This window comes from Pseudoalteromonas sp. Angola-4, assembly GCF_028599265.1.
Taxonomy (GTDB): Bacteria; Pseudomonadota; Gammaproteobacteria; order Enterobacterales; family Alteromonadaceae; genus Pseudoalteromonas; species Pseudoalteromonas atlantica.
In genome coordinates this window covers 1-57,671 of the sequence record NZ_JAQREK010000020.1, presented here as the reverse complement: position 1 = coordinate 57,671, position 57,671 = coordinate 1, and the positions used below count along the sequence as shown (strand labels likewise).

The window sequence follows — 57,671 nt, the reverse complement described above, 5'->3', positions numbered from 1 at the left end:
CATACACCAGAGTTTAAAGCCATTAATCCTAATGCAAAAGCACCTGCCATTGTTGATGGTGAAACCCGTGTATTTGATTCGAACGCTATATTAATGTACCTAAGTGAAAAGCACGGCAAGTTAGCAGGTAAGCCAGAAAATCGCGCCGAAATGCTTTCATGGTTAATGTTTATTGCATCGGGTTTAGGGCCGTATTCTGGGCAAAGTGTTCATTTTAGACATATGGCGCCAGAAGGGCTTGATTACGCCGTTAACCGCTACTTGCGTGAGGCGCAGCGCCATTACGAAGTGCTTGATGCACACCTTGAAGGTCGCGACTTTATAGTGGGTGATGAATACACCATTGCTGATGTATCTGCTTGGGGTTGGATTGATAAAGCGCCAGTAGTACTTGGAGAAGAAGGCCTAGCGCCATACCCTAATTTAAAACGTTGGTTTGAAAGCATTGATAGCCGCCCAGCGGTTGCGCGTGCACGCAAAATTGGCACCGATGTCGCCTTTAAAAAAGAGTTTGATGAAGAAGCCAAACGTGCGTTTTTCCCATCTAACTACCCGAAGAGCTAACGCTTAAAAAGTAAAAAAGGGCAATTAATATTGCCCTTTTTTTTATGTATATTAATTGCTTAGCTTTATTATAATGCCACTAAGCTTTGCGTGAGCATTGCTTTAATTTGTTTAACTATGTTGGCTTCTGTTTCGGGTTCAAATTGTTGAATACGCGGGGTATGGATATGCCCAGTAGGAATGCTCGAATTTAGCGCATCACGCAGTCGAATACTACGATACGATATTTCGTTAGACAAATAACCACCCCCGCCGCCATTTACTGCAACACTATTTTTAAGTGCGCCGTACGAGCCCGCTTTAAAGGTTTTAGCAAGTGTAGTTACTTCGCGATTGTCGATTACTTTATATGGGCCTTTGGCGTTTTGCATGGCGCTTACTGGTAGGCTAAATTTTACAAATTCATTACCAGGCAGTGGGCGGCCATTTAGCTTGGGTATAACAGGACTTGTTTGCGTACCACCGTAGACAATATTGGCGTTATCTGGCGCGGTTACGCTGCGGCGTTTACCAGGAAAGTGCTCTAAATCAAACTCGGTTCTACCCATACTAACCGTTACAACCATGTCGACGTTGTTAAGTGCGTAGTAGGGGGCAAGGAGTGATTCTATTATACCTTGGTCAAAGTCTTCGTAGCGTACTGGTACCATAACCGTGTTAATTTCGGCGCTAACGCCATTGTAATTAATAACTTGGCCGTCGAGTAACAATGCGGCGACCCCAGATGGGTTACTTTGGTTGATATTTTTGTCGAGTAAAAAAGGGTCAAATCCGGTAAGTATAATTTTTTTATCACTGCCTGATGAAAAAGCTAAATCGGTGCGGCCTCGGCTGCCCTCTTCAAGCATGCTTAGCAGCGTATTTATTTGCGCGTCAGATAGCTCAACGTTAGCTGCGGTTGTGCGTATTATTTTGCTTGAAAGCAAGCGCGCCCAGTAAAGTGCTCGGTCGTCGTAATTGTTAGTTTTAATAATGCGTTGCTTAGCGCTTTCCCACAGCTCAAAACTATAGGTTTGAATGAGCTGCTTTGCCTCTTTAAAGTTATTGAGCGCTTTAAACTGTTGCTCAAAGGTGGTTACTTCTTTATTAAAGGCGTTTAACACAGTGGGCATTGCTGTTTGTGCTTTGCTGATGCGTTGTTCTTCAACGGTGAGTGGATTACTTAAAGCTGCGAATGAAGAGGCAATTAAGCTGGTTGCTAGTAATACTTTGATCATGATACTCCTAATTAAGCCGTTGTTATTTGAGTAACTTACTATCCTACTATTAAACAGTGAGGGCAATTATTTAAAGTTGAATTAACTGATATCTGGTACGGATGGAATGTTACATTATTACATTTTGATGAATTTAGCAAAGCGCCGCACTTCTAGCGGGTTATTTCATTTACTATAGATTTAATAAAAAACACGGGAATAAAATAATGGTTTCTAGAAGAGAGTTTTTATTTAGTGCAGGCTCGCTTGCGTTTATTGGCTTATCGCGCAGCGCAATGGGTAACGTTGCTTTACCTGAAGTAACAACAAAGTTACCTGCTTATGGCCCATTAATAGCCGACCCTCAGGCCTTATTAGATTTACCTAAAGGCTTTAGTTATCGGGTTATATCGGCACTTGGCGATAAAATGGATGATGGTTTAGACGTACCCGACCGTGCCGATGGCATGGGTTGTATTGCATTAGATAACGAACGCGTAGCCCTTATACGTAACCATGAGTTACAACCTAAACACATTAATAAAGCATCTGATTTAATTAGTAATCACAAAACCCCTTTAGCCTATGATTCATTTAAAAATGGTGTAGCTTTGCCTGGGGGCACTAGCCATATAATTTATAACTTAAAAGAGCAAAAGCGCGAGCAAGAGTATTTATCGCTGTGTGGCACAATAAGAAACTGCTCAGGCGGTGTAACGCCGTGGGGTAGTTGGCTAACCTGCGAAGAAACCGTTATGGATAAAAGCGATGGCTTGTCTCAATCTCACGGTTACATTTTTGAGGTACCAGCCAGCGCCAAAGGCCTAATTAAGCCAGAGCCATTATATGATATGGGCCGCTTTAATCATGAAGCCGCAGCAATAGACCCACAAACTGGTATTGTTTATTTAACTGAAGATAGAGGCGATAGTTTGTTTTATCGGTTTATTCCTCATCATCGCGATAAGTTAAATAAAGGCGGCACATTGCAAGCGATGGTAATTAAAAACCAGCCTCAGTTTGATAGCCGAAATTGGGACTCACCAGCCATGCCATTACACAGCGACCTTTTAGTTGAATGGATAACGCTCACAGACCCTAAAAGCCCAAATGATGACCTACGTAAGCAAGGTTATAAAAAAGGTGCAGCCTTATTTGCACGAGGAGAGGGAATACATTGGGGTAAAAATGAGCTTTATTTTTGCTGTACTAATGGGGGCAAAAAGCAGTTAGGTCAGGTAATGAAGTACACACCTTCAAAAAACGAAGGCACTGAGTTAGAGCAAAATGAGCCTGGTAAAATACAACTATTTGTAGAAAGTACAAACGAGTCGTTATACAACTTTGGTGATAATTTAACGGTAGCACCTAACGGGCATTTAATTGTATGTGAGGATCAATACACAGACACGGTGAATAACCATTTACGCGGGGTAACACCCAAAGGAGAGGTGTATAACTTTGCTAAATTGCATGCGCAAACAGAGCTTGCTGGGGCGTGTTTTTCACCTGACGGGCAAACCTTGTTTGTAAACGTATACATGCCAACTAAAACGTTGGCTATTACTGGTCCGTGGGATAGTTTTAAGCTTTAAAGTGGTAAAAAAATACAAACGCTTAGCATGCCTTATACTAGGCGTTTGTATTTTAACAATCCTTGTAGGTTTACCAAATCCGTTAGCAAGCTTTAGTCATCCTTGGTGCATTTACTACATCCTTTATGTAATAAGCAACGAGTCCTTGTAGTTTGCACTTCATCCTGTACCTACTTATGTAACGTATCCTTGTATCTTTATTAGTCCTTTAACTCTTATTAACATTCCTTGTATGGCAAAGTGGGTAATAAATTAATGATTTAGTTTACCTGCAGACGATTCAATGTGTGCACGTACAAACCATTGAAACTGCTCTAAGTCACCTAGCTGGCTGGTGATCATATCCTCTGATACTGGGTCTAATTCAGACAGCGTGCCAATGGCTTTGCGGTGGTCGGCGTTTACGCCACTGTATACTTTGTCTAATGCACCTAAATGCTCTACTACAAAGGCTTTACCTAATGAGTATTCTTCCCATGTGCGGCGATCTACAATTGACTTAGGTGTACCTTGTGGCGTACCGCCTAATGTAGCAATACGCTCTGCGATGGTGTCGGTCATTTCGCGAATAGCATCGACTTGTGGGTCTAACATTTCATGCACACCAATAAAGCTTGGGCCTACTACATTCCAGTGAATATGCTTTAAAGTAAGTTGTAAGTCTAAAAGCGCTACGAGTCGGTTATCGAGTGTTTCAATTGTTTTTTTTGCTGATTCGTTATCCATACCTGGGGCTGTAAATTCAATTGGGTGTTGTGAGTTACTCATAATGTCTCCCGTTGTGTAATTTGTTGTATGTAGCCATTGCTACCATTTAACTTGCAATACATGAAGCAAAGCCTATGCCTACCAAGTTTATTTATTTAAGTTGTTGATACCTAATGCTTTATTTTTCATTGGGTACGTAGGGTTAAAAAGGGAGAGACGTAGAATATGAATTTTATGCACTTATTTTTGTAAATTGTGCACAGTAGTAAAAAAGCTGTGGCTGTTTATCGATTGAGTTGAAATTTGTTTATGCTCAATAAGGTATAGTCTGTGTAATACAGCTACCTAAAGTACCTAGCCTTACAATTCACGCCGTTATTAAATCGCCTTTAAAGCTCACCTTAATATTGCACGCGCTACAACCTCTAAATAAAACCCAGTAAATAAGCTAAGCAAGGGTATACAAAATATAAAGGTGCTTATTTATTACCTGCGTAATGATTAATTCAGGTGTTTTATACAGGGCTAACGCTGCTCTTTTAAAGTCGCCCTACTGGGCTTTACTGCTTAGATTTTAAAAATCAGCCTTTGTACTTATTTAATCTCTTTAGTTGGTGAATGCTCACTGATATACTCCCGCCGCATTTTAATTGGGGTTATGTAAATAAATCATGAATTTTTTAAAAACACTGTTTACAACATCTATACTGCTTTTGTCTCACTCAGCACTAGCAGAAAATTGGAGCGTCACACAGCTTCACACAAATTTTGGCGATGCCTTAAATCCCTTTACCGGGGAGTCGTCATTTACACGCACCTACACCATAGAGCATGCCTCAGAGCATGACTTAGGTGATAACTACTTTTTTATCGACTTTTTAAACGACAGCCTTAGTGATGGTTTTCAAGATACGGGTATATATGGCGAGTGGTACACAACACTTAGCTTATCAAAAGCCTTTGATACCTCTGTGCGTTATGGTGCAATAAAAGACACAGGTTTAGTGTTTGGTATAAACGCCGGTGAAGAGGGATTAATGAAATATACCCCAGGCATAAAGCTCAGCTGGGATGCCCCAGGTTTTGATTTTTTAACAACTACTTTTGCAGGTTACATTGATGCCAACGGCGGCGTGCAAAAAGATCAGCTAGCCAAGCAAGACAACAGCATTTTTATAGACCTTGCATGGGGTGCACCTTTTACACTAGCTAGCCAAGCATTTTATTTTACCGGCCACGTAGAATATATTTCTGGGCGTGATGACGAACTAGGCAATAAAGTTAATGAGTGGTTGCTTGCTCAACCCGCTGTGCATTGGGATGTAGGGCAAAACTTTAATTTAAACCCGCAGCAGTTAATGGTAGGGGTAGAGTGGCGCTATTGGTACAACAAGTTAGGGACTAATAAAATAGAAAACCAGCCCTTTTTACATGCTATTTGGGTATTTTAAGCACAGCTTGCTTTGCTAGGTTAATAAAAAAATAGCGCCTTTTGGCGCTATTTTTGGTCAGTGTGGTTGGAACTTTAAGTGGTTGGTTGTTACTCGTAACCACGAGGTTTTTTGGTTTTAATAACTGCAATATAAGCATGCCAACTGGCGTAACTAAGCAAAGGCATAATTACAATAAAGCCCGTGGCACCGGTAGCAAAACCAACAGCTACCAATAAAAATATACAAATTGACCATACCACCATAGCGGCAAAGTTAGTTTTTACAGCGTTCATAGAGCTTATTACAGCGGTCATAATATCTACTCGGCGCTCCATCATTATTTGTGGAGCAAAAGCAGAAAGCGAAAATACAGTCACCAGTAATACCCCTCCTATTATGCTGCCTAACGTTAAAAACGCCGATAACTCTTCAAAGGTGGGATTGGCGTGGCTAGGATATAAAGCATGCACAAGCGCGGCTAAACGCATCCAAGCAATCATGATAACCATTAGCATTATTGCAAAGCCCCATTCGCCTACTGGGTTTCTAAACATCGACTTTATAGAGTGGCTAAGTGTGGGTTTATGCCCTTTTTCAAGCTCCCATGCTACATCGTAAAGGCCTGCCGCAAAGGCTGGGCCTATTAATGCAAACGCCACGGTTGCAGGCAGTATTACTAAATATGTACCTGTAAACATTGCCCAGTAAACAATAGCAACAGGAATAAGGGTAAATATTACCCCGTAAATAAGGCTCAATATGGGCGCACGGGTCATGTCTTTAAATGCCAGTGCTAGCCAGTGAAAAGCCGCAAATGTGTTTACCTTATTGCATTCAATGCAGCGGGCAAATTCAGAGTGTTTATTAATCGTATTTGTTGTTGGCATAACAACGCTCCTTAACAAGGTGTCTCTTAAAGGTTTAGAACACATTGGCTTTATTTACAAATTGAACAATATATACGCAATAAAAAATATTTTCGGTCAATTTATGTACTGATTTGTTTTTGTAACTGTTATTGGTGATAAAAATGAAAGGCAAATACAGCGAATAAGTAAAAATTCGTAATTTAGTTAATAAAAAGTTAACATCAAGTGTTTAATGTGATTTTATATTTACAACCAGTCTAACAGGAACAATAAAATGGACGAGATAATAAATAATATTGATGTAAATCAGTATTTGCCGGCAGCAGTAATGTGGGCAACAAATATTCTAATGGCAATTGTTATATTACTAATAGGCTTATGGCTTGCGGGTAAAGTGCGTAATATGATTATTACTTTATGCCATAAATACACTCACTTTGATGACACGCTGTTTCGCTTTTTAGGCAGTATGGCGCGCTATGTTATTTTAGCGTTTGTATTTATTGCCGTGTTAAACCGCTTTGGTGTGCAAACAGCTTCAATAATTGCGCTATTAGGTGCGGCAGGTTTAGCTATTGGGTTAGCGCTGCAAGGTGCTATGTCTAACTTAGCTGCAGGTGTAATGTTACTTATATTTAGACCTTACAAAGTAAACGACTTTATTGAAGCCGCAGGGCGCTTTGGTAAAGTTACCGAGGTTGATATGTTTACAACTATTTTGCAAACGTTCGATAATCAGCAAGTTATTATCCCAAATAGCCAAATTTGGGGAGCGCAAATTATTAATCATTCGCATCATCCTATTCGTGGCGTAGATATGCACTTTGGTGTGGCATACGATGAAAACACCGACGCTGTTCGCAAAGTTATTGATAGCGTACTTGAGGCTCATCCATACATACTAAAAGACCCAGCCTCTTTTGTTGAAGTAGAAACACTAAACAACAGCTCGGTAGACTTTTTAGTAAGACCTTTTTGTAAAGGCGAGCACTACTTCGAAATTTTATACACGGTGCCAGAGCTGATTAAAAAAGCCCTTGATGAAAACAATATTGAAATTCCATTCCCACATCGTAAAGTTATTTTAGTTAACGAGAATAAAGATTAAGGCTAAAACCTAAGAGCACTTTTTAAGTGCTCTTTTTTTGTCTGAAAAAGTTACACGCCTGTGTAATTTTTTCTTTTATAAATTACCTCAAATACTACTTTTTTGTCTGTACAGCCCTTTTTTTACTAGGTTGGATGGCTGGTCTTTATTTTGCATTTGCATAGTCGCTTTTAATTTAAAGCCCATAAAAACTATCGACCCATTAAATCAAATTGTATGAAGGACTAAACATGGCTGAATCATTTAAATACTCAGGCAATAAAGGGCATGGTGGCGAATTACATCAAAAGGCTTCTGATGAATACCCAACGATGACCACCGCGCAAGGGTGCCCTGTTAGCGACGATCAAAACTCATTACGTGCAGGCAAGCGCGGCCCAGGTTTATTAGAAGATCATGTAATGCGCGAAAAGCTGTTTCACTTTGATCACGAACGCATTCCAGAGCGTGTGGTACATGCCAGAGGCTACGGTGCTCATGGTTATTTTGAAACCTACGACACGCTTGAAGATTTAACCTGTGCTGATATTTTTCAGCGCAAAGGTGAAAAAACACCGGTATTTGCACGGTTCTCAACTGTTGCAGGGAATAAAGGGTCTCCCGATTTAGCACGTGATGTTCGCGGGTTTGCTGTTAAATTTTACACCCAAGAAGGAAACTGGGATTTAGTGGGTAACAACATACCTGTATTTTTTATTCAGGATGCGATGAAGTTTCCTGATTTAATTCACTCAGCTAAGGCTGAACCAGACCGTGGTTTTCCACAAGCGCAAACCGCGCACGATAACTTTTGGGACTTTGTAAGTTTATCGCCTGAGTCAATTCATATGATTATGTGGGCCATGTCAGATAGAGCCATACCGCGCTCTTTACGCTTTATGGAAGGCTTTGGTGTTCATACCTTTAAATTTATTAATGCAAATGGCGATGAAAAATTTGTTAAGTTTCATTGGAAACCAAAAGCCGGTATGCAGTCAGTAGTGTGGAACGAAGCGCTTAAACTCAATGGTGCTGACCCTGATTTTCATCGCAGAGACATGTGGGAGTCTATTGGTAAAGGCGACTTCCCAGAGTGGGAGCTGGGTGTACAAGTGTTTGATCAGCAATTTGCTGATGAATTTGAATTTGATGTTTTTGATGCCACCAAGCTTATACCTGAAGAGCAAGTACCCGTAAAAATTGTGGGCCGCATGGTGCTTGACCGTGTAGTTGATAACTTTTTTGCCGAAACAGAGCAAGTGGCTTTTTGTACACAAAACATTGTACCTGGGCTTGATTTTACACCCGACCCATTACTGCAAGGGCGTAACTTTTCGTATTTAGATACTCAAACCAAACGCTTAGGCGGTCCTAACTTTACGCACATTCCGGTTAATGCGCCTAAATGCCCAATGCGTCATTTTCAACAAGATGGCCACATGGCAATGCATAACCCTAAAGGGCGTGCTAACTACGAGCCAAACTCGTGGAGCGGCGATGAGCATAACCCCCGTGAATGCCCAGTGCATGGCTTTAAAAGCTCAAGCGAGCCAGAAGTAAGCGGTGGAGATAAGCTGCGTTATCGCTCAGAAACATTTAGCGATCATTACAGCCAAGCGCGCCAATTTTACTTAAGCCAAACAGAAGTAGAGCAAGCGCACATCCAATATGCGTTTGTATTTGAGCTTTCAAAAGTAGAGCATGTGCCGATTCGTGAGCGTGTGGTTTCGCACTTATTAAATGTAGATAACACATTAGCGCAAGAAGTTGCAAAAGGCCTGCGCCTGCAAGATATGCCAGAGCCGGCTGAAGCTGCTATGCCAACGCGTAACGATTTACCTGTATCAGATGCGCTAAGTATTTTAAAAAATGCGCCAGATACCTTTAAAGGTCGAAAGTTAGGTATTTTAGTGAGCGATGGCTTTGATGCTGATATTTTTAATTCGGTTACAAATGCCTTAGACGCTGAAGGTGCTAACTACGAAATTGTGGCCGCACAAGTAGGTGGTGCATGTTGTAGTAAAGGTAAGCATGTAGCAGCGGATCAAGTAATTAATGGCGGCCCTTCGGTGCTTTACGATGCGGTGATGGTACTTGCAACGCAAGAGGGCGCTAAGAAGCTTGCTGGTATTCCTGAGTCAAAAGACTTTGTGAGCGATGCGTTCGCGCACATGAAATACATAGGCTACACAAAAGATGCCATGGCATTATTTGAAGCCGCAGGGCTTGATGGTAAAGCCGACGATGGTTGGATAGATTTAAACATGCACTCTGCAGATAAATTTATTGAAACATTGCGCAATTTAAGGTTTTGGCAGCGTTAGAACAAAACGCTTTAGCAAATAATAACCACACCCTGTAAAGGGTGTGGTTTTTTTATGGCTAACTGGTTATGGTATTAACTCTAAACAGTAACTAATTGGATTTATTATGAAGCTTAAAGGCGCTTGCCACTGTGGCAAAGTAACGTTTAGTGTGAGCTCTAAACACCCTTATCCTTATAACTTATGTTACTGCTCTATTTGTCGTAAAACGGCCGGCAGTGGCGGGTTTGTTATAAACTTGAACGCACAATACAGCACGCTTGAGGTTACAGGGCGTGAGCATATTACTATTTATCATGCCAAAGTGGGTGATAAAACCAGCCCTGCTGAGCGCCATTTTTGTAAACACTGCAGCAGTAACTTGTGGTTATATGATTCGCGATGGCCTGAGCAAGTTCATCCCTTTGCTGGCGCAATAGACAGCGAATTACCCGTACCGCCAGAGCACACCCATTTAATGCTTGCCAGTAAGGCCAATTGGGTTACCCCGCATATTCAAAAGAATGATAAACAGTTTGATGAATACCCCGATGAAAGCATTGCAGCGTGGCACCAACGTTTAAACTTAGAGCAATAATACGCTGGCTAAAGTGCACTGCATCGTACTTAAAAGGTCATAACCCACAGTTAATAGGGTAAAATTTTAATGATTAACAGTGCACTTTGAGGCGTTACTTTGGGTGCAGTAATGAAAGTCGGTGTAGTAGTGAGATTGCGCAGGCTTTTTATTATATAAAATGTAGTCGTGCATTAGCTTAGTGCTCAAGCGGCCCATTTCAAATGGATTTTGCCCTATGTTAGCCGAAGAGAGGCCCCTGCTTAACACATTGAGCTGTATTTCTTCTGTATCGGCAGAAACAATAATAATGTCTTTATCGGCAATACGTTGCTTAAAAGGCGCTAAGGCATTTACGTAATGAGGGTTAAACTGTGCAAACCCCGCAACAGCTAAAAAATGGGTGGGTTGTCCATTTTTAATAAATGCATTAACTGCTTTAGTGACTCTTCGCGCTTACCTAAACTAAATAAGGGGCAGCGACTATGTTCGCGCCAACCGTTTTTACCTGATAGGTGCGCTGTCGCTTGATCAGACAGCGCATACCTAACCCCAGCAATACGCTTGTTTAAATTAGGGGTCGTATGGTGCCCCGACTGCATGCAAAGCGTATTATTTGCTTTGTTGGTCAGTTTTTTTACTTGCTCGCCTAAGGCAACGCCAAAGTCGAAATTGTTACTGCCTACGTAGGCTAGGCGGTACTGTTGGTGTTTTTCTAGCAGGTCAGAATCAAAAGTTATAACAGGAATGTTTTTGCTTTTAAGCGCCATTAATGAGCGAGTGACCAAATGCTGAGAGTCGGTTGTTGCTACAATTAACCCATCTATTTTTTGATCAACTAACCTATTAATGACCATAGATTGGCTACGAATGTCTTGAAAGTCTTTTGGTCCATCGTACTTGCATTCTATTTCAGGGTGCTCATTACTAAAGTGCAAACAGCCTTTAAAGGCTTGCTGATAAAAAGAGTCGTTTTTTGTTTTACCTACAATGGCAATCACAACTTTAGCCACGCTTTGGTGGGCAAATAAAGCACACCAGCTTAAAACTAAATATTTCAGAACTTTATACTTTTTAGCGGCGAGGCTAATTTTAGCTAACATTATAAAAGTCCCAAGCAAATAAAAGTAAGATATATATTACAGCTAGTATAGTTATTGACCACAAATTGGCTAATTTAATTATAGTGACTTAAATGAGTTAACACGTTGAAAGAAGTGTTTTTAACCTATAGGCTAAATACATACACCAATAAAAAATAATGGAGAGCGTTATGACTGTTTCAGCAATTCCCAAAGGGTTTAGTTCGGTAACACCGTACTTAATTATAGAAGGTGCTCAGCAAGCTATTTGTTTTTATCGTGATGCATTTAATGCGCAGTTAGTAATGCAAATGCCGCTGCCAGAGGGCGGTATAGCCCATGCTGAAATTATAATTGGCGACTCCCACATTATGATTTCGGACTCATGCCCGGACGAGTCATTTAAAAGCCCCAATGCACTTGGTGGCACACCGGTAAGTTTAATGCTTTACGTAGAAGATGTAGACAGCGTATTTAAAAAGGCAATTGAACTTGGCGCTACAGAAGTACGCCCAGTGCACGACCAGTTTTACGGTGATAGAGCCGGCACCCTACAAGACCCATTCGGGCATATTTGGACCATAGGCACCCATAAAGAAGATTTAAGTGAGCAAGAAATTAACCAACGAATGGCCGACTTAATGTCAAAAGAGCAAGATGCATAAAGCAGCTTGCCCTGCGTTTGAGCTAAATTGTTTACCCTAAATTTATCGCTAAATATTTTATTTCGTCACCGTTTATTTGCGGTAAAAAATAAATATCTTGGTACTTAAAATATTGTTGATCGTTAATCGTGACTGCCTCTGCCGAAATAGGGAGGGTGTCGTAGGTTTGCCCTAAATCATAATTTTTAGCACTGCCTACCTTAATAGCCTGATTAACCACTATTTTAGGCTCATCAACTACTCTATAACCATTATTATCTGCCACGTAATATACATTTTGGTAGGTATAGTAAGTGGTATTATGGCGTTTAAAGTGTGAATAATGCCTTGGTAGTGAGCGTATTCTTAAGCCTCTTGGTGGCTTAACTACGTGGTAGCCTCTTTTTGCTTTTCTGTAGTAAATACCATCACTAAATGTAAACGTAATGCCATTAAATCTGATTGAAGCACTATTGCGCGGTAAATGATTAAAATAATGCCCAGGCCGGTAGGTCACTACGTTGTGGCGATTATGTTTAAAATAATTACGAGTGCGTTGCTGCTGTTTGTAATGGGCAACTTTGCGCTTTTGCTCTTTGCGGTGCTCGCGTTTGGCTTGTTTGCGCTCTTTACGGTCGTTTTTTTTATATTCTATACGCTGTTTTTTGTCATCGCGGCGCTCATCTCGTTTGTATTCGATGCGTTTTGCGCGCTCATTATTAAAACTTTTTGCGTGTTCTCGCTCATTGGGTGCTGCATATGCAGCGCCAGATACTGCACTTATGGCAAGTAGAGCAGGGAGTAATTGAGTCAGTTTCATACTAGTGCCTCGTGTATGTTGTTACATAACTGGGTTCAATACTAGCGCTTTAAACTGAATGGTAACTGACATGTAACCGATAACAGGGGCGTGTTTACAGCTTTTTACTAACGTTTACTGTTCTTGACACAAGCCAACGTTTTCTCACATTTTTGACGATTTTAGGAACTTTTATAGGCTATAATTTGCGTAACTAATTGTTACGGCAAGTGCTTTTAACACTTGACGTAATTTATAATTAGCCTGAATTTGGATAATAAATCTATCTCGGGCAGCTATTTTCAGTGCAAACCGCGTTTAACTTACTTGCAATAGGCAAGCTATTGACGCGTAAATTTGCCTTATTTTCACTGAAAATCTCTGGCTAGAGAAAATAAACTTAAATATCACCATGGTTCAATATGTTAGTAAATCTCTAACCAGAGTTCAGGTTAATTAGCGTTTAGGTTTTTCTGGTAAGGCGGCTTTTAGCTGCTCCGGTGTTACATTAAGTGCCTTTGCTACAACCGCTAAATCGGCATTAGGGCCGCCGGCTTTTTGCATTGCTTGCATAAGCACTTTTTCGCTAACGCCTAGTTTGTTAGCTGCCTCAGCAAACCCCGGTGGCGACATGCCGTCGTTAGGGCCACCCGCTTTTGGACCGCCACCACCTGGTGGTTCATGGCGAGATATTTTAGTGCCTTCAGGTGGCTTAGCCCCTACACCTGCTTGTGCTGTGGTCATAAAGTTGTTTTGTGCAACCACACCTTTTAAGCATTTAGGTAAGTTAGGGAATGTATTACTTGCATGGTAGTGGTAAGTAACTATGCCGCTTTCACCCACGGGGCCTGTGTGGCCATTACAGCTATCAAGCTCGGTTGGGGATGTACCATCAATTTCTTGGCTTCCGTAAATTGGGTAGCCATCAAAGCCATAACCAAATAGGGCGCTTGGCTTTTGCGTTAAATTATTACAGTTAGCGTTTACATGTTCGTGTTTATATACGCTGTCTATATCACTAGCGGTGCCGTGGTAGTGGTACCAACCGCCCGGATCAATATGACCTGCGCACGTATCAAGCGCGGGTAAATGCCCAGTATGTTGCACACTTGGCGCATCCGAAAAAATAGGCACACCCGCAAGCGCTATACCCACTTTAGATACAGTGCCCAGCGCTGTTGTTTGCTCAGACATAACAGGGTGCAGTGGTAAAAGGGCGGTAATTTCTACGCTTTTATCTACCGATACATTAATACATGCATGATCAACTGTTGGGCGAATGGTCGCGTTATCAACAATATGCACTTTGCCGTCTTCATCGTAAAAGGTAAAACCTTGCTCGTTAAGCATGGTTAAAAATGCTTTATCTAACCTATATAGCCCCGCATCGGTGCCATCCCAATCCCAAATTCCGCCTACGTCGTCGAGTGTTTCTGGGCAAAAAGGGCCGACTTCAATGTTGTCGGGCTGATATTTTAAAACCACTTGAGCACACTGAGTTTGTAAGCCGTTTTCAAGCGTACACTCAACAGTTTGTGGCAGCTTTACCATGGCTTTAATATTAAATTCATCGGTATTTATAAGCGTGTTTTTAGCGCTTTTAGTTTCTGGGGAGACAGGTGTACTTTCGCTTTTTATCTGCTCGCCACATGCAGTTAAAAGTACCGTGGCACTAAGCAGGCAAAATGCGAGCTTAGTTTTTGTAGTGTGAACGCTAGGCGCTTTTAAACGACTTCGTTTAATTGTTCTCATACTTACCCCAAAACGATTTATATACGAAAGTTTTAGTATGGCAATAAATTGTGCAAATAAAATGAAAGTTTTAAAAGAGTTATTGATATGTTTGAGATGCATGGCTAGCTTTTAATTAACATTATTGGGAGTTGTTATTAAGTTATTTAATAAACTTACACGATTAAATACGAAGTATAAAAGTACAAGTTAGCAACTGCTGTTTTTACTTGCCCAAGGTTTACCAATAAAGCTCCATATATTTAAAGCGCAAAAAGCACAAACCTAGGTTTGTGCTTTTATATTTTACAGTTAAATATTTATATTTTTTCCCAGTAGGGTTCGTCACCAAAGTAGCCGCTAAAGTAGTCTATAAAGGCCCTTACTTTTGGCGCTAATAAACGCGAACTTGGGTAAACACTCCAAATAGCGGTGTCGGAAGCAAGTGGGTAGTCTTGTAAAATTTGTACCAGCTCACCACTTTGTAGTTTTTTATAGGCACACCAGCTCGACATTAACGTAATACCTAAGCCTTGCACGCACGCATCGCGCACCGCTTCACCGTTATCAGCTTGTAATACGTTATTGGTTTTAATGTTTTGTGTGCCCTCGGGTGTAATAAACGACCACGTAGTTAAACCATGTAAATTAACACAGGTATGATTTTTTAAATCTTGTGGTGTTTTAGGTGTGCCGTGTTTAGCAAGGTACTTAGGCGATGCGCAAATTAAGCGTTTATCACGGGCAACCTTTCGGGCTATAAGGGTTGAGTCGTTTAATGCGGCGTCGCGTATTGCTATATCAAAACCACCGCCGACCATATCAATAATGCTATCGCTTAAGCGTAAATCAATTGTCAGGTCGGGGTATTGCTCAATAAATCCAGCCAATGCAGGAATAATATGCATACGCCCGAACGAAGCAGGGGCGGTAATGCGCAATTTTCCTTGTGGAGTTACGCTGCCAATACCTACCGAGGCGCGTGCCATTTCAACATTGGCAAGCACTTCCTCGGCGTGGGGTAAAAAAGCTTGCCCCTCTTCGGTTAGCGATACTTTTCGGGTTGTACGATGAATAAGTTTAACGCCGAGCGTTTCTTCAAGCTTATTCATTTGGGCGCTAGAAACCGCAGCCGACAAACCTAACTCCTTGCCAGCTAAGCTAATATTATGTGTTGTTGCGATTCTGACAAACAGATTTAAATGGGCAATGTTCATTATCAAATTTTTCAATAAACTGATTATTTAAACAACTATATTATCAATACTTAGTTGTGTAAATATACTAGCAGCTTATTCATTGTGACTTTTCCTGTGGCGCTTACTATAAGCGCCTTTTTTTTCGGTATTTTTCTCGTTTAAATTTTTAAGTTTAGAGTGAGCCTGCCTTATGAGCCGTAATACATCATTACTTTTAAAGTATTTATTTAAGCAAACCTGGCCTATGTTGGTTGGCTTGTTTTCTATTATGGGAAGCCAGCTGGTTGATAGTATTTTTATTGCTAAGCTAGGCGCTGAGCCTCTCGCTGTAGTTGCCTTTAGTATTGCTATTTTTCAGGTAATTGTGGGAGTACAAGTAGGCTTAGGTATTGCGGCAACTGCGACCATTTCTACTGCACTTGGGGAAAATAAAGTTAACTACGCACGCTACTTAGGTAGTTTAATCGTACTTATTGGCACCGTAATAGTAACGCTATTGTGCTTGGCGTTGTGGCTTTTTCAGCAGCCTATAATTTTAGCGCTGGGTGCAACGCCTTCGTTATTTAATTTAACTGAGCTTTACTGGTTGCCTTGGTTAATAAGCTGCTGGCTTGGAGCGCTGCTTTATTTTGGTTACAGTATTTGCCGTGCCCATAACGAAACCTTATTGCCCGGGCGAATTATGGTGCTAACCAGCGTGTTAAATATAGCGCTCGATCCATTGTTTATGTTTACCTTTGATATGGGTTTAGCGGGTGCTGCATGGGCAAGCTGTGTTGCTTTTGCAATAGGCTTAGCAGTGGTGTTTTACACGCTTATTAAACGAGAACTTGTAACCTTTGACGTTTTAAAAAACCGCACCGAGCAGGCAATAAAAGCCATTGCAAAAATGATGGCGCCGGCTTTACTTTCACAGTTTATTCCGCCTATTTCAGCCATGATAGTAACGGCACTGATTGCCGCGTATGATGGGTTTGCTGTAGCAGCTTGGGGGCTTGCAAACCGTATTGAATATATTGCGATTATTTTAATTTTAGCGCTTACCATGGCGCTGCCCCCCATTGTTGGAAATTTAAAAGGGCGGGGCGAGCTTAGGCAAATATTAAGCGTAGTAAAACTTGCGTGCGGTTTTGTAATTGGCATACAAATTTTATTAGCGGTTATTATGCTAGGTGTGGCTAACCCGCTTGCAAATGCGCTTAGCAATAATAGTGAAATAGTAGCTAACCTAACAGATTACTTTGCATTTGTGCCCCTGAGCTACGCGGCTTTGGGTGTATGTATGATCACGGTATCGGTATGTAACGCGCTGGGCTTTGCGACCACGGCCTTATTTATCTCCATATTGCGGCTATTTTTGTGTTACTTACCACTACTTTGGTTAGGCTCGTATTTTTACGGTTTAACAGGGTTATTTATCGGTATGGCATGCGGTAATACCTTGTCGGGTATTGTGGGTTGGCAGCTTTTTAAGCAGCAATATAAGCGGTTAACACCACACGTTAGCGTGCGCTCAAGCACTGTTTAATTATCAATATATTGAAGAAAGTTATTCCACTTAAATTGCAATTATCAAAATAGTTAAATGCAATTAGTATGCACCTCATTGAATCATTGCTTAATCTAGAGCAGCTAAATTTGCTGTGTTTAGGTCAAGCAATTGCAATAAAAATAGAGCTGCTTGAGGTGAATAACATGAAACTTTATAAATTGTTTTTAATAGCTATAACGCTATACGCAGGCGCTGCAACGGCTGCACAAGATTACTTTTCGATGAGCTATATTCAAGGTGAAGGAGACGTGCGAGGGATTAAGGTGGCTTATCAAAATGCCTTAGATTATCAAATAGAAGGCTTTGAAGAGCTAGAGATTTACCTAGAAGCCAATGCCAACTTTTTTGAATACGATGACCCAAAACGCTACGACGCTAATTTAGGCTTATCGCTTTCACCTGTTATTTTTTATCCTATTGGCAGTATTGCTGGGAACCGCGTTTTTGCCGAGTTTGGTATTGGTTTAAGCTTATTAGATGACACCAAATTTGCGGGAAAAAACATAAGCACACATTACCAGTTTGAAGACCGCCTAGGCATTGCTATGAAATTTGGTGAGGCTGAGCAACATAGCGTGTCACTTAAGTATTTTCATTATTCAAACGCTGGTATTAAAAAGCCCAACCCAGGCCTCGATTTTATATCGCTAAGCTACTCGCGCTCACTTTAAATATTACTACCTCAGTGAAAAATACTTCACTGAGGTTTTTAGTTAACCCCTTTTAACCCATCCTTAACCCTTGCCCTAATACACTGTGTGTAATGATGTAAATTAGGCACAGTTAAATGGTTTATTTTAAAAAGCGCTCAACGGTTTTATTGCTTGCACTTAGCTGCACGCTTGCTGCGTGTAGTAGCCAGCCAAGCTATACAGGTAATAGCACCGAGCAATCGCTAAAGCAGCATGCAAATTGGCAATACACACAAGATGATGCAACCGAGGTAAGTTATATCACTGATTTAGTGAATATAGCGGGGCTTGATTCGCTTATTAACCAAGCCGTTGCAAATAACCCTTCATTTAACCAAGTGCATGTGGCGCTAAAACTTGCTTATGCGCAGCGCGATGTTACCGCAGCAAGCCAGTGGTTTAGTGTAGATGCCGATTTTGACGCTCAGCGCAACGAAACAACTGGCACACAGTACAGCTCATCACTAGGGGTTAGCTGGGAGGCCGACGTATGGCAAAAAATTGCTGATAACGTAGCCGCGCAAGACATGACCATAGCCAGTAATCAGGCCACTTACCAAGGCGCTAAAGACACCTTAGTAGCCAGCGTGATGCGCACGTATTTAAACATTATTTTGCAGCAAGATTTACTTAACATAGAGCAGCAGCGCTTAACGGTTTTAGAAAATAACGAGCAAAGTATTGTTGAGCGTTACCAATACGGCTTAGGTGATTTAGAAGCCCTTGATACCGCGCGTACAAATACCGCTTCAACCCGAGCCACTATTGCCGATTACCAAGAGCAAATAGCGCAAGCTAAACGTGCTTTAGTATTATTAGTGGGCGTTGATAAACTTGAAAACTTACCTACCACCTCTGTTTTACCTGAGGTAATTGAGCCGCTAAGCGCGCTACCAGAGCAAGATTTAGCGCGTCGCCCCGATTTACAAAGTGCCTATTACAATATTCAATCTAAACGTTATTTAGTGGATGTAGCTTACAAAGATTTACTGCCAAGCATTACGCTTTCGGCATCGCTTAGCGATTTAGCAACTACACCCAGCCAAGCATTATTAACCAGCCCAGTATGGAACTTACTAGGCAGTTTAAGTGCGCCGTTGTTTCAAGGCGGGGCACTTCGTGCACAAGTTGATATTGCAAAATTAAATGCCGAACAAGCGTTTTGGGAGTACCAAGACACGCTACTTAGCGCCGTAAACGAAGTAGAAAATGCACTAGGCCAAGAGCAATCATTAACACAGCAGCAGCTACAAATTAGTAAAGCACTTGCCAGTGCTAAGCGCAGTTATAGCAACTACCAAAGCAAATACCAGCAAGGTTTGGTTGATATTTTAGACCTACTCACTGTGCAGCAGCAGGTGTACGACCTACAAGCTCAGCTTAGTCAAATAAATTACACCCTTTTAACTAACCGTATAGATTTAGGCCTTGCCTTGGGCCTTGGAGTATCGTCATGAAAATTTCGCCAGTACCTGTTGTTGTAACTCTTGTTGCCATTGTTTGTATAGGGCTTGCTATTTCATATAACGGCCAAAAAATGGTGCAGCAAGCAAATGGCCCAAAGCCTGAGCCGGCTAAATCTGTGGCACCCAATGTATCGGTTATTAACGCTGTGCCAAGTACGTATCAAGCCTATGTTAGTGGCCACGGTGAGGCTAAAGCGCACTGGGTTCTTAGCTTAAAAGCACAAGTTAAGGGCGAAATAACCAATATGAGCGAGCAATTTGCTACCGGTAATGTAGTTAAAAAAGGCCAAGTGCTTGCACAAATAGATAACACCGAATACTTACAAGCAGTTGCGAGCGCTAAAGCCACATTAGCAGATGCCAAACTTGCCCTACAAGAAGAGCAAGACTTAGGAAACCAAGCAAAGCGTGAATGGCAGCGCTCGGGCGTAACACAAGCGCCAAGCTCACCTTTAGTATTTAGAACGCTACAGCTAGAAGCCGCCCAAGCAACGGCCGATAACGCCCAATACGCACTACAAACTGCGCAGCGTGATGAAAAAAACACGCATATAAGTGCGCCGTTTGATGCTGTTATTTTATCGCGCGATGTAGATTTAGGCACTTACGTAAGCATCGGCGATACACTGGCTACATTAAACAGCACCGACAAAGTAGAAATTAGCGTACCGCTTTCATTAAGGCAATGGCAAAACCTGGCAAGCAATAAGTCGGGCGAGGTTATTTTAAGCGATGTAACAACACAGAATCAGTGGCAAGGTTACATTGCTCGTTTTGAGCAGCATCTTGACGATAGCTCACGCCAGCGCAGTGTAGTGGTTGCGCTAGACAAACCTTTTGAGCAAGCAACACCATTGCTACCAGGTACATTTTTAGCGGTACAAATTGCCGGCAAAGCGCTTAACAACGTAATTAAATTACCCGCCTCAGCAGTATCGCAAGAGGGCTTAATTTGGTACGTAAACGAGCAAAACACGTTATTGAGCATTCAAGCGCAAAAACTATTTGAGCGCGGTGATTACGTTTATATCTCTCCAATTGAAGGACACACTAATTTACGTGTGGTGGCTCGCCCACTCGTAAGCTACTTAAACGATATGTTAGTAAACCCAATTGTTGAGGAGATGCCATAATGAGCCCGCATCAAGCACCGCAATTACCTAATAATACTAACCCTTTGCACGGCATTATTAGCTGGTTTGCTAACAACTCAGTGGCCGCCAATTTATTACTCATTAGCGTAATAGTAATGGGCATAATGTCGCTTTCTACTTTGCGTAAAGAGGCGTTTCCAAGCCTTGAGCCAGATACTATTTCGGTATCGGTGGTTTACGACAGTGGCGATGCCTTACAAGCAGAAGAAGGCATCGCCCTAAAAGTAGAAGAAGCCCTTGAAACCGTACCGGGTATTAAGCGCATTACCTCTACATCCGATGCCAGCGGCAGTCATGTAAGCATTGAGAAAAAAACCGATTACTCGCTTGATGAGCTACTCACCGATGTTAAAAACCAAGTTGATGCCATAAATAACTTTCCGGCAGATGCCGAAGAGCCGGTGATCGACAAAGCGCGCAGGCAAGATCACGCATTAACTTTACAATTATTTGGTGATGCCGACCGCCATACGTTGCAAAACCTAGGTGAAAAACTAAAAGCCGATTTATTAGCTAAATCGGGCATTAGCGATGTAGAGCAATCGGGCGTGCTTGACCCTATGATGTCGGTAGAAATCGACGAAGGCAAACTACAAGCCTACGGTTTAACTATTAGCGATGTAAGCGAGGTGATTAACAACGAATCATCGAGCCCGCTTTCTACTAGCTTGCGCGATAGCAATAAAATTATGCGCCTAAAAGCGGCAGACCAAGCTTACTGGCAGCGCGACTTTGCCAATATTGTGTTATTTACAACGCAATCAGGCACACAAATTAAATTAGGTGATGTAGCAACCGTTACCGACACATTCGCAGAAGATACCAACTCACTAAGTCGTTATAACCAACAAAATGCCGTAGGCATTGAAATTTTAATGGATGAAAATAGCGATATAACCACCATAGTTGAGCAAGCACAAAGCGTAATTGATACATGGCACGAGCGCGGCTTATTACCGCAAAATGTAGAGCTTGAAAGCTGGCACGACAAAAGCACCATGATCACCGAGCGCCTATCGCTGCTTACTAAAAATGCCGTAACCGGTATTATTATGGTGTTTGTTATTTTAGCGATATTTTTAAATGTACGCGTTGCGCTATGGGTTGCAGGTGGCTTGCCATTTGTATTTTTTGGCACGCTGTACTTTATGACCGACAGCTACACCGCACTGACCATAAATGAAATGACCACCTTTGGTTTTATTATGGCGCTGGGGATTGTGGTCGACGATGCCGTGGTTGTGGGGGAGAGTATTTACACCACTCGCAAAAAACACGGCGACACCCTTAATAACACGATTTTAGGCACCATGAAGGTGGCTGTACCCACCTTATTTGGGGTATTAACCACGGTAGCTGCGTTTGTTGCGCTTTCGAATGTATCTGGCAACTTAGGTAAAATTTACTCTCAGTTTGCAACCGTAGTGACGATTTGTTTGTTGCTTTCGGTTGTTGAATCAAAACTTATTTTACCGTCGCATTTAGCCCACGTAAGCACTAAACGCCAGTTAAAGTCGGGCCTTAGTGGCTTGTGGTCAAAGGTGCAGCACGGCGCCGACAGCGGCCTAACTTGGTTTAGCGATAAAGTGTACCGCCGCGTTATTGAATACTCGTTACGATTTAGATACGCCATTGTTGCTGCATTTGTGGCCTTTTTTATTCTGGTTGTTGGTATGCCTATGACGGGCGCGGTAAAAGTAGGTTTTTTCCCAAGTATTGCCGGCGATACCGTAACCGCTGAACTTGTTATGCAAAACGATGCAGCGTATGGGCAAACTAATAAAAACTTGTTAGCGCTTGAGCAAAGTGCACTACAAGCCCAGCAAAATTTAATGGATAAGTTTGACTCGCAAGAGAGCGAAATAACGAGCTTACAATTAGTGAGCAGTAGCGATACTAGCGGTACGGTAAGTGTTGAGCTATTAAACGAGGGCGACTTTACTGCAAGCGAATTTGCACAAGAATGGCAGCGCCTTGCCGGTATGCCAGAGGGCAGTAAAAAGCTACAAGTATTGGCTACACGTAAAATGGTCGATAACTTTAAAGTAGAGTTAAAAGCGTGGGATGACGAAACTGTAATGGCCGCAGGCGCACTGTTTAAAGAGCGCTTACAAAATACCGCTGGTGTTAATGGCATAGACGATAATTTAAACCCAGGTCAGCCACAGCTTAAATTTACCTTAAATGCACAAGGGCGCGCCTTAGGTATGGATACGGCGAGCCTATCAGAGCAGGTTTTACAAGCTTTTGGTGGAGCAATTGTACAGCGTTACCAGCGCGATAAAGACGAAGTAAAAGTACGTGTGCGTTACCCAGAAAACGCCCGTAAAACACCAGCCGATATTATGCAATCGCGTATTAGGTTACCCGATGGCACCGTAGTACCTTTGGTTAACGTAGCCAATATAAGTAGCGAATATCAGCAAGATGAAATAACCCGCATTGATGGCCTACGTGCAATTTACTTAAGCGCACAAGTAGATAAAAACATTGTGGCATCTAACGAATTAGTTGCTAACTTAAGCCGCGACTTAGTACCTGAGCTTAACGCGCAATTTCCTAACTTAAGTATTCACTTTGCCGGAGAAGCCGAAGAGCAAGACGAAACAACAGGCTCAATGGCCACTATGTTTATAGCCGCGTTATTAGTTATTTACGTATTGCTGGCGATTCCGCTTAAATCGTACATTCAACCTATGTTGATTATGGTGGCGATTCCCTTTGGTATTGTGGGGGCTATTTTAGGCCATTGGTGGAACGACTTAACCATCAGCATACTTTCTTTAAATGGTATTTTGGCGCTCAGTGGGGTGGTTGTAAACGACAGCCTATTATTGGTATCGCGCTTTAACGAGCTGGTAAAAGATGAAGGCATGAGCACGCACGATGCCATTGTAGAGTCGTGTACAAGCCGCCTGCGCGCGGTAATGCTTACCTCAATTACAACCTATGCGGGCTTAGTGCCGTTATTAAGCGAAACCTCAATGCAGGCACAGTTTTTAATCCCTGCTGCGGCATCACTTGGTTATGGTATTTTGTTTGCCACAGTTATTACATTAATCCTTATTCCGGCATTATTAATGATTCAAATAGACATTAAGCGCTTACTTGCCAATGTGTTAGACTTTTTAAGTGGTAAACGCACCCAAGGAGCTGCCTCTTAATGATAAACGTACTACTGGTTGAAGACGACATAGACCTGGCAACAACAATTGTTGATTACCTCGATATAGAAGACATTGAGTGTGACCATGCAAGCAACGGCGTTTTGGGCTTAAATTTACTGCAAATTAATGATTATCAGATGATTATTTTAGATGTAAACATGCCCAAAATGGACGGCTTAACAATGTGCAAAACATTGCGTGAACAAGGTAAAGATATTCCGGTATTAATGTTGACCGCACGCGATAGCCTCGATAATAAACTTGAGGGCTTTGCCGCCGGTAGCGACGACTATTTAGTAAAACCCTTCGCCATGAAAGAGCTAGTAGCGCGGGTACAAGTGCTGGCAAAGCGCAAAAGTGGTGAGGCAAAACGCCTCACCTTAGCTAATTTAAATTTAGATTTAGCAAAGCGAAGTGCCGATGTAGAGGGGCAAACATTAAAGTTATCGCCCATTGCATTTAAATTGCTAGAAACCTTAGTACGCCATGCGCCGCAGCCTGTTACGCGCAGCGCTATTATGCAAGCTATATGGGGCGAAGAGCAGCCCGACAGCAACAGTTTAAAAGTGCATGTGCATCATTTACGTAAGCAATTAGAAGCCACCACACACCAAGTTACACTTGAAACGATACCTAGTGTGGGCTTTGCAATAACAGCAAATGAAGGGCAACCACAATGAAAATAAGGCCTAGTTTAAGGCTCTACTTTTTTGCCAGTATGGTGGTGCTTAGCTCTGCTATGGCCATTGGCTTTTCGTTTTTAAGTGTAAATTACTTTATTGATGGGCTAGATAAAGGCTTAAATGGGGTGATGTTAAAGCTTTCGCAAACCACAGAAGTAAAGCCTGGGGAAACAAAAGAGCTGGTGGGCTTTAATATAGCAAGCCGCTGGGAAGACATGCCTGCGTCAATTCAGCAGCGTTTTAAAAAACCAACAGAGGTGGGGCTTTTACATAAAAAAAAAGACAGGCCATCGATGTTTTCTATGCCGCAAAATTTATTTTTTGTGGTGTATTATCCAAGCCCCGAAGGCGAGCCGCGTTATATATCGCGCATTATGCTCGAAAAAGACAAACCCCAATTACTCGCTAATATAGAGCCGGAACAACGCATGCTATGGATTGCCATTACAGGCATTGCGGCCATTGTGTTATTTGCGTTTTTTTTGTTTATGGTAATGAAAAAAATAGCCAAGCCAGTGGAGTCGTTAAGGGGTTGGGCTAAATCGTTAAACCAAACTAATCTGCAGCAAACACCGCCTGATTTTACATATAACGAACTAAATACTTTAGCCACATTAATACGCAGCAGCTTGCTTTCCGCGAATGAAAGCGTAGAGCGTGAGCAGCGCTTTTTAAGCTATGCCAGCCACGAGCTGCGTACGCCAATTTCGGTTATTTGCAGTAACGTTGAGCTACTCAATCGGCTGAGCGAAAAAGCCCCGTTAAGTGATAAACAACAGCTTACACTTGAGCGTATAGAGCGTGCCGGTTTAACCATGAGCGATTTAACCGATACGTTATTATGGCTAAGCCGCAACGAAGATCAGCAAAGTAGTCCAGAACCGCTAAACCTTAGTGATAAAATAACGACCCTGAGTAACGAGCTTAATTACCTGCTTAATGCGAAGCACGTTGAGGTGGTTTTAAACACCCAACAAGAGAGCGTTATTACAACCGATGCTACTGCGTGCCACATTGTACTGACTAATTTAATTCGTAATGCCTACCAACATACCCAATTTGGACAGGTACACATTACGCAGCAAGGCAGTAAAGTCACTATTGTTAATTGTAGTAAGCAGGACGATGCCCCTAAAGGGATCTCGCCTTCAGCAAAACACGCCAGCATAGGGTACGGACTAGGCCTGCAATTAAGCGAAAAAATAATTAAACGCCACGGCTGGGTTTACGATGTAAACGACATGCCAGGGCGCTATGAAGTGGTGGTCGATTTTAGTTAGTTATTTGGTTAATTAGGTTTAAAAGTCTATTAAAAAAGCGGCTTAACGTAGTAAACGTTAAGCCGCTTTTTTGTGATTGCTGATAGGATAATACTTGTAAATGATTATTCGGGGGCAGCTTGCTTGGTTTTTCTAAACATAAACTCAAGGGGAATGTGTAAGCGTTTTGCCCACGCGTTTTCGGTGTGATCTTCCCCCGGGAAATACTGGCTTTGCCATAGCTTTGCTGGGTATTGTTGCGCCATAAATAAATCATCAATTTGCGCTTGTAGCCTAGGGTACATGGCATCTAAAGTGCTGTCGCCATAATCAAAATACACTTTTTGGTTACTCAGCTTTTCGATGTTGTTGGCAATGTAATTTTTAAACTCGGCAAATACTTCGTCGTCGTGGCTAAAAATACCTGGCCAGTGGGTCGACATACAAATAGCGCCTGTAAATTCGTTAGGATAATTAAGTAGTGTATACCACGATATAAGCCCACCCATGCTAGAGCCACCAATATAGCGATGCTGCGCGCCTTTATTTACGTTGTAGTTAGACTCTATATAAGGAATAACTTCTTTAACTAAAAAGCGTGAGTAGTTGTCTGAGTACACCTTAGAGGCAAATAATTTGTGGCCTGGGTATTTTTCTAACTGGTATAGGGCATTTTGCTTTTGTTTGCTCAAGGCCTCAAACGGTTGTTGTGGGTAGTATTCGCTGTGGCGGTTTTCAACGGCGTTTGGAATGCCTACCACAATAAATGGGCGTACTTTGCCTTGCTCTATTAATGAGCCGGCTACTTCATCTACGCGCCATTCTTGTTTGTTCCATGTGCTATTGGCGTCAAACAGCATGCGGCCATCGTGCATGTAAAGTACATCGTAGGTGGTGTTTTTGTTGTAACCTGGCGGTAGCCATACATTTAAAAAACGGTTTTTTACAAACTGTGATTCTATATTGTCGATCACCTCAATGTGGCCCTTGCTTACTTGCACTGTGGGCGTATTTGCATAGCTGGTATGCACTACAAATATTGATAAGCTAAACAGTAAAGCAACTAATTTCATGGTGGCGCCTTAGCATACAAAAAGTGCACTATCACAAGCTTGCGTTGTTAATTCAATGTGAATACGTATGCACTTGTATTTAAGCTATAAATGCATACACATACAATTTATAAATCGCTGCGCCAGCCCATGCCCGACTCTTCCATAAGGCGCTCGTATACGCCCTCAATATTAAGTGGCAGCCATGCTTTATATTGCTTTAAATCTGAAAATTCATCGAGCTTAACGTTTTGTTTTATTTGCTCTAGGCTTTGCCCTGCAAGTGCGCCTGCGGTTACTTGGCTGTAAAGCTTCTCTATATAGCGTAAGTAACGTGCTACATCGGCTTTATTACCCATATCGGCATGGCCGCCCACAAAGGTATTAAAGTCGTAATTTAATACCGCTTGGGTTGAATTAATCATACCTTGAATATCGTAGCTCCACAGTTTTTGCCATGGCATTCTGCCAATGACTATCCAGTCGACCACAAATAGTGTTTTTTGTTTTTCGAACAGCATACTTACTGAGCCTCGGCCATCGTTAGGGCCGTGGTAGTTAAGTTTTAAGGTTGAGCCGCCAAGGCTAAGTATTAGTTCATCATCAAAAGTAAGGTTAGGCATAACCGTTTTTATTTTCGTGTTTTTAATATCTTGCGCGGTAAGTTTGTGCGCAACAAAGGTTGTGTGCGGGCTTTTAAATACCTCTGCGCCGTAAATATGGTCGCTGTGATTATGGCTGTATACAACGTATTTAACGGGTACGTTATAGCGAGTTTTAATTTGCTCCTTTAACCAAGTGGCGGCTTTTTTATTAAGTGGGTCGGTAACTATTGCACCTTGTGGGGTGATTAAAAATACCGAGCGGTGTCTGTCGTCAATAAAGCGGTGGAGGCCATCGCCTAAATCTTCAATTTCGTAACTTTGCGCCATAAAACCTGTAAATAGTAGGCTGGTGGCAAGTAGTGTTTGTAATAAGCGAAGCATGCACAATCCTGTTTAATGTTCTAAGGGTCTGTTGACCTTTGCGGATTAAAATTTGTTCAAACTAGGGGCTATTTAATCGCGGCGCGAGGTTTGTAACCTAGTGGGCTAAGTAAAAGCCGAGCAAAGCTTCCGCGTCCTGCTCACGCCCTTTACCTACATCCATGTAGGCAACAAAGAGTAAATAGCCCCTAGGAAGAACCCTTTGGGCAGCGCCTGTTTGGCATTAATGCTACGTTATCGCCTATTTGTGGGGAACAACCACACTATATAGGCTCTGCCTTGCCTAAATACCAAACAGACAGCTGCAAATTTAACCTTAAAAGATCAACAGACCCTAGCATTAAGTAGGAAAGTGCTAATGAGTATAAAATTTCAGTCAAAGTAAAAGCCATTTTATTTTAAATATAAAATGGCTTTGTTAGGTTGGATTTAACGCAGGGTGAGCTGCTGGTTTATTTCTTCAAAAATACCGGCATCGTCTATGGTTGAAGGAATTTGTAGTTCGTCGCCATCGACCAGTTGACGTAAATTTTTGCGTAGTATTTTACCTGAACGAGTTTTTGGTAATCGCTCTACGCTTACTATCGTTTTAAGGCACGCTATAGCGCCTATTTGGTTGCGTACTGTTTGCACAAGCTCTTGCTCTACATCGGTAGGGGAGCCGGTAAAGTCGTTTTTAAGTACGATCATGGCCATCGGTAATTGGCCTTTTAGTGTATCGGTAACCCCAAACACCGCGCACTCTGCAACGGCTGGGTGGGATGCGACTATTTCTTCCATTTCGCCGGTTGAAAGCCTATGGCCTGCTACGTTTATAACATCGTCTGTGCGGCCCATTATAAATAGGTAGCCATCGTCATCTATGTAACCACCATCACCGGAAAGATAATACCCCGGGTACTGAGTTAAATAACCGGTTTTAAAGCGTGCTGTGTTTTGCCAAATGGTGGGTAAGCAACCTGGCGGCAGCGGCAATTTTATAGCCACCACGCCTTGCTCGTTTGGTGCGCATTGCTCGCCTTGCATATTCAATATTTGCACATCAAACCCAGGGGTTGGCACGGTAGAGCTACCTGGTTTTGTTACTAATTCTTCTATGCCTACGGGGTTACAGGCAATGGCCCAGCCGGTTTCTGTTTGCCACCAGTGATCGAGTATTGGCAGGTTGGTTTTTTCTTTTAGCCAGTTGTACGTTGGCGGGTCGAGCCGCTCGCCAGCTAAAAATAGTCGTTTTAAACTACTGGTGTTGTACTGCTTAAAGCCCTCTGCATTTGGGTCTTCTTTTTTGATGGCTCTAAACGCAGTGGGCGCTGTAAATAATGCATTTACTTGGTACTGCTCTACTACTCGCCAAAATGCACTGGCATCAGGTGTGCGAACTGGTTTGCCTTCAAACAACACTGTTGTACAGCGATAAATTAGCGGGGCATACACTATGTAGGAGTGCCCAACGACCCAGCCTATATCTGAGGCAGCCCAAAATACGTCGCCGGGCTGCATGCCGTAAACGGTTTCCATGCTGTAGTGCATAGCAACACCATGGCCGCCGTTTTCACGCACTACGCCTTTAGGCGTACCTGTGGTGCCTGAGGTATATAAAATATAAAGAGGATCACGCCCACTTACAGGTACTGGCTCTACTGCAGTGGCTGTTTGCATTGCCTCATCCCAGTTAATATCTCTTGTGGGGATAAGCGTGGCAGCTACTTGTTCGCGCTGGTAAATAACGCAGTGATCTATTTTATGATTGGCAAGATCTATGGCGTGATCAATCAGCGGTTTATATTCTATTACGCTATCTACCTCTACACCGCACGAAGCGCTCAGTATGAGTTTAGGTTTAGCATCGTCTATACGTACGGCGAGTTCATGCGCTGCAAAACCACCAAATACCACAGAGTGTATAGCGCCTAATCGGGCGCAGGCCAGCATACCTATTACAGCTTGGGGGATCATGGGCATATAAATAACAACGCGGTCGCCTTTACTAACGCTTAACGATTGCATTACACCGGCAAATTTAGCTACCTCTTGCTGTAGCTGGTAGTAGCTATACTTCTGCTGCGTGTTGGTAACGGGGGAGTCGTAAATAAGCGCGGTTTGCTCGCCAAAACCGGCAATAACGTGTTGGTCGAGCGCTAAAAAGCTGGTGTTTAGTTGGCCATCATCAAACCAATGGTAAAGGCCGTCAGTATCTTGTGTGTAGGCGTGTTCAGGATTTTTATACCAAGGTAGGCGCTTTGCTTGTTCAAGCCAAAATTGTGCTGGGTTTTGTTTAAAGCTTTCGTATTGTTGTTTATATGGGCCTAACATAATGGGCTCCTAATACTAAATGTGTGTGAGAGACCTTACAAAAGGTAGGCTTTTTTTTAACCGATAGGTATTCGACTATGGTCGGCTAAAAGTTAAACAACACTTTGGGTTTTAAAATACAAAATTGACAATACAAAGCGTGTGGCTCAGCATGGCGCGCAATTAAAATAAGAGAAAATACAATATGAGTAACGTAGTAAGAGTAGGGGTTGCGGTTATTATAATGCGCCAAAACATTATTTTATTAGGTGAGCGAATAGGGTCGCATGGTGCAAATACATGGGCAACGCCTGGTGGACATTTAGAATTTGGTGAAAGTGTTGAGCAGTGCGCAATACGCGAGGTATTTGAGGAAACAGGGCTAAATGTGAGTAAAATTACCAAGCTTGATTTTACTAACGATATTTTTAGTGCTGAGAATAAACACTACATTACTTTATATGTAAAAGCCGATTACGAGGGCGGCGAGCCTGTGCTAAACGAGCCAAATAAATGTATGCAGTGGCGCTGGTGCGACATTAATAATTTACCATCGCCACTGTTTACATCACTTAAAAACTACTTAACTACAACAACGCTTACGGCTTAGTTGATGGGCTTAATACTAATTTTTTAAAGCTCACTTGGGCGTAATCACCATTTTGCTTGTCGGTGGCCCAATCGCCAGTGCCTAAACAACCTGGGTACCAAATGCCTTTAGCGCTTTTGGTGCTACATTGGTTATAAGCACCCGCTTTAAAGTAATGCCAATCGGCAGCATAGCCATTAGGGTGATCTTTATCATCTACCTTGCCATAGGCATCTACGTTATTGCCTAAGTTAATTGCGTAGTTAACGTCTTTTTTACCTTGGGCGCTAAAGGTTAAGTACATCATGTTTTTATGCACGTTTACTGTGTAACTAAAGTCTTCGCCAAGCGCTATGCCTGTCGCACCGGGATCGTCCGAGTTTTCCCAGGTGTTACCCCACACAGGGTATGTAATGTCGGTACGGTTAGGATCTTTTTTTGGTAAGTTACGTTCGTAGTTCCAAAAAACAGATCCGGTTTTATGGTCAGGCCATTTTTTATAATAAATTTTAAGCGGTTCGTTACCCCAGCCAAAACCCAGTTTTGTATCTATTAGGGCTTGATCTTTACCTGCGTGAATTTGCCCTACCACCACAGAGTAAGCGGCTTTTTTATTAGGATCGTTAGCGCGAAGTGCAACATGATCCACCTTGAGGGTGGCTTCCATTTTTCCGCCTACCGAGCCAAAGCGCTCCGATAGCGGGTGTACAGCTAGGGCAAAGTTATTCTTTGAATTTTTAGTTTTTATTTTGGTATTGGTGCCGCGGATCATTTGTCTTAGTTCACTGCGGGTATTGGTTGAATTGGCACTGGTAAGCGCTTTATTTGGCGAGGTAAATACCATATAACCTTGATCATCAAGGTAGAAAAAATCAGGGTGCGCGTAGTTTTGGATCTCTTCTACGTCTACGGTATCTATTTTTCCATCGTTATTGAGATCTACAGGTACGTTTATTTTCCATTGCGATAAATCAAATTTTGACGCAGGTACTGCGACATTACTATCAACAGGTGTACTTGTGCTGGCACAGCCCATAAATAGCAAAGGGGTAACAGCAGCCAGTGCTGTGAGTTTAAAAGTAGATGTTAGATTTTTCATTGTTGTCTCTGTGTGATGATATTAAAAATGAGCGATATTAACTTCGCTTAACTTTAATCTAACATACCAATTTAAAATATCAACATTACCAATTTTTTGTTTTCGTAGTTTTTATAGTGCCTTTTTGGTTATACCAAAGTGGTTTTTTGTTGCTGTTGTTTTTTGCGTTTTTTATTTAGGTGTTTGCGCTGCGCTTTTTTTACATGCTTAACTATCCACTTTGTCATAAGAGGCATAAGTTCTGGCGCAAAGTTATGGCCCATCCCAGGGACTACTCTTAGCTTGGCTTTTTTTATAAGGCTTGCCGTTTTTTTGCCTGCACTTACGGGTATTACCACATCGTCGCTGCCGTGAATTACTAAAGTAGGCGTTTTAATTTTACGAATTAAATGTTGCCTGTCTTTACTCGCGGCCATAGCAATAAGTTGGCGTTTGTAGCCACTTGGATTATGCGCGCGCTCTACAATTTGCGTTGCATGATGGCGAAGTGCGTCTTCTGATTGAGGGTAAGCGGGGCTGCCAATAAGTTGGTTAAGTTTAATGTTGTAGTTTATTGCCTCATCACGGCTGGATGTTTTGGGCTTTAATTTGGCAAGCTTTATAAATACGCCAATGCTTTTGGCACTCAGCCTTGGCAGGCTAGAGCTTGACATAATAGTGGTTAAACTTAGCACCTTTTTTTTATGTTGAGCTGCAATTAGCTGAGCAATCATACCGCCCATAGAAGCACCTACAAAATGCGCTTTTTTTATTTTAAGCGCCGCCATAAGCGCTAATACATCGTTTGCCATATCATCAAGTAAATAGGGCGTTTGCGTGCGTATAGGCAGGCGTTTACTTAACCACGATTTAAATAAACTCGGGCTAGGGTGATGCTCTAAATGGGTAGATAGGCCAGTGTCGCGGTTATCAAAGCGTATAACCCTAAACCCTTTTTTTACTAAGGTGTAGTAAAGCGAGTCCGGCCACACGGTCATTTGTGCGCCTAAACCCATAATAAGTATGATTGCGGGGGCTTTTTTATCGCCTTCGTCTTGGTAACTGAGTTTTATACCCTGAGGTGTTTTAATTGTTCGCATAGCCAACTAGCAGTGTTTGCGTTGCTAAAATTATAGACCCTGTTTATTACAACTTGTTGGCAGTAGCCGGAAGCGGTAGCTGCCACTTGTTTAAAATAGCCTGATATTCGCCGTTTTCTTTTAGCGTGTTAAGTGCATAGCTAATAGCGCTTGCGGTGTGTTTATCTAGGGTTTTGTTGGCACTAAAATATAATTTTGAAGGGTAGTCGGTTAAATGAATTCGCTTAGTTATTAAATTGGGATTTAGGCCTGAGTGCTTTAGCTCGTTATTTAACGTAAGTGTGTTGGTTAGTACAAAGTCGATGCGTTTTTTATAAAGCATTTGCCACAGTTGCTGATAGTAGCTTACAAGAACTAGGTTTTTGTCTTCGGTAAAACCGGCGTTTTTCAAATAGGTGGCACTTGAATAGCCACGTATTGTGGCCACTTGGTAAAATTTTGCGTGATTAAGGTGGGTAACTTCATCAGTACGGTTTTTTAAGCTAACTAAATAAGCATCGGCAAAGTATGACTCACCTAGCCAGGTGTATTGCCTTGCTCTAATAGGGGTTTTTAAAAGAGACAACGCAATTGCATTTGGGTTGTTTTCAAGCATTGTAAAAATACGCGCCATAGGAATTATTTCAAACTTGGCGGATAGCTTTGTGTGTTTAATGGTGGTTTTGGCTAAATCGACTAATGCGCCGTCGGGTTCGTTATTTTCATTTATAAAATGATAAGGCGGGAGATCTTCTGCTACAAAGGTAATGGTCTGTGCGTTGCACATGGCGCTATAAAGCATAAACACAAAAATACTTAATACTACACGCACAAATTTAACCCACATTTTTAATTATTATGCGCTCTAGTTTAAAGAGTGTTGATTAAAAGGTATACCATAAATGTTTATTTAATGTGAATAACACTGTGGTTCATTTACGTTTTAAAAATTGTGTGGGTGTGCAATGGTGCCATCGTAAAAAAGCACGATTAAACGAGCTCTGATCTTTAAAGCCTAACAGGTTAGCTAGTTCGCTAAGTGGGAGCGTGCCAACTAACGTGTGGGAGCGGTTTTTTCTTTCTTGTTCAAGCAATTGCGCAAAGGTTACATGTTGTTTTTTTAAATGTCGCTGTAGTGTGCGCGGTGTTACGTTTAGTGCGCTTGCAACTGCAATAAGCTGGCAATTTTGTAATGTTGTTTTTGCAATAAGTAGCTGTTTAACTTTTTCTGTTAGGCACTGCTGACTTTTAAAACGCGATAGCTGCTGTTGTGAAAGCTGCTTAAATGTAGCATTTACAATGGCGTTGTCGGTTTTAAAGGCAAGGTTTAAATAACTGCTCGGAAAATTTATTTGGTTATGCGCTGCGCCGCTTATAACGGGGCATTTAAACCACGCTTCTAACTGTTGCGTGTGCCTTTTAGGCCAATTATGTATAAAGCTGATACTGCTTGGGCAAAGTGATGCGTTTATTAACTGGCGAATAACGCTTACCCACGCAGTCATGTTTCGTAATACTACTTGTTCATTACAATGAGGATGAGCATGCCAGCGCACCGTAGCGGTGTCTGCAGTTTGCAAAAACTGCGCTTTACCAATATCTGCCACTAAGCTGTCGTAATTTAACAGTGCCTTTATAGCGCTACTTAGGGTATCGCTCGATTCTATTAAATAGCCCAATATACCGTAATCTGCGGGGCGAATGTGCATACCTAAAGTAAAACCAAACAGCGGATCGTTTAGCGCTTTTTGGCCATACACAAGCAGCGCATTGTAACTTTGTAAACTAATACGGGGTGCTAATTGCTGACTATGCTGGCGACTAAATTCAGTAAACCCGATTGCCTTAAGAGCCGTATTAGAATCAATACCTTGGGTTTGCAAGTAATCTAAAATGCTTGAAAAGTAATGATCAGCCAGTGTATGCATTTGTCGTCTAAAGCTAAAAAATGGTCGTGTATGAGCAAGCTTGCCATGTTCAATTTTTATATGCTAGTTACATGAGTAATTATCTTCGCTGTAAACAATGATCTTTATATCAATAAAACAAACGCTTAATGCAGATCCTTTGCAAATAATAACCACCTTGTTGGAGCATCAGCAGTTAGATCGCTTTTTTAATGCCAAGTTTGAGCTAATAAAAACAGCAAATAGCGGTGAGCTAAAAGGCGGGAAAGGCGCTATTAGGCAAGTGAAAATGGCAAATGCCACGTTTAATGAGCGTATAATAATGGCTAACCCCAGCCACATTTGCTACCAAATAGTAGGTAATAAGCCTGTGGCAAACCATCAAGGTGATATTTATTTAGTTGCTAATACAGGCGCTAAAAGTATCACTACCGAGCTTAATTATTGTATACGCTGCAAAGCGCCGTGGTGGCTGCCAAATGCTTTGCTAAAACACTTAATTAGTAAAGATATAACCCAGGCATTAAATAAACTGCAGCATTACTTTATGGTGGGCAAAGTATGAACTCAGAAATTATTTTACTTGCCCTAAGCCCTGTTTTTTTAGTGTTTGTATGCTTTGAATTTGTAAAATTTAAGCGCTATTACAATATAAAAGACAGCCTAGCAAACACCGTTTTAGCCTTGTTGCACCAAGGCGCAGATGCAATGGCACTGCTGCTACTTATGCCATTTTTTTACATGCTTTACGAGTACCGCTTATTTGATATAAAGCTAAGTGTATTAAGCGTTGCTTTTGCATTTTTACTGCAAGATTTTTTGTACTATTGGTTTCATCGTGCGTCGCATCATATTCATTGGTTGTGGGCTGCGCATGTGGTGCACCACAGTTCCACTAAAATGAATTTTACCACTGCGTTTAGGCAAAGCATAATGTACCCAGTAGCCGGCATGTGGGTATTTTGGCTACCTATGATACTACTAGGCTTTGACCCTTTAACCGTATTTAGTGTAGTAGCACTTAATTTGGCGTATCAATTTTTTGTGCACACGCAAATAGTGGCTAAGTTAGGCTGGTTTGAAAGCGTATTTAATACGCCATCGCACCACAGGGTTCATCATGCAATTAATAAACGCTACCTTGATAAAAACTTTGCCGGAGTGCTTATTATTTGGGATAAATTATTTGGCACATTTGTAGAAGAAAACAAAAATCAGCCCTGTAAATACGGCATAGTAGGGCAGATAAATAGTAATAACCCACTAATAATAACGTTTCATCAGTGGGCTCATTTATTAAAAAGTACCTATACGGCGAAAGGGTTAAAAGCTAAATACAAAGTGCTATTTGGCTACCCAACCAGTAGCGTTAAAGTTAAAAACGAGTGATTTAGCCAAGTGGCTTTTTACTTCTTGGCGCTCCGAGTAAAATAAACATGTGGCAAATACAGATAGATAAAAATGCACTCACACCTAAGGCACCGCCATAACCATCAAGCTTTGGTACTAGATATTCAAATAAAAACGAAAATAAAATAGATGAGCTGGCCACGGTATAAATACCAAATCGGTGTGGGGCGCTCATGCCTATAAACGTGCCGCCAAAAAACACGACTGAGTATAAGTCGGGGTTTAGGTTTAAAGCACTTAATAGTAAATAAGCAATAATAGAAAGCGAGGCCGATGCACGTATGCCATCAAAACGATTATGTTTGGCTAAGTAAAACGTTAAAAACGCTCCTAATAAGGCTATAAACGGGTATTCTAAATTCATAAAACCATTCCTTTGGCCAACATAAATAAAGCTACGCTTGCAAAGGCAACACTGCCAAGCTTACCGCCAAATCCGGTAAACATATTTATGGTAAGCACATATAAACTGGCGCCAATAACAGAAATTATGGCTATTTCCCAATAACTTGTAATTAAGTGTGTAGAGCACATACCGGCAAAACTACCTGCGTAAATAGCCGCATAGGGATGGTTTTTAAACCGAGCAGGAAAAGGAATAAACGAGCCAATTAGCCCTGTAAGCGCCGCCGAAATAACTAAGGGCAATGCAAAAGTTGTGTGCATGGCAAAGCAGGCTACAAAGCCTAAAAAGAAGGTTATAAACTTTAAAAATAAGAATTTAATCATAGCAGCGCATTTTAAACTAATCCTTTTACGCTTTCTAACTATCTCTAATAAATAAAATGTGGGTGTTAGCGTTAAATGTTATTAAGGCTACTTTTTAATCTGGGTTGGTATTAACTATGCTTATTTGTGGCTGTTAATGTTTCATAAATTATATTTTATGTATAATAGAGGTTATTAATATACAAATTTAAAAGATTAAAGGTAATTTATGTCTAACTGTTTGCACTTGGCTATACCCGCTGGCGATTTAAAAGTAGCGAAAACGTTTTACTGTGATGTGCTTGGCTGTAAAACAGGGAACAGCGAAGAAGGGCGCTGGGTAGACATAGACTTTTGGGGTAATGAGCTCACATTACACCAAAGCGAAGAGCGCTTACCCACTGTTCGCCACGATGTAGATATGGGCGCAGTGGCGGTACCGCATTTTGGTATTCATTTATCTGAAGATGAATTTAACGGTTTAAAAAAACGTATAGAAGATGCGGGGCTTGAATACCTAGATAAACCGTATCGCCGTTTTGTTGGTGATGAGTTTGAACAAGAAACCTTTTTTATTGAAGATACAAACGGCAACGTGCTTGAAATGAAAACCATGGTAAACCCTGAGGTTTTATTTAAAAAAGCGTAAGCAATATTTATTAAAGAATAGGCCACTTTTGTAGTGGCCTTTTTTGTACCTATAGATGAAAATAATTACACCGTATGAGTGATATTTATTCACTCTACAGTGCGGAATTTTAAACGTAGACTAATGCGCAACTCTCATACTTTATAGTTATTTATGTTGCTGTTAAAACTCACCATTGCGCCATTACTTTTATTATTTATTCACTTTGCTCAAAAACGCTTTGGCAGTTTTGTGAGCGGTATTATTCCGGGCTTGCCTATTACATCGGGCCCTATTTCGTATTTTATTGCGCTTGAGCAAGGTAAGTTATTTGCTAGTAACTCGGCTGTGGCGTCGTTGTATGGCATGAGCGGTATAGGCTTATTTTGTTTTTGTTATGCTGCCATGCTTGCAAAATATGGGGTGGTTAAAGCGCTGTTTGCGGCATTAACACTATGGTGCGCTTTTAGTGCATTTACCTTGTTATTGCCGGTTAATATTGCCTTTGCATCGGTGCTCTCGCTTAGTACTTTATTGGTGCTTGCGCTGGCATCGAGTAAGTTAAAATTTGCGCCCGATGCCAAACCTTTTACCGCTGCGTGGGAGCTGCCGCTAAAAATGTTATTGGTCAGCTGCTTTATTATGTTAGTTACGTTTATATCGGCAAAAATAGGGTCAATGTGGAGCGGGTTACTTTCTACTTTTCCGGTAATTTTGGCGGTTATGGGCAGTATTGCGCATGCAAGTGATAAAAAATACTCGGCGTATAAGGTGCTTAACGGCGGCATTATTGGCTCGTTAGGGGGCTGTGTGTTTTTTGCTGTGATTGCACTCGCGCTTAAGTTTGAATTTGTGATTTGGCAGGTATATGCAGCGGCTGCAGTGTGCTCAACTTTATTTACCATTATTATGAGCCACTATGTAAACCGTAAACGATTTGCCAAGCCGGCTACGGTTTAATAGCAATAAGCAGTATTGCTTAAATTTAGCCATCTACTAACGTGAGCGGTTTAACCTTTCGTTGTATTTTTTCGTGGTACATGGCGGTGTCGCCCGCTTTTAAAATTTCATCAATAGAGTGGGGCGGTTCACTAAATACGGTAGTACCCATACTGGCTTTAATGGCTATAGGGTCGTTGTTGTGATTTATTGTGAGCCTATTTAAGGCGGTTTTTAAATGATGAGTTTTAGGATTTACCTGCGCATTAGTATAAAAATGTGCAAGTACGACAAATTCATCACCGCCTAAGCGCCCTACAGCATCGCTGCTGCGAACACTGCTTTTTAAGCAACGGGCAACGTTGCATAAAGCGTCATCGCCTACAGCATGCCCGTAGCTGTCGTTTATTTGTTTAAAGTCGTCTAAATCTATATACATCAAGCATAATACGCCGCCTTTTTTGGCGTGCATATTGATAAGCGCGGATGATTTTTTAGCCCAGCCCCTGCGGTTTAAAATACCACAAAGGGGGTCGTAGTCTGCTTCGGTTTCGGCGCGCTTTTGTGCAATTCGCATTCGGCTTATACGCCTTGAAACCGCAACAGCTAATAAAAATGATTCAACCGCAAACGCTAACACAAACCCATAACGCTGCATAAACGGGCTTTGGTTAATAAGCAGCACCCTAAAAATCATACTTACTAATACAAAGCTAAGCGCTACAAATACGAGTGTTGCCTCGCGTACACCTTTGAGGGCTTGTATTGCTGCTAAAGTAAAAATAACAGCCACAATAAACAGCGAAGAATAAGCCATTATATGCCCTGCTATTGTCCAAAATAACAGGTCGGTAACGAGCATTTTAAGTACCGCGCATAGCATTACAGTACAGGCCAATGTTTTGAGCAGCTTAGTTAATTTAGGCCAGCGTTTATTAGTCTCGAGTAACGCAAGCATAAACCACGTGGCACTTAGTACGGTTAAGCCAATGCTAAGTAGGTATAAGTTAAAAATAACGCCAGATACATGCTGCGTTACAAATAAATACAGTTGCCCTTCTTGGAGTAAAATAAAGCTGCCAATACAAAAAATGTAAATGCTGTAGAGCTTAAATACACTTTCGTTAAGTCTATGTCCCATTATTAATACATAAAAAATAAGTGTAATGCACAACCCATAAAATGAGCCCATAATCAGCGAATGTTGCTGTGCTTTTTTAAAATAAATATGAGTTGGCTGCCATTTAAACCGCGGTGTGTAATTAAGCTTTGATTCTAATGTTATTGTGGCTGTAAAAGCCCCCGAGTCCATTAAGTAGGCTACTTGCCCTGTTTTTAAGGGCGCTTTTACAGTGTTGTTTTGCTGCCAAGTAAAGCTATCTAACCCCGGGCGTAAAAAGCTTAGTACGCCACCGTTTTTAACAGAGCAACTTATTTGGTATTGATTAACACCGCGTTGAGCAGTGAGTTCAGAAGGAGTATTTACCTTTAGCACAGAGGCAGGTGTGGGTGAGTTTAAGTGCTTTATTTTACATGTATCGGCAGCATGAGAATCAAAAGTAATAAATAACGCGAGCAAAGTAATGAAAACAAAAAAGAACGCCCCCTTATTTTTAGGTGGGAAAAACGTCAATCTATTACCTTTATAGCTCATAAGCGGATCCAATTTTTACTACTTTTTTTATACTAGCAGAGCCGGACTATTTAGCTATTAGTTTACTGTTTAATAGCGCTTAAAAGTGCGCTATTAAACTAGCTCCTGAGGTGTTTATGCCCGCTAAGTACAAAATAGCCGCAACTTAGTTAAGTAATTAAAAACACCATGTTGATAATTTGGCAATAATATTCGTATTAATTGTTTTAAATGATGATAGTAAACTGTACTCATTGGTTACTAGCCTTATTAACAATAAAACAGGATCACACTATGAAATACTTACACTCATTATTAAGCTCTAAAGCAGGCATGGCAGCACTTATTTTACGTGTACCCGTTGGTTTAATTTTAGCAGCGCACGGTGCACAAAAATTATTTGCTTGGTTTGGCGGCTACGGCCTTGAAGGCACAGGACAGTGGATGGCAAGCATTGGCCTTGAGCCTGGCTACTGGCTTGCAATGATGGCAGGCAGCGCTGAATTTTTTGGCGGTATTGCCTTAGCTATTGGTTTATTAACGCGCCCAGCAGCTGTAGTTACGGCGTTTACTATGCTGATTGCGATATTTAGCGTGCACATTAGTCATGGTTTATTTGTAGCAAACAACGGCTATGAGTTCGCACTTACTTTGTTAGTTGCCACGGCTGCACTGGCTATACAAGGGGCAGGTAGCTTATCAGTTGATAACGTAATTGCTAAAAAGTTAGCGAATAAATCGCTGCCTCAGTAGTAGTAAATAACAATTCGGTATTAAAAAATAGCGGCTAAATTAGCCGCTATTTTTGTATGGGTTAAGCGCTGTTTTATTTAGCACTAAATTTTAAAGAGTAGTTGTATTGCTTTTGCTCTAGTAAATACTCTTTATGGGTACTTGGGCTCCACGAGTCATCGCCGCCAACACCCATATGTTGATGGTCAATATGTACATGTAAGCAATCATCAGCTACTAGCTCATTGGTGTGCTTTGCTTGCGTTAACATGCTTTGTGAGTAATCGCTGGCGGCAAATAAAAACGTACCAGTCACGGTTAAATTATTAATGCTTAGTAATTGGCAATCACTACGTACGCCATTATCGGTTGGGAATATATACGGAGTATGTAGCTCATTATATTGTGCGCTGTAATACCCTAAGCGCGCAGCCGCTTTACGATCTGGGTAGTTTTCAAATGGGCCTAAACCAAGCCAATTTACTTGTGTATCGCTTGGTTTATTAAGCGTTGTGCTTACCCCTATGCGTGGCATGGGCGGGAGAGTATCGTTTAGTTGTACATCAATATTTAAGTTAATTTCACCGGTATTATTAAGTGTATAAAGCCAAGTTGTTTTTGCTTGTACTGCGCCATTAAATTCATAACTAAATACACAGGTAATACGTATATCTAAGGTTGATTGCACTACTTCAAACGAGCGACATGTACGCTGCCACTGCCCAATACCTGCTCTCAACCAGCGTGCTTCCCATGCGTTAGGGTCTAGGTTGTCTACTTCGCTTACGCCTATGTCGTTATCAAGCGGGGCGCGGTAAAAATTATCAACCAATGGGCTTTTAATAACTTGGGTTTGATTGTGCAGCCATTGCTCAATAAGGCCTGATTGGCTATTAAACACAAGTTTAAAGGTATCGCCTTCAATGCTTAGCTGTGTGTTGGTTTCGCTAATATTTAGTGCGCCGGGCGTTGAGGCGTTTGTTAACGCAGGCGAAAATGCATCAGCGCTTAAACTTTGGCTATTTATAAGCTTAAATTGCTCGGTGTTTAATACATGCTCGGCATTTGCAAAGCTTGAGTCGTTAATCAGTGCAACATCTAAATTAAGGTGATATTGCGCACCTGCTTTAAACACCGTTTTTGTATTAATCGTTAGCGTTTGCGTGCTTTGCGGAGCAATATTAATAACCTGCTCGCCTTGCTCTACACATTGGCCATTTTCTATTAACTGCCAAACCAGTTTTTCGTTATCGGTTGCTCTAAATACATAATCACTAAATATATCAACGGTGTATTGGTTTTGAGTTTGCTCACGCAGTGTAAATTGTAAATGCTGCTGGCTGTATTTAGCTTCAAACAGGCTTGGGTGCGGTGTACGGTCTGGGAATAATAAGCCGTTTATACAAAATTGGCGGTCGTTTAGCTCATCACCAAAATCGCCACCGTAAGCCCAATAATGCTTGCCGTTTTTATCTGTTTTAGATAAACCTTGGTCTACCCAATCCCAAATAAAGCCGCCTTGCAAACGCGGGTATTCTCTAAATGCTTGCCAGTAATCGTCAAAGCTACCTAGGCTGTTACCCATTGCATGGGCGTACTCGCATAAAATAAGTGGACGCGTTTCACCCGGTAGGCTTAACCATTTTTTTATAGAGTATTTAGGTACGGCGTCGTCGGCAACATGGGTATCTACACGGGCATACATAGGGCAAATAATATCGGTTGCTGTGGTATTTGCGCCGCCACCTTCGTATTGCACTGGGCGCGATGGGTCAAAGCTTTTAGACCAGCCGTACATCGCATCGTGGTTGGCACCGTGCCCGCATTCGTTACCCAGTGACCAAATAATAATAGAGGCGTGGTTTTTATCGCGCTCAACCATTTGCGTATAGCGCGACATAAATGCACCAGCCCACTGCGGATCGCTGGCAAGCCTACCCATAGGAAACATACCGTGAGTTTCTATATTGGCTTCGTCTACTACGTATAAACCTAGCTCGTCACACAGCTCGTAAAAACGAGGGTGGTTAGGGTAGTGAGCGGTGCGTACTGCATTAAAGTTATTTTGCTTCATCAGCTTAATATCTTCAATCATGTCGGTGGTACTCACCGTGTGGCCGTTTTCTGGGTGGTGTTCGTGGCGGTTAACACCGCGAATAAGTAGCGGTTTGCCGTTTAAGCAAAGCTGCCCGTTAAGCATTTCTACTTTTCTAAAGCCAATGTTGTAGGCTTCTACATCTACAGTGTTGCCTTGCTCATCTAGTAAGCTTACAACACAGCGGTATAAGGTCGGGGTTTCAGCGGTCCACTTTTTAGGGTTTTGTATATCAATTGTTTGAAATACGACATCACTCCAACCGCCTTTTTCATCAACGCGTTTATTGTTAGTGCTTTGTATGTGTGGCTCACACAGTGCTTGTTCACCATCAAAAACCTGTACGGCTACTTGGTAGTTATTTGGCGCATCTATTGCGGTTTTTATATGTAAAGTTGCATCGCGGTAGCAGGCGTCTAAATCTGGGATTATAAATACATCACGTATTTGGTGTTGCGGTTTAGTAAGTAAATTAACATCGCGGAATATACCGCTTAGCCACCACATGTCTTGATCTTCTAGGTAACTGCCATCGCTCCAGCGAATAACCATAACCGCAATGCGATTAGTACCTGCAACTAACAGCTCGCTTAAATCAAATTCGCTTGGTAAGCGGCTATCTTGCGAGTAGCCCACCCATTGACCGTTACACCAAAGATGAAACGCCGAGTTTACGCCTTCAAAAATAATATGGTTACGCTGAGCTAATTGATCCGCCGTAACAGTAAACTCAGTGCGGTAGCAACCTGTTGGGTTATCGCTTGGTACAAATGGCGGGTTTACTGCAAAGGGGTATTTAACATTACAGTAAATTGGTTTATCAAAGCCGTGTAGTTGCCAGTTAGAAGGCACTGGAATACTTTGCCAGTCGCTGGCGAGTGTTTCACTTAGCAATGACTCATCAACCGCTTCGGGTTTATCAAATAATTTAAAATCCCACTGGCCGTTTAAACTTTGTTTTTGTGATTGCGTGTTTGTACGGGCATGGTCAACGCTTTTAAAACCATTAAGTGGGCTGTGCGCTTTTACTTGATTAACTTGCACCGAAATTGGGTTTTCCCAATCGCGGCGGTTAATTATGTGCTGTAGTGAGTTCATTCGTGTCCTATTGCATGTGTGGCAATTATAGTGGCTTAAATATAGCTAAAATAATGCGTTGCGGTTATGCTTAAAGCTCTCTTTTATTTATCCAAAACTATCATTTTAAATTATGCACAACACCATTGTAGATGTACTCGATATTGGCCCAGAGTGTACAGAGCGGTTTATTGATTTAAACACGCTTTCGCAAATGCCAAGCCTTGAAATAGAGCTGGGAGGTTGCTCAAATTTATTGGGTGACTATTGTGTTGCACGTACTAACCCGCTTGAACACACTCTTTTTTATACTTTGGCTGGCCAGGGCTCGCTAAAAACCATTAATAACCAATATACACTTGCCGAAAATAGCTTAGCTATATTGCCTGCAAGGCAAAGTTTTGAGGTTAAAATAGCGAGCGAAAAATGGGATGTGATTTGGCTAAACCTTGCAAATACTAAGCGCTGGCAACATTTAAACTTAGCGCAGGCTAAAGTATTAACTAATCAGCAGTTAGCGCCATTACATTTAGCGATGGAGCTTTTATACAGCGAGGCAAACGCTACTTTGCGCGAAGGCGTAATGCCTATTTTAAGCCACTATTTAAACACTACGCTTCAAAGCGAGCCGCAAATAGGCTCACACAACAGATTAACCAGCTTGTTTTTAGAAGTAGAAGAGCGCCTGCAGTTTGATTGGACAATAGAGGCTATGTGCGAACAAGTACATTACTCAGCACCGCATTTACATAGGTTATGCCAAGCGCAATTTGGTAAAAGCCCAATGCAGCAGCTTATTTACTTACGTATTAAACGGGCTAAAAACTTGCTACTAAATACCCGCTGGCCGGTTGCCCATATTGCCGCTTATGTGGGGTACCCTAATATATTTAATTTTTCAAAACGGTTTAAAAAATCAGTGGGCGTGTCACCCACTGAGTTTAGAAAAATGAGCGTTTAAAAAATAGCTTGGTATAAAAAGCCTGCACCAATAGCCATAGTAATAATGACAAACAAAAAAGCGGCTATCATTTGGTTTTTAAAAATTGATTTAAGCAAAATAACTTCTGTTAAGCTTGCGCCCGCGCTGCCAATTATTAATGCCATTACCGAGCCAAGCGCCATGCCTTTTTTGACCAATGCGGCACTTAGCGGAATAACGGCTTCGGCTCTAATATAAAGTGGAATACCAATAATGGCTGCAATAGGAATGGCATACCACATACCATCGCCCGCATATTTAGCAATTAGCTCGGTAGGAATAAAGCCATAAATAAACGAGCCTATTGCTACCCCTAGCATTAAGTACGGAAACACCTGTTTAAAGTCTTTAAAGGTTGCATGCCACACTTTTACCCAGCGATTAGGCTGCGCTTTTTTAGTAGGCTCTATTGCTTTAGGTTCGCCGCAGCTTGTGGTTGCACAGCTTGGCTCAACTTCTTTAGGCTCACTACAGCTTGGTTTTGCGCAGCTACTAGTAGATTCTGTGCTGTAAGCTTCTGGTTTTACATACCTTTCAAAGCCTAGCTTTTCAAGGGTATAGCCTGCTACAACCGACACCACCATAGCCACTAAAAAGTAAAATAAAGCGACCTGCCAGCCAAAGGTAATTACAAATAACCCAATGATCACCGGGTTAAGTAGCGGGCTGCCAAATAAAAATACCATCATAGGGCCAAAGCCCGCTCTCGCTCTTAATAATCCTTTTAAAAACGGAATGGTTGAGCACGAACAAAATGGTGTAATAGCCCCCAATAAAGCAGCAACAACGTAGCCCTTACCGTTTTTTGAACTTAAAATAGATTGAATTTTTTCGGGTGTTATAAATAGCTGTAAAACACCCACTAAATAACTAATAACAATAAATAAAATAGTTAACTCTGTAGCTAAAAAGGCAAACATGCCTAACGCCTCTTTTGCCATTGCTAGCATTTCATTACTCATAACGCACTCCAAAGTACACAAGGTATAACTTACGTTAAGTAAGTTATATTTCGAATTTTATGGAAGTATATTGATGAGCAATAATATCGTCAATACTTTACTTCTAGATATATAGAAATGATTTTTATGCCCTTGTTTTTAAATGTTTTATTTTTTAACTTTTAAGGTAACTTGCTAATAAAGCTGTATTTAAAGATTCAAATTGTTATTATTTCTAATAATTTAGAAATTACGAGGTTGTAATGGAAATTATCGACGTTGCAAAAGCATTAAAAGAATTAGGCCATCCTACGCGTTTAACTATATATAAGCGTGTAGTTAAAGCAGGGCACACTGGAATTAGTGTTGGCAATATACAAGAAGAGCTAAGCATGGCGGGCTCTACACTTTCGCACCATATATCGGGCTTAGTTAACGCTGGGCTAATTAGCCAAAGGCGCGAAGGGCGCACGCTTTATTGCGTGGCTATGTACCAGCGCTTAGACGATGTAATTGGTTTTTTACAAAACGAATGTTGTGTAGACGAAGGGCAGTAAACTTTTATCAACGGTTTTGCGCGTTGTTTATTGACCTCAAGACGCGTGCGGGTTTAATATGCCGCTGTTCCTAGTTTGTAAAATAGGAACCTACTTTAAATTTAATTAGGTAATGGATGCGCTCAAACTACTTTTTAGTCGTGATACTTCTTGTGCTTGTACACAGCTTTATTAGCTGTGATGCTGCCGCGTATCATTTACAAGAAGAAGTCAATCATGCTTCGCACATTCAGCCTGTGGCCGATACAAACGATGAAGACGCGCAACCACCTACCGAAATTCATGCCCATCAGCATTGCCACTGTGGTTACTACAGTACGATAAATCATTCAATAAGCCCTGAACAAAGCCAAGCCACAAACAATGCTTGTTACAATGGTTTAAATTACCCACCAGATGTTCCGCCACCCAATTTTTATAGCTAGTTTTTAATTTTAAACACTTTGTATATAACTGCCTGCGCCTGTGCGCTACAAGGCTAATTATGTACATACTTAGGTTGCTTAATCGCGCTTGTTTTTAAAATAGGCATAGTGATTAAGCCAACTCTGTTTGTTAAAACGGATATGCTATATGAACAAAAAACTACTTATGCTGGTGGCGCTACTGTGTGCATTACCAACACTGAGCGCTTTGGCAAAAAGCGAGCCTCAAAACGTATTAACGCTAAAGCAAGCGCTTAAAAATACTGAGCAGCAAAACTTACAGCTTAAACGCTACCCGTACCATCAAAAAATATTAACCGCGCTTAAAAGCCAAGCCGCGCTTTCACCTAACCCTGAGCTTAGCTTTGAAGCTGAAAACTTTTTAGGAACTCATGGCTCTCATGCGTTTTCGGGGGCGCAGTACACGCTGGCTTTAAGCCAGTTAATTGAACTTGGCGATAAACGCCAAAATCGTATTAATTACGCTACTGCAAATATAAAAGCGCAAACAATTGAGTATAAAAATACTCGGTTAGCACTTTTAGCAACCACCGCTGAGCGTTATTACCAAGTGCTAAAATTTCAGGCGTTAATTGCACTAAACAGTGAGCGTAAAAACACTGTTAAGCAGGCACTCAACGCAATTGAAAAACGCGCTAAAGCCGGTGCGGTCTCAAGTGCTGATGTAACCCGCATGCGTTATGCATTAAGCCAAGTAGATTTAAACACGGCCATGCTACAAAGTGAATTTGAGCGCTCTCGCTTAGCACTCAATGAGCTTTGGCAAGAGGAGCAAGTGAGTGATTACTATGCGGGAGATTTATCAAAAATAGCTGCTATTAAAAGTGAGGCAGCGTTACTTGATATGGTAAATACAGCACCAGAATTTGCAATACTACAGCAGCAATACATGCAACAAACGGCTAATTTAGCACTGCAAAAATCAACGGGTCAAAGTGATTTAACCCTTGGTGGTGGTGTGCGATATAACCAGCAAACTGATGCCAGCTCGTTAGTGTTTTCGTTTTCAATGCCGCTGCAATTAAGTAACGCTAATGGCGGTAATATTGAGGCGGCGCAGCATCAGCTTACGCTACTTAATGAACAACAAGGGCAATTACGTATACAGTTACGTAAGCAAATACGCACGCTCTATGCGTATTACCAAGGTAAAGCGGCGCAAGCACAGCTTTTAACACAGCGCGTTATTCCACAAGCGCAAACGCTCATAAAACAAAGTTTAAAAAGCTATCAGCAAGGGCAAATATCGGTATTGCAATTACTCGATGCACAGCAAGCTTTATTTGATTCTAAACGTGCACTTATCAACACCCATAGCGAGCTATATCAAGTACTCCTTACCCTTGAGCGTTTAACTGGCCAACCTTTAATTGAGACTCATCAATCATGAATAAAACTCTTATCGCATTATTAATTACGCAATTACTTACACTCCCACTTTTAAGTAGCACGGCTATGGCGTCGGCTAATCATCACGCAGAAGGTCACGAAGAAGGCCATGAAGATGAACACCAAGAAAAAGGCCCGCATGGTGGCTTTTTACTAACCAATAACACGCTTAATTTAGAGCTTAAATTAATCCAGTTTGCCGGTAATACTGAGCTGCGAATATATGGGTTTAATAACGGTAAAGCCGTTGATATAAACCAGTTAAAGGTAACCATAAACGTGCAGCGTTTAAGTGAAGAGCCACAGCTTATTCGCTTTAAAGCTGAAGATGACTATTTAGTAAGTACCGTGAGCGTAAACGAGCCGCATTCTTTTAAGCTTGATGTAATGGCTCGCTATAAAGGCGCTGAAATAAATTATCATTATGAGCAAGAAGAAGGGCGCACAACGCTAAGCGAGAAAGCAATTGAACGCGCTGGTATTAAAACTGACATTGCAAAAGCAGGTAGCGTTGAGCTAACCGATACTTTATTTGGTGTTATAGCACCCACTGCGCAGAGCACCGTTGAAGTAATGGCACCTTATACCGGCTTAGTTAACGATATTTTTGTAAGCATTGGTCAAAACGTTAAAAAAGGCGATAAGCTCGCCAGCATAACCAACCGCGAAACCCTACAAAATTACACCATAAAAAGTCCAATTACAGGCGTTATTACCGAGCAATATTTAAAGCGCGGTGAGCTTGCCAGTAGCGCTTTAATGCAAATAGTAAACCTTGAAACCGTATGGGTTGAGCTGTCGGCCTTTCCCGATAACATTGAAAAGCTCGCCATAGGGCAAAGTGCTACAGTGTATGACTTACATCATCATTTAAATGCCCAAGGTGAGGTGTTTTACATAGCCCCAATGATGAGTGGCGGGCATATTGCACGTGCGCGAATCGAGCTTAAAAACCCTGATGGCCATTGGCGACCTGGTATGCATGTTAATAGTGATATTAGCACTGCAAAAATAGATGCGGCTGTACGCGTTAAAGCGATTGCTGTTCAAGAGTTTAATGGCAAACCTAGCGTGTTTATTAAAAGTGGCAATGTGTTTGAAGTACGCCCAGTAAAACTCGGTGCTAAAAACAGCGAATGGGTAGAAGTGCTCGAAGGGCTTTCGCCAAACAGTGAGTACGTAACTGAGAATAGTTATGTAATTAAAGCCGATATTTTAAAAAGCGGCGCAAGTCACTCTCACTAGGAGGTAGCATGATTAACTGGATAGTTTCGTTTGCGGTTAAGCGCCGCATGATGGTGCTTGCGCTCACACTTTTATTTGCTGGGTTTGGCGTATACAACACACAAAATTTAGCCGTTGATGCCGTACCCGATATAACTAACGTGCAAGTGCAAATAAATACCAAAGCGCCGGGCTTTACCCCGCTTGAAGCCGAGCAGCGCATTACATATTTGATTGAAACTGCAATGGCGGGTATTCCTAAGCTTGATTACACCCGCTCAATTTCGCGTTATGGGCTCTCGCAAGTAACCGTTATTTTTAATGAAGGGACCGATATTTATTGGGCGCGCCAGCAAATTAGTGAGCGTATTCAAAGTATTCGATCAGATTTACCAGCCAATATTGAACCAAACTTAGGGCCAATTGCCAGCGGGCTAGGGGAGATTTTTACTTACTCTGTGCATGCAAATAACGGTGCATTAAAAGACGATGGTACGCCATTTAACGCAGAAGATTTACGCACCCTGCAAGATTGGGTTATTCGCCCGCAGCTATTAAAAGTAAAAGGCGTAACCGAAATAAACAGCCAAGGAGGTTTTGAGCGCCAGTACCAAGTAGCGCCCATGCCCGAAAAACTACTCGCTTATAAGCTCACACTAAGTGATGTAATTACGGCACTTAAATTAAATAATAGTAACCAAGGTGCAGGGTTTATAGAGCGTTTTGACGGGCAATATTTAGTGCGCTCACCAGGGCAATTAAAAACCATTGATGATATAGCCAATACCGTAGTTGCTAAGCGCGATGATGCACCCGTAAGGATTAAAGATGTGGCGAACGTGCGTTTAGGCAAAGAGCTCAGAACCGGCGCCGCTACTTATAATGGTAAAGAAACCGTGCTTGGCACCGCCATGATGCTCATTGGTGAAAACAGCCGCGTAGTGGCAAAAGCCATGGCTGAAAAACTTAAAGATGTACAACTTAGCTTACCAGCTGGTGTAGTGGTTGAGCCCGTGTACGACAGAACAACCCTTGTTGATAAAACCATAGACACTGTAAAAACGAACCTGTTTGAAGGTGCGGTGTTGGTGGTTGTTATTTTACTGCTACTACTGGGTAACGTAACTGGCGCATTGATTACGGCCATGGTTATTCCGCTTAGTATGTTATTTGCCATTACCGGTATGGTAGGTAATAGAGTGTCGGGTAACTTAATGAGCTTAGGCGCAATCGATTTTGGTTTAATTGTTGATGGCGCAGTAATTGTGGTTGAAAACTGTTTAAGGCAACTTGGCCTTGCGCAGCATAAACATGGCAGGCTACTTACACTAAACGAGCGTTTAAATGTGGTAACCGCCGCCACTAAAGAAGTGTTCAGCCCAGCAGTATTTGGCATTTTAATTATTATGCTGGTGTATTTACCGCTGTTTGCACTAAGCGGGGTTGAAGGGAAAATGTTTCAGCCAATGGCATTTACTGTTGTTGCTGCATTAGTGGGTGCACTTATTTTTGCCGTTACCTTTGTACCTGCCGCTATTGCGGTATTTGTACGCGCTAAGGTGAGTGAAAGTGAAAATGCAGTTATGCGCGGTATTAAAAAAGGCTATAAACCGCTACTTGGTCTATCGCTTAAGTTACCGTGGGTGATGGTTAGTATTGCGGGTGTGCTTGTAATTGCACTTGGCTTTAAAGTTAAAAATATGGGGGCTGAATTTTTACCGCAGCTTGATGAGGGCGATATAGCTATGCATGCGCTGCGCATTACCGGCACCGGTATTGAGCAATCGGTAAAAATGCAAAAAGAGCTAGAGCAAGCCATTTTAGCTAAGCCGGAGGTGGCAAAAGTATTTTCAAAAATAGGTACTCCCGATGTAGCAAACGATCCTATGCCACCTAACGTTGCCGACACCTTTTTAATGTTAAAACCTCGCGATCAATGGCCAAATCCTGCTTTACCTAAAGAAGAACTGGTTAAGCAAATTCGTCATTTAGTCAATGAAGTACCAGGTAACAACTATGAGTTTACCCAACCTATAGAAATGCGCTTTAACGAGCTAATTGCTGGCGTGCGCGCCGATGTGGCTGTGCGTATTTATGGCGATGATTTATCAACATTAAAACAGTTCGGTGAAAAAGCCACAGCCTTGGTACAAAATATTACTGGTGCAACCGACGTACGCCTTGAGCAAATGGAAGGCCTGCCAACGCTTTCGGTAACGCCGCTTCGCGACCACATGGCGCTGTTAGGTTTAACCGTAACTGATATACAGCAAAGTGTAAGTGCTGCTATAGGTGGTGTGCAAACTGGGTTAATTTATGAAGGCGATAAACGCTTTTCGTTATTAGTGCGTTTAGATGAGCGTTGGTCGAGCGATATAACACAGCTTGCGCGTTTGCCTGTAGCTGTGCCAAAAAGTGCTAATCCCGACCTTGCATTTGTACCGCTGGGCGAAGTTGCAAATATTAGTATTAATAAAGGACCTAATCAAATCAACCGCGAAAGCGGTAAGCGTAATGTTGTAGTAACTGCAAATGTAGAAGGGCGCGATTTAGCAAGCTTTGTAAGCGACGCGCAAGCCGCTTTATATTCGCAGCTTAATTTACCTAGTGGTTATTGGATTGAATACGGCGGCACGTTTGAACAACTAGAATCGGCAAGTAAGCGGCTATCGCTGGTGGTACCGGTTACTTTATTACTTATATTTGGCCTGCTTTATAGCGCGTTTAATTCACTTCGTGATTCGTTAATTATATTTAGCGGCGTACCACTTGCCCTTAGTGGTGGTGTGCTTGCGTTACTGCTACGCGATATGCCGTTATCAATATCGGCAGGTGTGGGGTTTATCGCGCTAAGTGGTGTAGCGGTATTAAATGGTGTGGTTATGCTGTCGTTTATTAAACAATTAAGAGCCGATGGGCTTAGTTTAATAGATGCAATACAAACCGGTGCGCTCTCGCGCCTGCGCCCAGTACTAATGACGGCTTTAGTGGCGAGTTTAGGGTTTATTCCTATGGCGCTAAATACAGGTACTGGCGCTGAGCTACAAAGACCACTGGCAACCGTGGTAGTTGGCGGTATTATTTCATCAACTCTACTTACGCTATTAATATTGCCTGCGCTTTATAAATTAGTGCATGCAAAATTTAACAAGCAACTTAGTTAGTTGCAGCTCAAAATACAACGTAAAAAGCAGCTGAAGTTTCAGCTGCTTTTTTGTTGTTAAGTAAACTTTGAACATTAATTATATTGAAACAGGTTATCCCAGCGCTCATCCAAAATAGTTTTTGCATGATCTAAATTTATTGCACTATACAAATTGTTAGTGCAGGTTACTAAACGCATCCGAGTGAGTTTTTCAAGCGCATCGCTAATTTCAAAGTCGAGTTCGCACTTATACTTTGTTTTAAACCACGCCTCTATTTGCTCATCCAGCATTTGTGCGCTTAGGCCACTTTCTGATTTTAGTAAAAATGTATAGGCAAGCAGGGCTTCTTTTATGTCTTCTTCTTCGGCGGCGTCTATAAGGGTATGAAAAACACCAGCATTGTTATCTAGGTTTTTAAAATAGAGGTTATCGCTTAGCGCTTTCATAAACTTAATTTTACGGTTTTTAAATTTACTCCACTCTTTAAAAATAAAGCTGCCAAAAACTCCCATTCCAATAGCAAAGGTAATAAAGTGTTGTTGGGTCATTTCTACGGCCTCACTCCTAAAGCCACCCCAAAAAGCAAATAAAGCAAATAACAATAAAATAGATGCGCCAAGCTTAGTGATTAATACCACAGCACCGCCTACTAAAGCCGATGAGCCAATAATTACTTTATCTATAGGGCGCATACGTACTTCGCTATTCGGAAATAGCATTTCAAGGTCGGCTTTGGGTACATTTTGAAACAGCTTAACTATGGTAGAGCTTGGCTCAAACCCTAAAGGCGTTTTATTTTTAGCCTCAAAGTAGGCTTTATCTTTAAAGCGAATAAACACTGCAACGCGGTCGTAATTGGTAAAGTGCAGGGGCTTTTTACGCAAGCCCCAAAAGCTGGTTATGGTTTCAGTGAGTTGTGATTCGCCACGGCGGTAAAAAACCACTTCTTCAAAGTCGTCAAACTCTACCTCAAGGCGTACTTTAAATAGTGACTCTTCGTTGAGTGCATCTTGCAGGTCTTGATGGGTGATCACTTCAAAGTTAGCTGCATTAAGTACCTTAGCAAAATCTTTAGCAAATTCGCGTTGGCACTGCGCTTTTTGATCAGCTGATACTGGCGCTAAAGATCGCGTATCGCTATTGGGATCAAAGGGCGCGTAGTTATTTTTGAGCGACTCAAGTGTTGAATGGTAATCGTAATGGATAAGGCTTGCTAATAAATCGCAAAATTGTTTAAACGATGTTTGCTCTGAGTTGTTTGTGAGCTCAGCGCTGCACATATCAACAATATCTTGTTTTCTAAAGGGAATAAAACGTGCACTTTGCATTTGCTTGACTAATTTGGAAATGAAACTACCTTTAGGGATGTTAATTTATTCCCAATAAAATTGCTAACATATAAATTTACAAATAAATAAATTTTATTGAATCCAAATCATCCCTTTATACGTTGTATACATATAGCAGTTACATTTTTCTAGTTGTTTTGTATTGCATTGCTGCTATTGTATTATAAATAAGAACTACCTTTCAAAATTAAATGTTATAAAACCCAGTAAAAAGGTACTGCTCAATGTTATTTTTTTGTATCATTGACTGGATTTTGTAACGATTAGAGCTACCTTTTGGCTAAGCCGCTATTTACTCTCATTAACTATTTAGGAAATTCACTTTGGAAAATATAAGTAAAGCTGTTGTTATTGTCGAACTACTAAGTGATGTCTGGGTTGTTATGGATAATGGAGATTGGGTCAAGGTAGACTCTATACCGGAGCAATTTGCCGACCTGCCTGTTTTAAATAGCAGCGACATTGCGCTAGAGGGGAACGAGCTAGTTTTTTCTGAAGCCAGTGAACAGCTTGTTGTACCTCAAGATATTATTTCACAGCTTGTATCGGATTTAAGCCAAAATAGTACCTTTGACGCCCGCAGCAATACCAGTAGCGTTACATCTTTATCTTCAAGTGATGCTAATGAAGCTCAAGTGGCCTATCAACTTATTGCTCGCCAAGGGCAAGAACTTGTTCCTGAGTCAGGCTATGAAACAACACCTACCGAAACAACAGAAGAAGAAGATCCTAATTTTATTGAGTTTAGACCCGACCCTATTTTTACTGTAGGTCAGCTCGGTGGCGATGGTGTGTTTATTAATAAATACGATGCTGTGGCTTTGGAATTTTCCGGTACTGTTGAAAATGTACCCGATGGCTCGTTAGTACAAATAGTTTTAAGTGATAGCGACGGCAACGAAATAATTGTTACAACCGAAGTGCAAGATGGTGTTTGGTCTGTAACAAATATTGATATTACTGCTCTAAATGATGGTGAAGTGACTGCAACGGTTTCTCTTGTAGGGGGTAACGAAGATGATGCAGCGAGTGAAACTAAAGTAAAAGATACTCAAGCAGATATTTTTATTGATTTTGAGGATGGCTTAAACACTAATCAACCAATTGATTTTGAAGGTGAAGTGCAAGATGTGCAAGATGGACAGCTGGTAACAGTGACCATTTTTGATGCGCAAGGTAACCCTATAGCAACGTATGAGGCAACAGTCACTAATGGTCAATGGAGTGTTGGCCCTGAGCCTTTTGCCGATTTACCGGATGGAAATTACACCATACAAGTTAGTACCATTGATGAAGCGGGTAATGACACGCAAACTCAAAAATCATTCTCAAAAGATACTACGGCCATTATAACAATAGACGTTAATGAAACCGAAGATGGCGTAATAAATAACTCAGAAAACGTAGTACAAGTAAGCGGAACAGTTGAAGGTATTGAAGATGGTCAAACAGTCTTAGTAACCTTAACAGACATAGATGGCAATGAAGTGAGTGTTGAGGCTGTTGTTGAAAATGGCCAGTACCAATTAGAAGTCGATATTTCTTCGTTAAGTGATGGAGAGATCACAGCAACCGCGCAAGCACAAGATTTATTAGGTAACGAAAGCACCGCGTCTCAGGTTATTTCACATGATAAAACAGCACAGCTCACCGTCGAAATAGACTCAACACAAGATGGCGTTATCAATAGCGAAGAAGAGAGTAACGTAACTGTACGAGGTGTAGTAACTGGTATTGAAGACGGCCAAACAGTGACTGTTGTATTGAGTGACGGTGTTAACCCTCCAATTACATTAACGGCAATCGTAGTTAATGGCAGTTATGAAATAGCCGGTGTTGATATTTCATCGTTAAATGATGGCACTATTAGTGCAAATGCAACTGCTCAAGATATTTCAGGAAACCCAGCAAGCGCGAGCGATGAAGCGCAATATGACAGCTCTGTTGCAACAAGCATAGTGGCACAAGATATTGATGGGGTTATTAATAGCGCCGAGCAAAATAATGTACAACTTAGTGGCTCGGTTACAGATATTGAGCCAGGCCAATTAGTTACCGTTACTTTTACGGATAGTAATAATCAGCAAGTAGTAGTAACAGCTGAAGTTGATGCTGATGGGAATTGGCAAATTAGCGGTGATATTGAATCTTTAGCTGATGGCGAAATCTCAGCGCAAATAAGTATTTTTGATGCAGCTGGAAATGAGGCCACTCAAGAGGTTACTTTTTCAAAAGACACACAAAGCACGCTAACACTTAATATTGATAAAACTGAAGATGGCGTTATAAATGGCAGCGCTGAAAACACCGATATTTCGCTTAGCGGCATAGTAAATGGTGTTGAAGATGGCCAAGAAGTTACCATTATATTTACAGACTCATTAGGCAATGAAGTGGTTGTTACCGCAATTGTTGAAAATGGTAATTACGCGCTTTCAGGTGTGGATATTTCTGCACTTAATGATGGCGATATTTCGGTATCAGCAAGTGTGCTTGATACAGCTGGAAATACCGCAGTTGCAGAAGATTCTTTTGAAATAGATAACAGCGCATTAATAACTGCATCAATAGATAAAACAGATGATGGAGTGATTAACGGGCAAGACGACGATCTTCGCGATAATGTTAATACAGCAGAAAATGCAGGTGTGGTTGTACGCGGTACTGTAGAAGATGTTGAAGATGGCCAAATAGTTACTGTAACGTTGAGCGACGGTATTAACCCTCCGGTAATTACTCAGGCTGTAGTTCAAAATGGTCAATATGTTACTGAACCAATGGACGCAACAGGCTTAAATGATGGCACTATGATCGCCACAGCAGAGGTTGCTGATGCAGCCGGTAACCCTATTAGTGCCCAAGATAATGTTGAAATAGACACAACTGCAGCAATCACAACTAGCATTGATAAAACAGCTGATTCGGTTATTAATGGCAGTAACGAAAATCAAGAAATTGTAGTGCGTGGCACCGTGAGTGGCATTGAAGATGGCCAAGTTGTAACTATCACCCTTAGGGATGGTGTAAACCCAGGTATAGCTGTGCAAGCAATTGTACAAAATGGTGAATATGTAACAGCTCCTATAGATGCAAGCTCTTTAAACGATGGCGATATTGTGGCAAGAGCCGACGTCTCTGATTTAGCTGGCAATGAAGCCACAGCAAGAGACACCGTTGAAATAGACAAATTAGCAGACATTACAACCAACATTGATGAAACAGCCGACGGTGTTATTAACGGCAGCGGCGAAAGTGCAGCCATTGTTGTACGCGGTACTGTAGAAGATATAGAAGATGGCCAAATAGTTACTGTAACAATAAGCGATGGCGTTAACCCTGCGGTGACTACAACTGCAACCGTGATCAATGGTGAATATGTAACAACTCCTATTGATGCAAGTAGCTTAAACGACGGCACATTAACCGCCACTGCAAGTGTATCTGATATCGCGGGCAACCCTGTAAGCGCACAAGATAGCGTTGAGCTCGATAACACTGCCGCCATTACCACAAGCATTGATAAAACAGCCGATGGCGTTATTAACGGCAACGGCGAAAGCGCCGCCATGGTCGTGCGTGGTACTGTGACTGATGTGGAAGACGGCCAAACTGTGACGGTGATCCTCAGTGATGGCACAAACCAAGTTGAAACCACGGCGCTTGTGCAAAACG

47 protein-coding genes (1 of these 47 running past the window's edge) are annotated in these 57,671 nt (G+C 41.7%); 27 read left to right on the top strand and 20 right to left on the bottom strand.

What is annotated here, in order from left to right; genetic code table 11:
• Positions 1–564, top strand: partial view of a glutathione S-transferase family protein gene (locus PSH48_RS18095; RefSeq protein WP_064386423.1) — the 3' portion only. Its footprint begins 114 nt before the window's first position; only the last 564 of its 678 coding nucleotides appear in the window; the start codon falls outside the window, past its left edge; it ends in the stop codon at positions 562–564.
• A 68-nt stretch (positions 565–632) separates the two neighbouring features.
• On the opposite strand, the gene PSH48_RS18090 is transcribed toward PSH48_RS18095, so the two are convergent.
• Positions 633–1,781 (bottom strand): hypothetical protein, encoded by a 1,149-nt coding sequence (locus PSH48_RS18090; protein WP_273612031.1) that lies wholly within the window; start codon positions 1,779–1,781, stop codon positions 633–635.
• A 206-nt stretch (positions 1,782–1,987) separates the two neighbouring features.
• Between PSH48_RS18090 and PSH48_RS18085 the strand changes: the two genes are divergently transcribed.
• A complete protein-coding gene (locus tag PSH48_RS18085) occupies positions 1,988–3,355 on the top strand; it encodes an alkaline phosphatase PhoX (RefSeq protein ID WP_273612030.1) in 1,368 nt (455 codons plus the stop codon).
• A gap of 252 nt (positions 3,356–3,607) precedes the next feature.
• Here PSH48_RS18085 and dps read toward each other — a convergent pair whose 3' ends face one another.
• On the bottom strand, positions 3,608–4,123 hold the full coding sequence (gene dps, locus PSH48_RS18080; protein ID WP_004587573.1) for a DNA starvation/stationary phase protection protein Dps: 516 nt from the start codon (positions 4,121–4,123) through the stop codon (positions 3,608–3,610).
• 611 nt (positions 4,124–4,734) lie between these two features.
• On the opposite strand from dps, the gene PSH48_RS18075 reads away from it, so the two are divergent.
• Positions 4,735–5,514: a nucleoside-binding protein gene (locus PSH48_RS18075; protein ID WP_055252763.1), complete on the top strand. Its 780-nt coding sequence runs from the start codon at positions 4,735–4,737 to the stop codon at positions 5,512–5,514.
• Positions 5,515–5,603: 89 nt separating this feature from the next.
• Here the strand turns inward: PSH48_RS18075 and PSH48_RS18070 are convergent, their stop codons facing one another.
• Positions 5,604–6,383: a DUF2189 domain-containing protein gene (locus PSH48_RS18070; protein ID WP_004589488.1), complete on the bottom strand. Its 780-nt coding sequence runs from the start codon at positions 6,381–6,383 to the stop codon at positions 5,604–5,606.
• Between the two features lie 256 nt (positions 6,384–6,639).
• Between PSH48_RS18070 and PSH48_RS18065 the strand changes: the two genes are divergently transcribed.
• From PSH48_RS18065 to PSH48_RS18055, 3 genes are all read left to right on the top strand, one after another.
• Positions 6,640–7,473, top strand: a complete 834-nt coding sequence (locus PSH48_RS18065) for a mechanosensitive ion channel family protein (protein WP_273612029.1) — start codon at positions 6,640–6,642, stop codon at positions 7,471–7,473.
• Positions 7,474–7,703: 230 nt separating this feature from the next.
• A complete protein-coding gene (locus tag PSH48_RS18060; protein ID WP_273612028.1) occupies positions 7,704–9,776 on the top strand; it encodes a catalase in 2,073 nt (690 codons plus the stop codon).
• A 106-nt stretch (positions 9,777–9,882) separates the two neighbouring features.
• Positions 9,883–10,353, top strand: coding sequence for a GFA family protein (locus PSH48_RS18055; RefSeq protein ID WP_054982811.1), 471 nt, complete (start codon positions 9,883–9,885; stop codon positions 10,351–10,353).
• Between the two features lie 371 nt (positions 10,354–10,724).
• Here the strand turns inward: PSH48_RS18055 and PSH48_RS18050 are convergent, their stop codons facing one another.
• On the bottom strand, positions 10,725–11,435 hold the full coding sequence (locus tag PSH48_RS18050; RefSeq protein ID WP_273612027.1) for a substrate-binding domain-containing protein: 711 nt from the start codon (positions 11,433–11,435) through the stop codon (positions 10,725–10,727).
• A gap of 170 nt (positions 11,436–11,605) precedes the next feature.
• Between PSH48_RS18050 and PSH48_RS18045 the strand changes: the two genes are divergently transcribed.
• Entirely contained in the window at positions 11,606–12,079 is a 474-nt protein-coding gene (locus tag PSH48_RS18045; RefSeq protein ID WP_004588872.1) for a VOC family protein, read from the top strand.
• A 31-nt stretch (positions 12,080–12,110) separates the two neighbouring features.
• Here the strand turns inward: PSH48_RS18045 and PSH48_RS18040 are convergent, their stop codons facing one another.
• The 3 genes from PSH48_RS18040 to PSH48_RS18030 form a co-directional block, all read right to left on the bottom strand.
• On the bottom strand, positions 12,111–12,878 hold the full coding sequence (locus tag PSH48_RS18040; RefSeq protein ID WP_004588873.1) for a DUF6515 family protein: 768 nt from the start codon (positions 12,876–12,878) through the stop codon (positions 12,111–12,113).
• 435 nt (positions 12,879–13,313) lie between these two features.
• Entirely contained in the window at positions 13,314–14,711 is a 1,398-nt protein-coding gene (locus tag PSH48_RS18035) for a YHYH protein (protein ID WP_443197873.1), read from the bottom strand.
• A 197-nt stretch (positions 14,712–14,908) separates the two neighbouring features.
• Entirely contained in the window at positions 14,909–15,805 is an 897-nt protein-coding gene (locus tag PSH48_RS18030; protein ID WP_273612025.1) for a LysR family transcriptional regulator, read from the bottom strand.
• A 172-nt stretch (positions 15,806–15,977) separates the two neighbouring features.
• Between PSH48_RS18030 and PSH48_RS18025 the strand changes: the two genes are divergently transcribed.
• The 7 genes from PSH48_RS18025 (at position 15,978) to PSH48_RS17995 (ending at position 25,781) form a co-directional block, all read left to right on the top strand.
• Positions 15,978–17,315, top strand: a complete 1,338-nt coding sequence (locus tag PSH48_RS18025) for an MATE family efflux transporter (protein WP_273612024.1) — start codon at positions 15,978–15,980, stop codon at positions 17,313–17,315.
• Between the two features lie 167 nt (positions 17,316–17,482).
• Complete coding sequence (locus PSH48_RS18020) at positions 17,483–18,010, top strand: acyloxyacyl hydrolase (RefSeq protein WP_273612023.1); 528 nt, start codon at positions 17,483–17,485, stop codon at positions 18,008–18,010.
• 116 nt (positions 18,011–18,126) lie between these two features.
• Entirely contained in the window at positions 18,127–19,488 is a 1,362-nt protein-coding gene (locus tag PSH48_RS18015) for a TolC family protein (RefSeq protein ID WP_029772928.1), read from the top strand.
• Positions 19,485–20,630, top strand: a complete 1,146-nt coding sequence (locus PSH48_RS18010) for an efflux RND transporter periplasmic adaptor subunit (RefSeq protein WP_273612022.1) — start codon at positions 19,485–19,487, stop codon at positions 20,628–20,630. The genes PSH48_RS18015 and PSH48_RS18010 overlap by 4 nt, the downstream gene beginning before the upstream one ends.
• Complete coding sequence (locus PSH48_RS18005; protein WP_273612021.1) at positions 20,630–23,815, top strand: efflux RND transporter permease subunit; 3,186 nt, start codon at positions 20,630–20,632, stop codon at positions 23,813–23,815. The genes PSH48_RS18010 and PSH48_RS18005 overlap by 1 nt, the downstream gene beginning before the upstream one ends.
• The gene (locus tag PSH48_RS18000; RefSeq protein ID WP_024033231.1) at positions 23,815–24,498 is read left to right on the top strand and encodes a response regulator transcription factor; all 684 of its coding nucleotides are present in this window, start codon (positions 23,815–23,817) and stop codon (positions 24,496–24,498) included. The genes PSH48_RS18005 and PSH48_RS18000 overlap by 1 nt, the downstream gene beginning before the upstream one ends.
• Positions 24,495–25,781: a sensor histidine kinase gene (locus PSH48_RS17995; RefSeq protein WP_273612020.1), complete on the top strand. Its 1,287-nt coding sequence runs from the start codon at positions 24,495–24,497 to the stop codon at positions 25,779–25,781. Before PSH48_RS18000 ends, PSH48_RS17995 begins: the two co-directional genes overlap by 4 nt.
• A gap of 104 nt (positions 25,782–25,885) precedes the next feature.
• Here the strand turns inward: PSH48_RS17995 and PSH48_RS17990 are convergent, their stop codons facing one another.
• From PSH48_RS17990 to PSH48_RS17980, 3 genes are all read right to left on the bottom strand, one after another.
• Positions 25,886–26,833 (bottom strand): alpha/beta hydrolase, encoded by a 948-nt coding sequence (locus PSH48_RS17990; protein WP_029772933.1) that lies wholly within the window; start codon positions 26,831–26,833, stop codon positions 25,886–25,888.
• Positions 26,834–26,940: 107 nt separating this feature from the next.
• A complete protein-coding gene (locus tag PSH48_RS17985) occupies positions 26,941–27,798 on the bottom strand; it encodes an MBL fold metallo-hydrolase (protein ID WP_029772934.1) in 858 nt (285 codons plus the stop codon).
• A 429-nt stretch (positions 27,799–28,227) separates the two neighbouring features.
• A complete protein-coding gene (locus PSH48_RS17980) occupies positions 28,228–30,111 on the bottom strand; it encodes an AMP-binding protein (RefSeq protein ID WP_273612019.1) in 1,884 nt (627 codons plus the stop codon).
• Positions 30,112–30,295: 184 nt separating this feature from the next.
• On the opposite strand from PSH48_RS17980, the gene PSH48_RS17975 reads away from it, so the two are divergent.
• A complete protein-coding gene (locus PSH48_RS17975) occupies positions 30,296–30,700 on the top strand; it encodes a nucleotide triphosphate diphosphatase NUDT15 (protein WP_273612018.1) in 405 nt (134 codons plus the stop codon).
• On the opposite strand, the gene PSH48_RS17970 is transcribed toward PSH48_RS17975, so the two are convergent.
• The 4 genes from PSH48_RS17970 to PSH48_RS17955 form a co-directional block, all read right to left on the bottom strand.
• Positions 30,690–31,778, bottom strand: a complete 1,089-nt coding sequence (locus PSH48_RS17970; RefSeq protein ID WP_273612017.1) for a polysaccharide lyase family 7 protein — start codon at positions 31,776–31,778, stop codon at positions 30,690–30,692. The two genes, PSH48_RS17975 and PSH48_RS17970, sit on opposite strands and share 11 nt — an antisense overlap.
• 128 nt (positions 31,779–31,906) lie before the next feature.
• Positions 31,907–32,857 carry an alpha/beta fold hydrolase gene (locus tag PSH48_RS17965; RefSeq protein WP_273612016.1) on the bottom strand — a complete coding sequence of 317 codons (951 nt, stop codon included), beginning with the start codon at positions 32,855–32,857 and terminating at the stop codon, positions 31,907–31,909.
• Positions 32,858–32,903: 46 nt separating this feature from the next.
• Positions 32,904–33,683, bottom strand: coding sequence for a substrate-binding periplasmic protein (locus tag PSH48_RS17960; protein ID WP_273612015.1), 780 nt, complete (start codon positions 33,681–33,683; stop codon positions 32,904–32,906).
• An 85-nt stretch (positions 33,684–33,768) separates the two neighbouring features.
• Positions 33,769–34,764 (bottom strand): AraC family transcriptional regulator, encoded by a 996-nt coding sequence (locus PSH48_RS17955; protein WP_273612014.1) that lies wholly within the window; start codon positions 34,762–34,764, stop codon positions 33,769–33,771.
• Between the two features lie 97 nt (positions 34,765–34,861).
• Here PSH48_RS17955 and PSH48_RS17950 point away from each other — a divergent pair, with 97 nt between their 5' ends.
• Together PSH48_RS17950 and PSH48_RS17945 are read left to right on the top strand one after the other, a co-directional pair.
• Positions 34,862–35,308: an SRPBCC family protein gene (locus tag PSH48_RS17950; RefSeq protein WP_273612013.1), complete on the top strand. Its 447-nt coding sequence runs from the start codon at positions 34,862–34,864 to the stop codon at positions 35,306–35,308.
• Complete coding sequence (locus PSH48_RS17945; protein ID WP_273612012.1) at positions 35,305–36,132, top strand: sterol desaturase family protein; 828 nt, start codon at positions 35,305–35,307, stop codon at positions 36,130–36,132. Before PSH48_RS17950 ends, PSH48_RS17945 begins: the two co-directional genes overlap by 4 nt.
• A gap of 1 nt (position 36,133) precedes the next feature.
• On the opposite strand, the gene PSH48_RS17940 is transcribed toward PSH48_RS17945, so the two are convergent.
• Together PSH48_RS17940 and PSH48_RS17935 are read right to left on the bottom strand one after the other, a co-directional pair.
• The gene (locus PSH48_RS17940; RefSeq protein WP_004586056.1) at positions 36,134–36,517 is read right to left on the bottom strand and encodes a hypothetical protein; all 384 of its coding nucleotides are present in this window, start codon (positions 36,515–36,517) and stop codon (positions 36,134–36,136) included.
• A complete protein-coding gene (locus tag PSH48_RS17935) occupies positions 36,514–36,819 on the bottom strand; it encodes a hypothetical protein (protein WP_036963831.1) in 306 nt (101 codons plus the stop codon). The genes PSH48_RS17940 and PSH48_RS17935 overlap by 4 nt, the downstream gene beginning before the upstream one ends.
• A gap of 271 nt (positions 36,820–37,090) precedes the next feature.
• Between PSH48_RS17935 and PSH48_RS17930 the strand changes: the two genes are divergently transcribed.
• On the top strand, positions 37,091–37,510 hold the full coding sequence (locus PSH48_RS17930; protein WP_273612011.1) for a VOC family protein: 420 nt from the start codon (positions 37,091–37,093) through the stop codon (positions 37,508–37,510).
• Positions 37,511–37,663: 153 nt separating this feature from the next.
• Positions 37,664–38,449, top strand: a complete 786-nt coding sequence (locus PSH48_RS17925; RefSeq protein WP_273612010.1) for a hypothetical protein — start codon at positions 37,664–37,666, stop codon at positions 38,447–38,449.
• 25 nt (positions 38,450–38,474) lie between these two features.
• On the opposite strand, the gene PSH48_RS17920 is transcribed toward PSH48_RS17925, so the two are convergent.
• A complete protein-coding gene (locus PSH48_RS17920) occupies positions 38,475–40,082 on the bottom strand; it encodes a sensor domain-containing diguanylate cyclase (protein ID WP_273612009.1) in 1,608 nt (535 codons plus the stop codon).
• Between the two features lie 273 nt (positions 40,083–40,355).
• On the opposite strand from PSH48_RS17920, the gene PSH48_RS17915 reads away from it, so the two are divergent.
• Positions 40,356–40,814: a DoxX family protein gene (locus PSH48_RS17915; RefSeq protein ID WP_273612008.1), complete on the top strand. Its 459-nt coding sequence runs from the start codon at positions 40,356–40,358 to the stop codon at positions 40,812–40,814.
• 73 nt (positions 40,815–40,887) lie between these two features.
• Here the strand turns inward: PSH48_RS17915 and PSH48_RS17910 are convergent, their stop codons facing one another.
• Positions 40,888–43,986: a beta-galactosidase gene (locus PSH48_RS17910; protein WP_273612007.1), complete on the bottom strand. Its 3,099-nt coding sequence runs from the start codon at positions 43,984–43,986 to the stop codon at positions 40,888–40,890.
• Positions 43,987–44,098: 112 nt separating this feature from the next.
• On the opposite strand from PSH48_RS17910, the gene PSH48_RS17905 reads away from it, so the two are divergent.
• On the top strand, positions 44,099–44,926 hold the full coding sequence (locus PSH48_RS17905) for an AraC family transcriptional regulator (protein WP_273612006.1): 828 nt from the start codon (positions 44,099–44,101) through the stop codon (positions 44,924–44,926).
• Here the strand turns inward: PSH48_RS17905 and PSH48_RS17900 are convergent.
• Positions 44,923–45,909, bottom strand: coding sequence for a permease (locus PSH48_RS17900; protein ID WP_054982782.1), 987 nt, complete (start codon positions 45,907–45,909; stop codon positions 44,923–44,925). The two genes, PSH48_RS17905 and PSH48_RS17900, sit on opposite strands and share 4 nt — an antisense overlap.
• A 242-nt stretch (positions 45,910–46,151) precedes the next feature.
• Here PSH48_RS17900 and PSH48_RS17895 point away from each other — a divergent pair, with 242 nt between their 5' ends.
• The 5 genes from PSH48_RS17895 (at position 46,152) to PSH48_RS17875 (ending at position 52,668) form a co-directional block, all read left to right on the top strand.
• Entirely contained in the window at positions 46,152–46,445 is a 294-nt protein-coding gene (locus tag PSH48_RS17895; protein ID WP_024033207.1) for an ArsR/SmtB family transcription factor, read from the top strand.
• A gap of 116 nt (positions 46,446–46,561) precedes the next feature.
• Positions 46,562–46,870 carry a hypothetical protein gene (locus tag PSH48_RS17890; RefSeq protein ID WP_096042245.1) on the top strand — a complete coding sequence of 103 codons (309 nt, stop codon included), beginning with the start codon at positions 46,562–46,564 and terminating at the stop codon, positions 46,868–46,870.
• Positions 46,871–47,018: 148 nt separating this feature from the next.
• A complete protein-coding gene (locus PSH48_RS17885; protein ID WP_273612005.1) occupies positions 47,019–48,281 on the top strand; it encodes a TolC family protein in 1,263 nt (420 codons plus the stop codon).
• Positions 48,278–49,525: an efflux RND transporter periplasmic adaptor subunit gene (locus PSH48_RS17880; RefSeq protein ID WP_273612004.1), complete on the top strand. Its 1,248-nt coding sequence runs from the start codon at positions 48,278–48,280 to the stop codon at positions 49,523–49,525. Before PSH48_RS17885 ends, PSH48_RS17880 begins: the two co-directional genes overlap by 4 nt.
• Before the next feature lie 8 nt (positions 49,526–49,533).
• Positions 49,534–52,668 carry an efflux RND transporter permease subunit gene (locus PSH48_RS17875; protein WP_273612003.1) on the top strand — a complete coding sequence of 1,045 codons (3,135 nt, stop codon included), beginning with the start codon at positions 49,534–49,536 and terminating at the stop codon, positions 52,666–52,668.
• 74 nt (positions 52,669–52,742) lie between these two features.
• Here PSH48_RS17875 and PSH48_RS17870 read toward each other — a convergent pair whose 3' ends face one another.
• Positions 52,743–53,978 carry a TMEM143 family protein gene (locus tag PSH48_RS17870; protein WP_273612002.1) on the bottom strand — a complete coding sequence of 412 codons (1,236 nt, stop codon included), beginning with the start codon at positions 53,976–53,978 and terminating at the stop codon, positions 52,743–52,745.
• Positions 53,979–54,322: 344 nt separating this feature from the next.
• Here PSH48_RS17870 and PSH48_RS17865 point away from each other — a divergent pair.
• A partial coding sequence (locus PSH48_RS17865; protein WP_273612001.1) for a beta strand repeat-containing protein occupies positions 54,323–57,671 on the top strand: 3,349 nt, incomplete at its 3' end.

Bases quoted from the DNA above. Each gene is read 5' to 3' on its own strand.
- PSH48_RS18090 (WP_273612031.1), bottom strand. From the start codon at position 1,781: ATGATCAAAGTATTACTAGCAACCAGCTTAATTGCCTCTTCATTCGCA.
- PSH48_RS18085 (WP_273612030.1), top strand. From the start codon at position 1,988: ATGGTTTCTAGAAGAGAGTTTTTATTTAGTGCAGGCTCGCTTGCGTTT.
- dps (WP_004587573.1), bottom strand. From the start codon at position 4,123: ATGAGTAACTCACAACACCCAATTGAATTTACAGCCCCAGGTATGGAT.
- PSH48_RS18075 (WP_055252763.1), top strand. From the start codon at position 4,735: ATGAATTTTTTAAAAACACTGTTTACAACATCTATACTGCTTTTGTCT.
- PSH48_RS18070 (WP_004589488.1), bottom strand. From the start codon at position 6,383: ATGCCAACAACAAATACGATTAATAAACACTCTGAATTTGCCCGCTGC.
- PSH48_RS18065 (WP_273612029.1), top strand. From the start codon at position 6,640: ATGGACGAGATAATAAATAATATTGATGTAAATCAGTATTTGCCGGCA.
- PSH48_RS18060 (WP_273612028.1), top strand. From the start codon at position 7,704: ATGGCTGAATCATTTAAATACTCAGGCAATAAAGGGCATGGTGGCGAA.
- PSH48_RS18055 (WP_054982811.1), top strand. From the start codon at position 9,883: ATGAAGCTTAAAGGCGCTTGCCACTGTGGCAAAGTAACGTTTAGTGTG.
- PSH48_RS18050 (WP_273612027.1), bottom strand. From the start codon at position 11,435: ATGTTAGCTAAAATTAGCCTCGCCGCTAAAAAGTATAAAGTTCTGAAA.
- PSH48_RS18045 (WP_004588872.1), top strand. From the start codon at position 11,606: ATGACTGTTTCAGCAATTCCCAAAGGGTTTAGTTCGGTAACACCGTAC.
- PSH48_RS18040 (WP_004588873.1), bottom strand. From the start codon at position 12,878: ATGAAACTGACTCAATTACTCCCTGCTCTACTTGCCATAAGTGCAGTA.
- PSH48_RS18035 (WP_443197873.1), bottom strand. From the start codon at position 14,711: ATGCATCTCAAACATATCAATAACTCTTTTAAAACTTTCATTTTATTT.
- PSH48_RS18030 (WP_273612025.1), bottom strand. From the start codon at position 15,805: ATGAACATTGCCCATTTAAATCTGTTTGTCAGAATCGCAACAACACAT.
- PSH48_RS18025 (WP_273612024.1), top strand. From the start codon at position 15,978: ATGAGCCGTAATACATCATTACTTTTAAAGTATTTATTTAAGCAAACC.
- PSH48_RS18020 (WP_273612023.1), top strand. From the start codon at position 17,483: ATGAAACTTTATAAATTGTTTTTAATAGCTATAACGCTATACGCAGGC.
- PSH48_RS18015 (WP_029772928.1), top strand. From the start codon at position 18,127: ATGGTTTATTTTAAAAAGCGCTCAACGGTTTTATTGCTTGCACTTAGC.
- PSH48_RS18010 (WP_273612022.1), top strand. From the start codon at position 19,485: ATGAAAATTTCGCCAGTACCTGTTGTTGTAACTCTTGTTGCCATTGTT.
- PSH48_RS18005 (WP_273612021.1), top strand. From the start codon at position 20,630: ATGAGCCCGCATCAAGCACCGCAATTACCTAATAATACTAACCCTTTG.
- PSH48_RS18000 (WP_024033231.1), top strand. From the start codon at position 23,815: ATGATAAACGTACTACTGGTTGAAGACGACATAGACCTGGCAACAACA.
- PSH48_RS17995 (WP_273612020.1), top strand. From the start codon at position 24,495: ATGAAAATAAGGCCTAGTTTAAGGCTCTACTTTTTTGCCAGTATGGTG.
- PSH48_RS17990 (WP_029772933.1), bottom strand. From the start codon at position 26,833: ATGAAATTAGTTGCTTTACTGTTTAGCTTATCAATATTTGTAGTGCAT.
- PSH48_RS17985 (WP_029772934.1), bottom strand. From the start codon at position 27,798: ATGCTTCGCTTATTACAAACACTACTTGCCACCAGCCTACTATTTACA.
- PSH48_RS17980 (WP_273612019.1), bottom strand. From the start codon at position 30,111: ATGTTAGGCCCATATAAACAACAATACGAAAGCTTTAAACAAAACCCA.
- PSH48_RS17975 (WP_273612018.1), top strand. From the start codon at position 30,296: ATGAGTAACGTAGTAAGAGTAGGGGTTGCGGTTATTATAATGCGCCAA.
- PSH48_RS17970 (WP_273612017.1), bottom strand. From the start codon at position 31,778: ATGAAAAATCTAACATCTACTTTTAAACTCACAGCACTGGCTGCTGTT.
- PSH48_RS17965 (WP_273612016.1), bottom strand. From the start codon at position 32,857: ATGCGAACAATTAAAACACCTCAGGGTATAAAACTCAGTTACCAAGAC.
- PSH48_RS17960 (WP_273612015.1), bottom strand. From the start codon at position 33,683: ATGTGGGTTAAATTTGTGCGTGTAGTATTAAGTATTTTTGTGTTTATG.
- PSH48_RS17955 (WP_273612014.1), bottom strand. From the start codon at position 34,764: ATGCATACACTGGCTGATCATTACTTTTCAAGCATTTTAGATTACTTG.
- PSH48_RS17950 (WP_273612013.1), top strand. From the start codon at position 34,862: ATGATCTTTATATCAATAAAACAAACGCTTAATGCAGATCCTTTGCAA.
- PSH48_RS17945 (WP_273612012.1), top strand. From the start codon at position 35,305: ATGAACTCAGAAATTATTTTACTTGCCCTAAGCCCTGTTTTTTTAGTG.
- PSH48_RS17940 (WP_004586056.1), bottom strand. From the start codon at position 36,517: ATGAATTTAGAATACCCGTTTATAGCCTTATTAGGAGCGTTTTTAACG.
- PSH48_RS17935 (WP_036963831.1), bottom strand. From the start codon at position 36,819: ATGCACACAACTTTTGCATTGCCCTTAGTTATTTCGGCGGCGCTTACA.
- PSH48_RS17930 (WP_273612011.1), top strand. From the start codon at position 37,091: ATGTCTAACTGTTTGCACTTGGCTATACCCGCTGGCGATTTAAAAGTA.
- PSH48_RS17925 (WP_273612010.1), top strand. From the start codon at position 37,664: ATGTTGCTGTTAAAACTCACCATTGCGCCATTACTTTTATTATTTATT.
- PSH48_RS17920 (WP_273612009.1), bottom strand. From the start codon at position 40,082: ATGAGCTATAAAGGTAATAGATTGACGTTTTTCCCACCTAAAAATAAG.
- PSH48_RS17915 (WP_273612008.1), top strand. From the start codon at position 40,356: ATGAAATACTTACACTCATTATTAAGCTCTAAAGCAGGCATGGCAGCA.
- PSH48_RS17910 (WP_273612007.1), bottom strand. From the start codon at position 43,986: ATGAACTCACTACAGCACATAATTAACCGCCGCGATTGGGAAAACCCA.
- PSH48_RS17905 (WP_273612006.1), top strand. From the start codon at position 44,099: ATGCACAACACCATTGTAGATGTACTCGATATTGGCCCAGAGTGTACA.
- PSH48_RS17900 (WP_054982782.1), bottom strand. From the start codon at position 45,909: ATGAGTAATGAAATGCTAGCAATGGCAAAAGAGGCGTTAGGCATGTTT.
- PSH48_RS17895 (WP_024033207.1), top strand. From the start codon at position 46,152: ATGGAAATTATCGACGTTGCAAAAGCATTAAAAGAATTAGGCCATCCT.
- PSH48_RS17890 (WP_096042245.1), top strand. From the start codon at position 46,562: ATGCGCTCAAACTACTTTTTAGTCGTGATACTTCTTGTGCTTGTACAC.
- PSH48_RS17885 (WP_273612005.1), top strand. From the start codon at position 47,019: ATGAACAAAAAACTACTTATGCTGGTGGCGCTACTGTGTGCATTACCA.
- PSH48_RS17880 (WP_273612004.1), top strand. From the start codon at position 48,278: ATGAATAAAACTCTTATCGCATTATTAATTACGCAATTACTTACACTC.
- PSH48_RS17875 (WP_273612003.1), top strand. From the start codon at position 49,534: ATGATTAACTGGATAGTTTCGTTTGCGGTTAAGCGCCGCATGATGGTG.
- PSH48_RS17870 (WP_273612002.1), bottom strand. From the start codon at position 53,978: ATGCAAAGTGCACGTTTTATTCCCTTTAGAAAACAAGATATTGTTGAT.